Annotated in this window: 29 protein-coding genes (1 of these 29 running past the window's edge); 12 read left to right on the top strand and 17 right to left on the bottom strand. The window is 71.5% G+C overall.

Annotation, left to right across the window (positions count from 1 at the left end; genetic code table 11):
- The first annotated feature begins 152 nt into the window (after window positions 1–152).
- Window positions 153–1,256 (top strand): DUF4349 domain-containing protein, encoded by a 1,104-nt coding sequence (locus ABZ860_RS20915; RefSeq protein ID WP_357222462.1) that lies wholly within the window; start codon window positions 153–155, stop codon window positions 1,254–1,256.
- A 4-nt stretch (window positions 1,257–1,260) separates the two neighbouring features.
- Here ABZ860_RS20915 and hemE read toward each other — a convergent pair whose 3' ends face one another.
- A complete protein-coding gene (gene hemE / locus ABZ860_RS20910) occupies window positions 1,261–2,298 on the bottom strand; it encodes a uroporphyrinogen decarboxylase (RefSeq protein ID WP_357222460.1) in 1,038 nt (345 codons plus the stop codon).
- 567 nt (window positions 2,299–2,865) lie between these two features.
- Between hemE and ABZ860_RS20905 the strand changes: the two genes are divergently transcribed.
- The 3 genes from ABZ860_RS20905 to ABZ860_RS20895 are packed head-to-tail and all read left to right on the top strand — an operon-like array spanning window position 2,866 to window position 5,083.
- Entirely contained in the window at window positions 2,866–3,462 is a 597-nt protein-coding gene (locus ABZ860_RS20905; RefSeq protein ID WP_357222458.1) for a DUF3000 domain-containing protein, read from the top strand.
- Between the two features lie 3 nt (window positions 3,463–3,465).
- A complete protein-coding gene (locus ABZ860_RS20900; protein WP_357222456.1) occupies window positions 3,466–4,689 on the top strand; it encodes an HRDC domain-containing protein in 1,224 nt (407 codons plus the stop codon).
- Between the two features lies 1 nt (window position 4,690).
- Complete coding sequence (locus ABZ860_RS20895; RefSeq protein WP_357222454.1) at window positions 4,691–5,083, top strand: VOC family protein; 393 nt, start codon at window positions 4,691–4,693, stop codon at window positions 5,081–5,083.
- Between the two features lie 73 nt (window positions 5,084–5,156).
- Here ABZ860_RS20895 and ABZ860_RS20890 read toward each other — a convergent pair whose 3' ends face one another.
- On the bottom strand, window positions 5,157–7,592 hold the full coding sequence (locus tag ABZ860_RS20890; protein WP_357222452.1) for a hypothetical protein: 2,436 nt from the start codon (window positions 7,590–7,592) through the stop codon (window positions 5,157–5,159).
- Window positions 7,593–7,830: 238 nt separating this feature from the next.
- On the opposite strand from ABZ860_RS20890, the gene ABZ860_RS20885 reads away from it, so the two are divergent.
- Together ABZ860_RS20885 and ABZ860_RS20880 are read left to right on the top strand one after the other, a co-directional pair.
- The gene (locus ABZ860_RS20885; protein ID WP_357222449.1) at window positions 7,831–9,015 is read left to right on the top strand and encodes a thiolase family protein; all 1,185 of its coding nucleotides are present in this window, start codon (window positions 7,831–7,833) and stop codon (window positions 9,013–9,015) included.
- A complete protein-coding gene (locus ABZ860_RS20880) occupies window positions 9,012–11,117 on the top strand; it encodes a 3-hydroxyacyl-CoA dehydrogenase NAD-binding domain-containing protein (protein ID WP_357222447.1) in 2,106 nt (701 codons plus the stop codon). Before ABZ860_RS20885 ends, ABZ860_RS20880 begins: the two co-directional genes overlap by 4 nt.
- Before the next feature lie 222 nt (window positions 11,118–11,339).
- Here ABZ860_RS20880 and ABZ860_RS20875 read toward each other — a convergent pair whose 3' ends face one another.
- A complete protein-coding gene (locus ABZ860_RS20875; protein ID WP_357222445.1) occupies window positions 11,340–12,413 on the bottom strand; it encodes an alkene reductase in 1,074 nt (357 codons plus the stop codon).
- Window positions 12,414–12,538: 125 nt separating this feature from the next.
- On the opposite strand from ABZ860_RS20875, the gene ABZ860_RS20870 reads away from it, so the two are divergent.
- Window positions 12,539–12,907 carry a MerR family transcriptional regulator gene (locus ABZ860_RS20870; RefSeq protein WP_357222444.1) on the top strand — a complete coding sequence of 123 codons (369 nt, stop codon included), beginning with the start codon at window positions 12,539–12,541 and terminating at the stop codon, window positions 12,905–12,907.
- 136 nt (window positions 12,908–13,043) lie between these two features.
- On the opposite strand, the gene ABZ860_RS20865 is transcribed toward ABZ860_RS20870, so the two are convergent.
- The 7 genes from ABZ860_RS20865 to ABZ860_RS20835 form a co-directional block, all read right to left on the bottom strand.
- Window positions 13,044–15,224, bottom strand: a complete 2,181-nt coding sequence (locus tag ABZ860_RS20865; RefSeq protein ID WP_357222442.1) for an alpha/beta hydrolase-fold protein — start codon at window positions 15,222–15,224, stop codon at window positions 13,044–13,046.
- Between the two features lie 449 nt (window positions 15,225–15,673).
- Window positions 15,674–15,799 (bottom strand): hypothetical protein, encoded by a 126-nt coding sequence (locus ABZ860_RS20860; RefSeq protein WP_357222440.1) that lies wholly within the window; start codon window positions 15,797–15,799, stop codon window positions 15,674–15,676.
- A 141-nt stretch (window positions 15,800–15,940) separates the two neighbouring features.
- Window positions 15,941–18,802, bottom strand: a complete 2,862-nt coding sequence (locus ABZ860_RS20855) for a BTAD domain-containing putative transcriptional regulator (protein ID WP_357222438.1) — start codon at window positions 18,800–18,802, stop codon at window positions 15,941–15,943.
- A gap of 188 nt (window positions 18,803–18,990) precedes the next feature.
- On the bottom strand, window positions 18,991–19,500 hold the full coding sequence (locus tag ABZ860_RS20850; protein ID WP_357222436.1) for a hypothetical protein: 510 nt from the start codon (window positions 19,498–19,500) through the stop codon (window positions 18,991–18,993).
- 4 nt (window positions 19,501–19,504) lie between these two features.
- Window positions 19,505–26,509, bottom strand: coding sequence for a polymorphic toxin type 43 domain-containing protein (locus ABZ860_RS20845; RefSeq protein ID WP_357222434.1), 7,005 nt, complete (start codon window positions 26,507–26,509; stop codon window positions 19,505–19,507).
- A 47-nt stretch (window positions 26,510–26,556) separates the two neighbouring features.
- The gene (locus ABZ860_RS20840; RefSeq protein ID WP_357222432.1) at window positions 26,557–30,030 is read right to left on the bottom strand and encodes a LamG-like jellyroll fold domain-containing protein; all 3,474 of its coding nucleotides are present in this window, start codon (window positions 30,028–30,030) and stop codon (window positions 26,557–26,559) included.
- A 132-nt stretch (window positions 30,031–30,162) separates the two neighbouring features.
- A complete protein-coding gene (locus ABZ860_RS20835) occupies window positions 30,163–30,291 on the bottom strand; it encodes a hypothetical protein (protein ID WP_357222430.1) in 129 nt (42 codons plus the stop codon).
- Here ABZ860_RS20835 and ABZ860_RS20830 point away from each other — a divergent pair, their 5' ends adjacent.
- Entirely contained in the window at window positions 30,292–30,939 is a 648-nt protein-coding gene (locus ABZ860_RS20830) for a LysE family translocator (RefSeq protein WP_357222428.1), read from the top strand.
- On the opposite strand, the gene ABZ860_RS20825 is transcribed toward ABZ860_RS20830, so the two are convergent.
- From ABZ860_RS20825 to ABZ860_RS20815, 3 genes are all read right to left on the bottom strand, one after another.
- Window positions 30,905–32,386 carry an amino acid permease gene (locus ABZ860_RS20825; RefSeq protein ID WP_357222426.1) on the bottom strand — a complete coding sequence of 494 codons (1,482 nt, stop codon included), beginning with the start codon at window positions 32,384–32,386 and terminating at the stop codon, window positions 30,905–30,907. The two genes, ABZ860_RS20830 and ABZ860_RS20825, sit on opposite strands and share 35 nt — an antisense overlap.
- 66 nt (window positions 32,387–32,452) lie before the next feature.
- Window positions 32,453–34,366, bottom strand: coding sequence for a 1-deoxy-D-xylulose-5-phosphate synthase (dxs, locus tag ABZ860_RS20820; RefSeq protein ID WP_357222424.1), 1,914 nt, complete (start codon window positions 34,364–34,366; stop codon window positions 32,453–32,455).
- Window positions 34,367–34,403: 37 nt separating this feature from the next.
- Window positions 34,404–34,478, bottom strand: coding sequence for a hypothetical protein (locus tag ABZ860_RS20815; protein ID WP_193208412.1), 75 nt, complete (start codon window positions 34,476–34,478; stop codon window positions 34,404–34,406).
- A 128-nt stretch (window positions 34,479–34,606) separates the two neighbouring features.
- Here ABZ860_RS20815 and ABZ860_RS20810 point away from each other — a divergent pair, with 128 nt between their 5' ends.
- Window positions 34,607–35,398 carry a neutral zinc metallopeptidase gene (locus tag ABZ860_RS20810; protein ID WP_357222422.1) on the top strand — a complete coding sequence of 264 codons (792 nt, stop codon included), beginning with the start codon at window positions 34,607–34,609 and terminating at the stop codon, window positions 35,396–35,398.
- Window positions 35,399–35,403: 5 nt separating this feature from the next.
- Here the strand turns inward: ABZ860_RS20810 and ABZ860_RS20805 are convergent, their stop codons facing one another.
- The 4 genes from ABZ860_RS20805 to ABZ860_RS20790 all read right to left on the bottom strand — a co-directional run bounded on the left by ABZ860_RS20805 (window position 35,404) and on the right by ABZ860_RS20790 (window position 40,056).
- Entirely contained in the window at window positions 35,404–36,609 is a 1,206-nt protein-coding gene (locus ABZ860_RS20805; protein WP_357222420.1) for an ROK family transcriptional regulator, read from the bottom strand.
- 82 nt (window positions 36,610–36,691) lie between these two features.
- The gene (locus ABZ860_RS20800) at window positions 36,692–37,939 is read right to left on the bottom strand and encodes an ABC transporter permease (RefSeq protein ID WP_357222418.1); all 1,248 of its coding nucleotides are present in this window, start codon (window positions 37,937–37,939) and stop codon (window positions 36,692–36,694) included.
- Window positions 37,936–38,712, bottom strand: a complete 777-nt coding sequence (locus tag ABZ860_RS20795) for an ATP-binding cassette domain-containing protein (protein WP_357222416.1) — start codon at window positions 38,710–38,712, stop codon at window positions 37,936–37,938. The genes ABZ860_RS20800 and ABZ860_RS20795 overlap by 4 nt, the downstream gene beginning before the upstream one ends.
- 222 nt (window positions 38,713–38,934) lie before the next feature.
- Complete coding sequence (locus ABZ860_RS20790; RefSeq protein ID WP_357222414.1) at window positions 38,935–40,056, bottom strand: sugar ABC transporter substrate-binding protein; 1,122 nt, start codon at window positions 40,054–40,056, stop codon at window positions 38,935–38,937.
- A gap of 380 nt (window positions 40,057–40,436) precedes the next feature.
- Here ABZ860_RS20790 and ABZ860_RS20785 point away from each other — a divergent pair, with 380 nt between their 5' ends.
- The 3 genes in view from ABZ860_RS20785 to ABZ860_RS20775 are tightly spaced (each overlapping or abutting the next) and all read left to right on the top strand, a layout consistent with a single transcriptional unit that may run on beyond the window.
- The gene (locus ABZ860_RS20785; RefSeq protein WP_357222413.1) at window positions 40,437–41,072 is read left to right on the top strand and encodes an ATP-binding cassette domain-containing protein; all 636 of its coding nucleotides are present in this window, start codon (window positions 40,437–40,439) and stop codon (window positions 41,070–41,072) included.
- The gene (locus ABZ860_RS20780; RefSeq protein WP_357222411.1) at window positions 41,069–41,911 is read left to right on the top strand and encodes an ATP-binding cassette domain-containing protein; all 843 of its coding nucleotides are present in this window, start codon (window positions 41,069–41,071) and stop codon (window positions 41,909–41,911) included. Before ABZ860_RS20785 ends, ABZ860_RS20780 begins: the two co-directional genes overlap by 4 nt.
- Window positions 41,908–44,118, top strand: partial view of a hypothetical protein gene (locus ABZ860_RS20775; RefSeq protein ID WP_357222410.1) — the 5' portion only. It continues 795 nt past the right edge of the window; the window shows 2,211 of its 3,006 coding nt (coding positions 1–2,211); its start codon is at window positions 41,908–41,910; the stop codon falls past the right edge of the window. Before ABZ860_RS20780 ends, ABZ860_RS20775 begins: the two co-directional genes overlap by 4 nt.

Here is a 44,118-nt window from a genome sequence, read left to right as displayed (position 1 = left end):
GTCCGGCCGGGCCCGGCCGGACCCACGGGGCCCCACACCCCCCGAAACCCCTCACCCCCCGAAACAGAGGCGCCGGCGACCACGGCGGCATCGTGATGCCATCGTGATCGCCGGCGCCGAACTGTCCCCATCGGTGAACCGATGTAAAGGACATGAGGCGAATCCGGTACGGCGCGGCGGCCCTCACGGCCGTCGCCTTTCTGTTGACGGGGTGCGGCGGCTCGGGCGAATCCAGCAGCGACACGGCCGGCAGCGCCGCTGCTCCCATGGCGCCGACCGGCGAGGCCGCCACGGCCGGGGCCGGGGACCAGAGCGCGGAGCGGGCGCCCGCCACGGGCGGCGCCGGCGGCGGACAGGACAAGACCCGGCTCGATCCGGCCGACCGGGCGATCGTCTACCAGGCCGAGCTCACCGTCGAGGCCAAGGACGTCACGGCGGCGGCCGACCGCGCGAAGGCGATCGTGACGGGTGCGGGCGGGTACGTCGCCGAGGAGCGCAGCGAGTCCGTCTCCGGTGGCGACCAGTCGACGATCGCGTTCAAGGTGCCCCCGGCGCGCTACGCCGACGTGCTGGCCCAGCTCGGGCGCGACCTCGGGAAGCGCACGTCGGTGCGGCAGAACGCGCAGGACGTCACCGAGGAGGTCGCCGACGTCGCCAGCCGGGTGAAGTCGGCGGAGGCCGCGCTCGGACAGTTCCGCACGCTGCTGTCCAAGGCGAACAAGATCGGCGAGATCCTGGAGATCGAGCGGGAGATCTCCAGCCGCGAGGCCGATCTGGAGTCGCTGCAGGCCAGGCAGAAGGCCCTGGAGGCGCAGACCGGCATGGCCACCGTGACGCTCACCCTGGTGCTCCCGCCGACGCCCTGGGCCCGGCCCGAGAAGAAGGAGGACGAGACCGGCTTCCTCGCCGGGCTGCGCGCCGGCTGGAACACCCTGACCACGTCGACCGTCGTGGCGCTGACCGTGCTGGGCGCGCTGCTGCCCTGGATCGTCGTGGCCGGGGTGGTGTGGCTGGCCGTCCGGGCCGTCATGCGCCGGATGCGCCGCCGTGCCGCCCCTTCGGCCGGTCCTGTGCCCCCCGGCGCCGTACCTCCCGGTCCCGTTCCTCCCGCTTCTCCCGGGCACGGGCCCGGCTCCCCCGCGGGTCCCGCCCCGGGTCCCGCCGGGCCGCACCTCGGCTCACCGGAGCCGGGTCCCCGCGAGGACCGGGACGAACACCGGGATCAGGACCGGGAATCGGAGCGCACGCCGGGATAGGTCGTCAGCGTGCCGACGACTCGTGGACGAAGTCGGTGAGCCGGGCGAGCTGGTCGGGGTCGGTCGAGGGAAGCACGCCGTGGCCGAGGTTGAACACGTGCCCCTCGGCCACCCGGCCGCGCTCGAGCACGTCCCTGGCGCGCCTCTCGACGACCTCCCGGGGCGCGAGCAGGATCGCCGGGTCGAGGTTGCCCTGCAGGGCCTTGCCCGCGCCCACGCGCAGGGCGGCCTCGTCGAGCGGCACTCGCCAGTCGACGCCCACCACGTCGGCGCCGGCCTCGCCCATGAGGCCGAGCAGCTCGCCGGTGCCGACGCCGAAGTGGATGCGCGGCACGCCCAGGTCCGCCAGGCCCGCGAAGATCCTGCCGGTGTGCGGCAGTACGTAGGTGCGGTAGTCCTGCGGCGCGACCGCGCCCACCCACGAGTCGAAGAGCTGGACGGCCGAGGCCCCCGCCTCCACCTGCACGCGCAGGAAGGCGAGCGTGATCGCGCCGAGCCGTTCCATCAACTCGTGCCACAGCTCGGGCTCGCCGTACATCATGGCCTTGGTGCGGTCGTGGTTCTTCGAAGGGCCGCCCTCGATCAGGTACGACGCGAGCGTGAACGGCCCTCCGGCGAAGCCGATCAGCGGCGTGCCGCCCAGCTCCCCGGTGAGCGCGCCGACCGCCTCCGTCACGTAGGGGACGTCGTCCGGCTCCAGGGGCCGCAGGACCTCCATGCCCGCCTTGTCGCGGATGGGGGTCCCGACGACCGGGCCGACGCCGGGCTTGATGTCGAGGTCGACCCCGATGGCCTTGAGCGGGACCACGATGTCGCTGAAGAAGATCGCCGCGTCCGTGCCGTACCTGCGGACCGGCTGCATGGTGATCTCGACCACGAGGTCGGGCGTGGCGCAGGCGGTGAGCATCTCGACGCCCGCGCGCACCCTGCGGTACTCGGGCAGCGACCGCCCGGCCTGGCGCATGTACCAGACCGGCGTGTACGGAACGGGCTCGCGCCGGCACGCGCGAATGAAAACGGAATCGGCGAGCTGGGGTTTCACGGCACCAGCCTGCCATGCCCCGGTGCCGCCCCGCGCCGGGACCCAGGACCTGGGGCTCCAGAACGACGCGAGGATGGCCGTTGATCGCGTAAGGTGAACCCCATCCCCTCCTGTGAGTCATCTCACAGCTCGGCAATGTGTTCGCCAATCGGCCATCCGGCATCGATTCCAATACCACTTTCGAGACACGCCGAGTGCGATGCGGGGAAATGTCGCCGGGACGTGCCAACGTCGGATCAGTCCCGAGCGACCGCCACCACCGTGGATCCGACGAGAGGCCCCGGAGCGATGACTTCGATGTGGAGTTCCCCCGAACGCCGCACTGAGCGCTGTGCCGGCAGCGACGCCGCGCGCCCCGCCCGCCCCAGCGGCGCGCCGCGCGCGACGGGGCGGCGAGACCGCGCGGACGGCCGCGGCGACCGCCGGGACCGCACGCGCGGACGCGCCCCGGCGCGGCCGGCCGGCCGGGTGACGGCTCGACTGGCGGCGACGGTTTGACGACTTCCGATGCCCCCCACAGCCACCCCCCTGCTTCGTGCTCTCCCGAATCCGACCTACTCTTCCGTCATGACCCTCGGTGAACCGCCCTCGCCTCCCGCCGCCTTCCGGCGCGCGCTGGAGACGCTGCGCCCCGCCGAGGTGAGGCCGGAGATCGAGCTGGAGGACATCCCTGCGCCCCAGCGGCTCGCACCGTATTCCGGTGCCGTCGGGGCGTCGGTGTACCGTGACGACGACGAACTCGCCGTCGGCCGCCTGATCATGCTGTTCGACCCCGAGGGCCAGCGCGGCTGGGAGGGACCGTTCCGCCTCGTCGCCTACGTACGCGCCGACATGGAGCCGGAGATGACCACGGACCCGCTGCTGGGACCGGTGGCCTGGAGCTGGCTGACCGAGGCGCTCGACGCCCACGGCGCGCGGTACGCCGCGGTGGGCGGCACGGTCACCCGCGCCGTCTCGGAGGGGTTCGGCGGCAAGGCGGACGACCCCGTCACCACCGAGATCGAGCTGCGGGCCTCGTGGTCGCCGCTCGACGAGGACCTGTCGCCGCACGCGGCCGCCTGGTGCGACCTCATGTGCCTGGCCGCGGGCATCCCCCCGCTGCCGCCCGACGTCGCCACGCTGCATCCGCGCCCCGCCCGCCGAGATGATCCGAAAGTTCCTTAGCCCGTGACAGAACCCGTAATCCAGCCACTGTTGGAGCCGCGCGAGGGAATCCCGCCCGTCATCGAGGACTCCGCCGCGCTCGCGGCCGCCGTGGACGCCTTCGCCCGCGGGACGGGACCGGTGGCCGTCGACGCCGAGCGCGCCTCCGGATACCGCTACAGCGGCCGCGCCTACCTGGTGCAGCTGCGCCGGGCCGGCGCCGGCACCGCGCTGATCGACCCGGTCAAGTGTCCCGACCTGTCCGCGCTGGACGAGGTCGTGCGCGACGCCGAGATCGTCCTGCACGCCGCGAACCAGGACCTGCCGTGCCTGGCCGAGCTGGGCTTCCGGCCGCGGCGGCTGTTCGACACCGAGCTGGCCGGCCGGCTGCTCGGCTACGAGCGGGTGGGTCTGGGGACCATGGTCGAGCTCGTCCTCGGCCTGCGGCTGGAGAAGGGGCACTCCGCGGCCGACTGGTCGACCCGGCCGCTGCCGGAGGACTGGCTGCGCTACGCCGCGCTCGACGTGGAGGTGCTGGTCGAGCTGCGCGACGTCCTGCACGACGAGCTGACCGCCACCGGCAAGCTGGAGTGGGCGCTGGAGGAGTTCTCCTCGATCCTGGCCGCTCCCGCCCATCCCCCGCGTACCGACCCGTGGCGGCGCACCTCGGGCATCCACCGGGTGCGCACGCTGCGCGGGCTCGCCGTGGTGCGGGAGCTGTGGACGCTGCGCGACGAGATCGCGCGGGAGGCCGACCTCGCGCCGGGCCGCGTGCTGCCCGACTCGGCGATCGTGCAGGCCGCCCTCGACCAGCCGCGCACGACCAAGGCCCTCACCGAGATCACGCCGTTCGTCGGCCGCAGCGCCCGCCGCCACCTCAACGACTGGCTGGCGGCGGTGAACCGGGCCCGCACGATGCCGGAGACGGCGCTGCCGCAGCCCGTGGGGCCCGGGGACGGCCCTCCCCCGGCCAACCGGTGGGCCGATCGGGACCCGGCCGCCGCCAAGCGGCTCGCGGCGGCGCGGGCCGTCGTGGCCGCACTCGCCGACGAGCACCGCATGCCGACGGAGAACCTGCTCCAGCCCGACGCCGTACGCAGGCTGACCTGGGAGCCGCCCGCCCCGATCAGCGAGGAGACCGTGGCGGCGCGGCTGCGGGCGCTGGGCGCGCGGGAGTGGCAGATCGGCCTGGCCGTCCACCCGCTGGCCAAGGCGCTCGAACGGCTGGAGATCAAAGGAGAGGTGTGACATGCGGGGCCGCGACCCGGACGTGGAGTCCCCCTTCGGCTACCGCCTGCACCACGTCCAGCTCGCCGTTCCGCCCGGGTCGGAGGACGACTGCCGCGCCTTCTACGTGGGCGTGCTCGGGATGACCGAGATCGGCAAGCCCTCCGCGCTCGCCGCGCGCGGGGGCCTGTGGGTGCGGGCCGGCGCCCTGGAGATCCACCTCGGCGTGGAGGAGGACTTCCGTCCCGCCCGCAAGGCGCATCCGGGCATCCTGGTGACCGGCCTCGACGACCTCGCCGCGCGCCTGGCGGCCGCAGGCGTCAAGGTCGCCTGGGATCCGCACTTCCCCGGCCACCGCCGCTTCTACGCCCACGACAACGTCGGCAACCGCCTGGAGTTCCTCGAACCGCTGTGAGCACGCGAAGGCTCCCGGAGGCGCGCGGCCGTGGCCGTGTGCCGGCCACGGCGCCCCCCGGGAGCCTGTTCGCTCAGCTCGCGTCGTCGTCGTTCACGACGAGCCGGGCGAAGCCGCCGCCGATCGTCGCGTTCACCGGCACCGAGGCGACCACCTGGTAGGACTGCGGCGCGGACGCCACCGCGGTGTCGCCGACAACCGGCACCTGGAAGGACGCCTCCAGGGACCCGGCCGGGATGACGACCTCCCGCGCCGCCGAGGCGATCACCGGGGCGACTCCGGTCGCGATCGTCTGGATCTGGACCGTCACCGGCGTGGCGCTGTCCTCCGACAGCCTCGCCGTCATCGTGGCCGTGCCCGGGCCGTCGCCCTCGTCCACGGTGGCGCCCTCCACCGACACCTGCGGCAGCCTTTCCGTGCGGGCCTCACCCACGGCCACCGTGGTGAAGGCGAGATCCGCGAGGTAGACCCCACCCTTCTGGCTCGCACCCGAGATCCGGATCTCGCCGATCTGCTGCGGCTTGACGCCGGCGAGCGAGCTCAGCGGGACGCGTACCGTGCGCAGCCAGGTCTTGGGCAGCGGCGAGGCCGTGCCGGGGAACGCCGTGAGCGCGTCGCTCACCTCCGACACCCTGACCGTGTGCGACGCTCCGTGCTTGTCGACGATCTCGACCGCGAGGTCCACGTCGCCGGTCGCCGTCTCGTCCCTCGCGGCGCGGAAGGTGAGCGCGTCGTAGCGGGAGACGTTCCGGTCCTGCTCGCCGAGGGGCACCGTCACCGTGCCCGTGGGGTCGCTCCAGGAGAACCGCAGCACCGGGGTCGAGGCGACGTTGTTCGCGTACGTCGCGGGCGTCCAGGACGGCGCCTGCGAGGTGGTCAGCGTGGAGGCGCAGGACGGCAGGCCGCTCTGCGGCGAACGGCCGAGCATCCCGGCGCAGACGACCGCGGTGGCCGAGCCGGAGACCCGCGTGGACGGCGCGAGCGACGTGAAGGAGGCCACGTCGAGGCGCTTGCCCGCGGGCGCCTGGGCGACGGCGTGCACGACGGCCCGCCCGGCGGAGGCGGTGGTGCCGCCGCTGCCGTCGAACAGCGGCATCAGGCCCTGCTCACCGCCCTGGACCAGGCGGAAGAACCCCGCGATGTAGGCGGTGCCGGCGGCGTACTGCTCTGCGGCGGTCAGCCGCGACGGCGCGGCGCCGCCGCAGACCGGGTCGTTGCGGTTCGACCAGTCGTCGGACGCAGGCGCGTGCGCCACGCCCGGGGTCCACTCGGTGTTGAAGAAGTTGTGGTCGGCGCCCATGACCATCAGCGAGGAGCGGAAGGCCGGGTCGTCGTCCACGGCGTATCGGGAGTCGTCGTAGAAGTGCTGGCCCTGCTGGTTGGAGACGTCCCCGTCGCAGTAGGGCAGGATGACGGCCATCGGCGTGCCGGGCAGGGTCGCCCGCGCGAAGTCCGTCGGCGCGAGCGGCAGCACCGCCCTGATCCCGTACGGCCTGGCCCTGCCCGCGTTCATCAGCACGGCCTTGACGACGCCCTCGCCGCCGCGCGAGTGGCCCATCAGGCCGACGTCGGACATGTCGAGGCGGCCCTTGAACAGGCGCACCAGCCTCGCGTCGCCCACGCCCTCGCCGGCGTCGGCGAGCAGGTCGAGGTGACGCATCACGACCTCGCCCCGGGCCAGCGCGCCCCGGTCCTCACTGTAGGGGTTGTCGGCGGCGTTGACGCCGTTGGCGCTGACCGACACGACGACGTACCCGTGGCTCGCGAGCACGTCGGCGGGGCCGTCGTAGCCCTGGTAGCTGGCGATGGGCCGCTGCCCCGCGGGGCAGGGCCACTGGGTGTTGGACGTCGTCCAGGCCGCCGGGTCGTAGCAGGCCGAATGGCGGCCGTGCAGGAAGACGACCAGCGGGCGCCTGCCGCGGGCGCCTTCCGGCAGGTAGACCTTCGCCCGGATCTCGGCCTGGCGGCCGCCGAGCCCCTCCAGGGTGACGGCGGTGTCGCCGAGGTCGTACTCGTCGTGGGTCACGGAATACGGGCCGGGCGCGGCGGGGTCGACGGGCGCGGGATCCGGCGTGCCGTGCGGGTTGGCGGGCGACTTCGCGGACGGCTCGGCGGGCGTCGGCGCGGCCCTGCCGACGGCCGCCGCGGCGGCCCCGGGCACCTCGCCGTTCCAGGCCACGTCGACGGACGACGCCGCGGCGACGGCGGGGTCGGGGGTGACGACGGTCAGCGTCATGCCGTCGGGAGACTCCTCGGCCGGGCCGAGCGACCGGCCGTCCGCCGCGAGTTCGGGGACGGCGTCGCGGACCGGCAGCGGCGTGTTCAGGTGGAGGGTGACCCGGTGGCCGCCGCCGACGGGTTCGACGGTCCAGGTGCCGTCGTCGCCGCTCACGCGGGGCGAGCCGGGGGGCGCGGCGTACGCCGGTCCTGAGAGGAGGGGGGTGGACAGGGTCGCGGCCGTCATGGCCGCGGCGAGCGCCGTGGTCCAGGCGCGCACAGGAGAGCGCATTGGTTCCTTTTCGAGTGCAATGCCCCAAGAAATCCGACAGCGAGAGCTAGAGGAGTGATTCTTGAGGTTTGAGGGGTTGCATCCCGAATGAGATCGTCACCGGCGACATGTGCTGATTCCTGCCGATTTCCGACCAGTTAACGATCACTCACAGGCGCGGCGGACCCGCCGATCCCGGGACCGGTTACTGACCAGTAGCATAGGGAGCCGGAAGCTACCGACAAGTAGGAGCGAACCCGTGCCTGCGTCCCGTGAAGTCGTCTTCGTCGACGGCGTTCGGACGCCTTTCGGCAAGTCGGGCCCGAAGGGCCTGTACGCCGAGACGCGTGCCGACGACCTGGTAGTCCGCGTCATCCGCGAGCTGATGCGGCGCAATCCCGGCCTCCCCCCGGAGCGGGTGGACGAGGTGGCCATCGCGGCCACCACCCAGATCGGCGACCAGGGCCTGACCATCGGCAGGTCCGCGGCGGTGCTCGCCGGCCTGCCGAAGTCGGTCCCCGGTTACGCCGTCGACCGCATGTGCGCCGGCGCGATGACCGCCGTCACCACGGTGGCGGGCGGCATCTCCTTCGGCGCGTACGACGTGGCCATCGCCGGCGGCGTCGAGCACATGGGCCGCCACCCCATGGGCGAGGGAGTGGACCCCAACCCCCGGTTCCTGTCCGAGCAGCTCGTGGACGGCTCGGCGCTGGTCATGGGCATGACCGCGGAGAACCTGCACGACCGCTACCCGTCCATCACCAAGGAGCGCGCCGACGCCTTCGCCGTCGCCTCCCAGGAGAAGGTCGCCAAGGCGTACGCCGACGGCAAGATCCAGCGCGACCTGGTGCCGGTGGCGGCTCGCAAGGCCGCCGAGGGCTGGGGCCTGGCCACCGTGGACGAGGCGCCGCGCCCCGGCACGACGCTGGAGGGCCTGCGCACGCTCAAGACGCCGTTCCGCGCGCACGGACGGGTGACGGCGGGCAACGCCTCCGGCATCAACGACGGCGCGACCGGCTGCATCGTGGCCGCCGAGGACGTGGCCGCGGAGCTGGGCCTGACCCCGCGCATGCGGCTCGTGTCCTACGCCTTCGCCGGCGTGGACCCCGAGGTGATGGGCATCGGCCCGATCCCCTCCACCGAGCGCGCGCTGCGCCTGGCCGGGCTGTCCATCGACGACATCGGCCTGTTCGAGATCAACGAGGCGTTCGCCGTACAGGTGCTGGCCTTCCTGGAGCACTTCGGCATCGCCGACGACGACCCGCGCGTCAACCCGTACGGCGGCGCGATCGCGTTCGGCCACCCGCTCGCGTCGTCGGGCGTGCGGCTGATGATCCAGCTCTCACGCGCGTTCGCCGAGCGGCCCGACGTCCGCTACGGGATCACCACGATGTGCGTCGGCATGGGCATGGGCGGGACGGTCATCTGGGAGAACCTGGCATGAGCACGATCGAGACCTGGAAGGCCCTCCTGGAGGGCAGGAACGCCGACGAGGTGGTCACCAAGGCGCTCGTGCGCGACGTCGAACTTCCGTACGGCGCGGGCACGATGGCCCTGATCACGCTCGACAACGGCCACGACCACACCAAGCCGAACACCTTCGGCCCGCACGGCCTGCTCGCGCTGAACGACGCGCTCGACGCGATCGCCGCGCGCTCCGACCTCGCGGCCGTCGGCGTCGTCGGCAAGCCGTTCATCTTCGCCGTCGGGGCCGACCTCAAGGGCGCGGCGGCGGTGTCCTCCCGCGAGGAGGCGCTGGCCATCGGGCAGCTCGGGCACCACGTGTTCCGCCGCCTCGGCGAGCTGGACGTGCCGTCGTTCGCTTTCGTCAACGGCGCGGCGATGGGCGGCGGGCTTGAGATCGCGCTGCACTGCGCTTATCGCACCGTGTCGTCGGGCGTCCCGGCGATCGCGCTGCCGGAGTGCTTCCTCGGCCTGGTGCCCGGATGGGGCGGCACCCAGCTGCTCCCCCGCCTGATCGGCCCGGAGAAGGCGCTCAAGCTCGTCATCGAGAACCCGCTGTCGCAGAACCGCATGATCAAGGGTCGTGACGCGTACGAGCTCGGCATCGCCGACGCGATGTTCGAGCCCGCCGACTTCGTCGAGGAGTCGCTGCGGTGGGCCGCCCAGGTGCTGCGCGGCGAGGTGACGGTCGAGCGCGCCGACCACACGGCGGAGGACTGGGCGCCGGTGATCGACCAGGCCAGGATCCTCGTCGACCTCAAGCTGCGGGGGGCCTCCCCCGCGCCCTATCGGGCGCTCGACCTCGTGGCCCTGGCTCGTACGGCGTCCCGCGACGAGGGCTTCGCCGCCGAGGACGAGGCGCTGGCCGACCTGCTCATGAGCGACGAGCTGCGGGCCGGGCTGTACGCCTTCGACCTGGTGCAGCGCCGGGCCAAGCGGCCGGCCGGCGCGCCGGACAGGTCGCTCGCCCGCCCGGTCACCAAGGTCGGCGTCGTGGGCGCCGGGCTGATGGCCTCGCAGCTCGCGCTGCTGTTCGCCCGCCGCCTGGAGGTCCCGGTCGTGCTGACCGACCTCGACCAGGCCCGGCTCGACAAGGGCGTCGGCTACGTGCACGCCGAGGTCGACAAGCTGCTGGGCAAGGGCCGGATCTCCGCCGACCAGGCCAACCGGCTGAAGGGCCTGGTGACGGGGTCGCTGACCAAGGACGCCTTCGCCGACGCCGACTTCGTGATCGAGGCGGTGTTCGAGGACCTCGGTGTGAAGCAGAAGGTCTTCGCCGAGGTGGAGGAGGTCGTCTCCGAGACCTGCGTGCTCGCCACCAACACCTCCTCGCTGTCGGTCACCGACATGGCCTCCGGCCTGCGGCATCCGGAGCGGGTCGTGGGCTTCCACTTCTTCAACCCGGTCGCGGTGCTGCCGCTGCTGGAGATCGTCCGCGGCTCCGCCACCGACGACGCGACGCTGGCCACGGCCTTCGCCGTCGGCAAGACGCTGAAGAAGTCGTGCGTGCTGGTCAAGGACGCGCCCGCGTTCGTCGTCAACCGGCTGCTGACACGGTTCATGGGCGAGGTCACGGCGGCGGCCGACGAGGGCACCCCGCTGGAGGTCGCCGACCACGCGCTCGACTCGCTCGGCCTGCCGATGACGCCGTTCGCGCTGCTCCAGCTCGTCGGCCCGGCCGTCGCGCTGCACGTCGCCGAGACCATGCACGCGGCGTTCCCGGACCGGTTCGGCGTCTCGGAGAACCTCGCCAAGCTGGTGGCCGCGGGCAAGCCGGGCCTCTATGGCCCGGACTTCCAGATCGACCCTGAGGTGCGGGCGCTGTTCGAGGGCGGCTCGTCCCCCTCGACCGCGGACGACGTGCGGCTGCGCGCGCTGCGGGCCCTCGCCCAGGAGATCAGGCTCATGCTCGACGAGGGCGTGGTCGCGGCGCCGCAGGACATCGACCTGTGCATGATCCTCGGCGCGGGCTGGCCCTTCCACACCGGGGGCATCACGCCCTACCTCGACCGGACGGGCATCTCCGAGGAGGTCACCGGCTCCCGCTTCCTCGAGCCCGGCGTCGCCTCCGTACCGGCCTGAGTTCTCCTGCCGCCAGCCGCCCGGCCCGGCCTGCCGCTGACAGGCCCGCGCCGGGCGGTCCGGCTGCGACTTCCTCGACGGACCCGCGAACCACGAGACCGCGGACCCACAAGGCTCTTCATCACAGGGCCGCGCGGAACCCAGGGGGCCCGCACCACAGGGCCCCGAGGCTGAGCCGCCGCGCCGCATCGGCGCGGCGGCTCGCCGTGCTTCCCCACGTGGTCAGGCCGCGTGGCGGTAGGCGGGATAGGTGATGTAGCCGGCGTCGCCGCCCTGATACCAGGTGGACTGGTCGTGCGGCGCGATGGGAAGCCCCTGGCGCAGCCGCTCCACGAGGTCGGGATTGGCGATGAAGGCGCGGCCGAAGCTGATCAGGTCGGCGCCGAGCCCCAGCCAGTGATCGGCTGCGGCCTTGTCCGTCTGGCGGGGGCCCAGTGGGAAGACCGGGTTGACGACGAGCGTGCCGGGCCAGGCCTTGCGCAGCTCGACGAGCACGTCCTCGTCGGTGGTGGCCTCGAGGTGGACGTACGCCAGGCCAAGGGGGGCCAGCTCGGCGAGCAGCGCGCCGTACAGCTCGGGGACGTCGGTCTCCTCCGCGCCCCAGATGCCCGCACCCGGCGAGAGCCGGATCCCCGTCCGGTCGCCTCCCACCGCCTCGACGGTCGCCGACACCGCCTCCACGGCGAAGCGGATCCGGTTGGCGATCGATCCGCCGTAGGCGTCGGTGCGGAGGTTGGCGCTGCTGGACAGGAACTGCGCGATGAGGTAGCCGTTCGCGCCGTGCAGTTCCACGCCGTCGAAACCGGCGTCGACGGCCCGGAGCGCGGCTCGCGCGTAGGACAGGGCGTGCTCGGGCACCTCGGCGGTCTCCAGCGCCCTCGGCACCGGTGCGGGCTTGGGCCCTGCGGGGGTGAACACCTCCCCCAGGGCGGCGACGGCCGAGGGGCCCACCGGACGCATCCCCGTGGTGTCGGGATGGGAGACGCGGCCCCCGTGCATGATCTGGGCGAAGATGCGGCCGCCGTTGGTGTGGACCGCGTCGGTGACCGGCCGCCACGACGCGACCTGCTCGTCGGTGTACAGCCCCGGTGTGCCCGGGTTGGACTGCCCGACGAGGCTCGGCTGCACCCCCTCGGTCACGATGAGCCCGGCGGTGGCCCTCTGGGCGTAGTAGGTCGCCATCGACGGTGTCGCCAGGCCGCCCACGGCCGCGCGGACCCGGGTCATCGGGGCCATCACCACACGGTTGGGCAGGGTCAGCGCGCCGAGCTGGTAGCGGTCGAAAAGAGTCGTCATTCCTGAGCGCCTTTCAGGGGTTCCTGCGGAAGGACGCGTCCGCCGGCTGGACACGCGACTACGCTAAGACCTGACACTGACGTCAGAGGCAAGCGTTTCAATCCGAAATTTCCTCAGGAGGCGCGATGCGTATCGGAGAGCTGGCGTCGCAGGCCGGGGTGAGCGTCCGTTCGCTGCGCTACTACGAGGAGCAGGGCCTGCTCACCAGCACGCGCAGCCCCAGCGGCCAGCGCCACTACACCGACGACGAGGTCGAGCGCGTACGGCTCATCCAGTGCCTGTACGCCGCCGGGCTCTCCAGCCGGACGATCGTGGAAGTGCTCCCGTGTGTCGACTCGCCGAGCGAGCGGAACTCCGACGAGGCGTTCGAGCGGCTGGTCCAGGAGCGGGATCGCATCAGCCGGCACATCGACGAGCTCCTGCGGGCCCGCGACGCCCTCGACCTGCTCATCGACGTCAACCGTGCCCACCGCGCCCAGCTGACGCCTCGCTGACCGATCCGACGGGCCGCCGGGGCGCGACGGCGCGGCGCAGCCGCCCGTGGCGTCGGGCGACTGCGCCGCGCAAACCCCAAGGTCAGCGCTTGGCCACAGCTCAGCGGATGAACACGGCTCAGCGCTTGGACACGGTTCAGCGCTTGAACAGGCGCGGAGCCAGGTCGATGAGGTTCTTCTGCCACACGTCCCAGCCGTGCGGCCCGGGGGTGACCCCGTCGAACTCGTAGCGGATACCGAGATCCTTCATCGTGGTCAGGGACGACATGAAGAACGGCTGCACGAAGTCGGTCTGGTCGCCGACGTACAGGCGCAGCATCTTGGTGCCGTTGTTGATCGCCGCCACGTCGACGCCGGCGCCGTCCCCGAACCAGGACGAGAACGCCCCGATGTAGGCGAACTTCCCCGGGTACGCCTTCAGCACCCCGAGCGTCTGCACCCCGCCCATCGAGAGGCCGGCGAGGGCCTGCTGCGACGGGTCGCTGGAGACGTTGTAGCGGGCGCGGGCCGCCGGAACGATGTTGTCCAGCAGTTCCTTGGTGAAGTCGGACACGTTGCCGTTGCCCATCACGACCACCATCGGCACCAGCTTCCCGTCCAGGAACTCGTGGTCGAGGATCTGTTTGGCGCGTCCCATCTCGGCCCAGTCCGTGTAGCTCTGACCGCTGCCGTGCTGGAGGTAGAGAACGGGGTACGGCTGCGCGCGGCCGGCGTCGTACCCGGGCGGGGTCCACACCAACGCGGTCCGGTCCTGGTTCGCCACGGTGCTCCGGTACGTCAGGCTCTCGACCTTTCCGCCCTGACCGGCGGGAACATCGGAGAGCAGGCGTGACCTCTCGCCCGGGATGAAGAAGGTGCTCCAGGTCGGCTCGGAGGTCACCTTCGTCGGGTTCGACGCGTCCTTGACCGAGACCCGATCCACGATCCACTGGTAGTAGTAGAACCACGGGTCGAGCGGACCCACGGTCGCCCGCCACCGGTCGCCCTCACGGGACATCGGGATGCGCAGCCAGCTCCCTCCGGGAGCGTCGTTCGCCCACACCGTGACGTGCTTGGCGTCGGTGAAGTCCGTCGTGGTCTCGAAGGTGACGAAGCCGCCCTCGGACACGAACGGCGTCGGCGTCGTGCCGGGCGCCGGCGGTTTGAACTCGCCCTTCAGCCGCCCGTGACCGGCGCTCGGACCGTGATCCCGCACCGTGCGGAACAGCCGCGGCACGAAATCGATCAGGTTCTCCTGCCAGGCGTTCCAGTTCCCCCCGGCATCGGGGTTGACCCCGTCGAACTCGTACCTGACACCGGCGCGCTCCAGCGCTTTCGTGAGACGAACGGTCGCGTTGTAGGCCGGATCGGTCACGTTCCCGGTGTACAGACGCAGCTGCTGGAGGGAGCGGTTGACGGCTTTGGCGTGCGCCCGGTCCACACCGTCCGCCAGAAGACCCGAGAACGAGCCGACATAGGCGAACTGACCCGGGCCGGTCAGGGCGGCACGCAACGCCTGCGACCCGCCCTCGGAGACACCGGCGATCGCCTGGTGCTCCCGGTCGCGATGGACACGGTAGGCGCCCGCGACCGCCTTGCGGAGGTCCTTGAGGTCCTTGTCGTCGTCCGGTCCGCGACCGTCGGTGATCACGACGACCATCGGCTCCATGGCACCCTGAGCCGCCAGGTTGTCGAGGATCTGCTTGGCGCGACCGAGGTCGAGCCAGTCGGTGGCGCTCCTGTCCGGGCCGGACTGCAGGTACAGCACCGGATATGGCTTGCCGCCCTTGGCCCGATAGCCCGGCGGCGTCCACACCAGCGCCGACCGCTCCTGCGTCTTGACCTGGTAGGTGAGGGTCTCGACCTTGCCGCCCTGTCCCTGGGGAGCATCCGCCAGCAGGCGCGCCGAGTCGCCCGGAACGAGGAAGGTGCTCCACAGAGGCTTGGACGCCACGGTGGCGCTGTTCGTCGGGTCCTTGAGACCCTTGGTGGTGTCACCCGTGACCTGGTAGGAGTACAGCCCCGGCTTGAGCGGGCCGAGGGCCCCCCACCAGATGTCGCCCCGGCGGGTCAGACCGTACTCCGCCCAGGCGGAGGAGGGGCCGAAGTTCCCCTCGACCATCACCTCCGACACCTGGCCCACGCTGGCCTCGATGGAGGCCGCCGGGATGCTGATCGACACGTAGCCGTCGCCCGAGACACTCAGCCACGGCGTGTCCGCCACCGCTGGTCGCGGCGCGACCAGAACTGCCGCGATCGCCATGGCCCCGGCGGCGATCACCGCCGAGAGCCTGCGCACGCCCGTTGGGCGCACGCTGCCGTGATGAAATAACGCCATACCGAAACTCCCTTGATGGCCGGTGACGGCCGGTCCGGCACACCGGCCTTGCTCGCCGGTAGAACGTGCCGCGGATTCCGCTCCTGGACCTCCGCGGTCACGGGTATATTCGCCCCCTTTTAGCCTTAAGCGTTATCCGTCGCGATTTCACCGAATCAAGGTAATTGACACGCTTTGGAAGCACAAGCCCGTTCCGGCCTCTCACCATGCCGACGTCATGGGCGCGATAGTTGGGGTCGTGTACGACCAGCCGGCCGGCGGGGCGTCGCCCTGAGAGGGGCCCGGTCCGATATCCATGACGCCCCCAGACGCTGCCGCCTGTCCCCTAGCGCCGAAATATCCGGAAGCGATGCGGTGCGTCAGGTGGAATTCCCGCGCCGGCACGTAGCGCCGAGCCGCCGCGCCCGATCGGCGCGGCGGCTCGGCGTACAGCGTGTCACTCGCGACGGTCAGCAGCAGCCGAGGCGCGGATCGCGGCTCGCAACGATCACCTCGACGTGGCGGTCCGGAACGACGATGCCGGCCCCCGCGACCAGTCCCCCGCCGATCAACGCGGTGATCAGGAGGCGCTTCATGTGCTTTCTCATCTCTCTCCCCGTTTCGAACGACCTTCGGGGATATCGACGCCAGGGCGGACGAGGAAGTTCGGACTCATAGAAAGTTTGATGGAAACGCCGACGACGAGTTGGGGCTGCTCGCAGGCGGATCCGGAACGGTCAGCCCTGGTCGTGGATCTCGGCCTGCACGCGGAGGGCACGTCGTTCGTCGTGCCGGTCGCCGCTCTCCCTGGCGATCCGCAGCGCCTCCGCGACGTGCCTCGACGCCTCGTCGAGGTCGCCGAGCATCCGGGACGACCGGGCCAGCGCGACCAGGGCCTCCGAGCGCTCCTGCGGCCCCTGAGCGCAGGCGTCGAATCTCGCCAGCGAGTCCCGCAGATACGTCCGAGCGGTGGCGGCGTCCCCGGCCGCGAGGTGCGCCTCGCCGAGACGCCGCAGCGTCATCCCCTCGTGCATCGCGTCGTCCGCCTCCTGGGCGCGCCGCAGAGCCTGCCGCAGCGTCGCGACGGCCTTGTCAGTGGAGCCGAGCTGCAGATGCGCGTCGCCCGCCATCATCAGCGCGTACCGCTCGCCCACGGGGGATGCGACCTGGCGGCTGATCACGAGCTGTCGCTCGGCGTATCGCAGCGCCTCGGCCGGACGCTCCAGGAGAAGGCAGGCGCTGGCGAGGTTGCCGAGCGCGCGCAGTTCTCCCAAGGCGTCGCCGAGCTCCCGGCACAGGTCCAGCAGCTCATGGAGGCACGTGAGTTCCTCCTCGTCGTGGTTGAGCAGGTGGTGCGCCATCGCCACCATGGCCAGCGCCTGCGCCTCGCCCTCACGGTCCGAGAGCCGGCGCGCGGTCTCCAGCGACCTCGTGCCGAGCCAGAGCATCTCGTGACGGTACCCCTGCACAGCCAGATGCCACTGCAGGTTGAGAGCGAGGGCGATCGCAAGGTGAGCGGTCGCCGTGTCGCCGTCCCATGCCTGGCCGACGACCGCCAGCAGGTTGGGCCGTTCCCGTTCCAACCAGCGGGTCGCCGCTTCCCGGTCAGGCAGCGCCTTGGGCGTCTGCGGAACCTCCGGCACGGCGGCGTGCAGGCGGTGTGGATCGATCATCCGCACGGCCGCGCCCGTGGTGGCGAGGAAGAAGCCGAGGACGCGGCGGAGCGCGGCCTCCCGCCGCTCCGGCGGTTCGGTGTCCAGCCCGCGCTCCTGCGCGTACAGCCTGATCAGGTCGTGCAAGGTGTAGCGGCCGGGAGTGGGGCTTTCAACCAGCCGCGCGTCGAAGAGCCTCTCGACGATTCGCTCGGCCGTCCGCGGCGGCACGTCGAGCAGCGCGGCCACCGCCTCCAGGCTCAGGTCCGGTACGCGCAGCAGGCCGATCAGGCGGAACGCCTGCGCGGCCTCGCGGTCGAGGGCCTGCCCGCTGCCGGCCAGGGCCGTGTAGCTGACCGCGATGCTGCTGCGCACGCCGACGTCCCCGGTGCGCAACTCGTCAAGACGGCCGCTCTCGTCCTCCAGGCGTTCGATGAGCATGTCGGCCGACCAGCCGGAGCGGCTCGCGAGCCGGGCGCCTGCGACGTGCAGAGCCAGGGGGAACCCGTCACACAGGTCGGCGAGCCGTTCGGCGGCCTTCTCGGAGAAGCCGACGCCGCCGGACCGGAACCGGCGCACCAGCATGGCGACCGCGTCGTCCCGCGGCATGGGGCCGAGATCGACGTGCGAGGCGGGAGCGGCCGGCGCCAGGTTCTCGCGGGACGTCAGCAGGACGGTCGAGCCAGAGGTCATCGGGAGAAGGGGGCCGACCTGCGCGATCGAAGCGGCGTCGTCGAGGAGGAGCAGCACCCGCCTGCCGTGGAGGACCGTACGCAGGGCCGAGGCGGCCTCGTCCACGTCGGGCGGAATCTCCGACCCCGGCGTGCCGAACGTCCGCAGTAGCCGCCCGACCAGCTCACCCGTGTCCAGTCGTCGTACGCCGGGCATCGCGCCGCGCAGGTTGACGTACACCTGGCCGTCGGGGAAACGGGCCGCGGCCCGGTGCGCCGCGTGGAGGGCCAGGGCGGACTTGCCCGCGCCCGGTGGGCCGCAGATCGCCACCACCGGCGTCGGCGGCGACCCGTCCGAGGGGTTCAGCCAGGTCTCCAGGCGGCTCAGCTCCCGCTCCCTGCCGACGAAATGCGGCGCGTCGGAGGGAAGCTGCCTCGGCACCGCCGAGGGCGCTGCCGCGGGTGCCACCGGTTCCTCGCCGTCGTGGGTACCGCGCGAGGCCGCCTGGGCAGTGTCGAGGAAGAGGTCGGCGTCCCCGGCGAGGATCCGCCGGTGGAGCCGCTGAACGGGTTCCCCCGGCTCCACGCCCAGCTCATCGACCAGGCGGGTTCTCAGCTCGTGGAAGGCCGCGAGCGCGTCCGCCCGCCGGCCGTCACGCGCCAGGGCCAGCATCAGCTGGCCCCACGGGCGCTCACGCAAGGGGTGGTCGCGTACGCACTGCCGGAGCGGGCCGATCGCCTCCGCGTGCAGGCCGAGATCGAGCCGCGCGTCGGCCCAGTCTTCGAAGACCCCCAGCCGCTCCTCCCCCAGCCCCGCCGCGATCTGCTCCAGCAGGTGGGTGAGCGGTAGACCTTGCAGGGGGTCGTCCCGCCACAGCAGGAGGGCCCGCCGCAGGGTGGCCTCCCCCTGCCGCGTGTCACCCGCCTTCAGCATGCCGCGGCCCTGTCTTACGAGGTCCCTGAACGTGAGGAGGTCGAGTTCCCCGGGTCGTACGGCGAGACGGTAGCCGTCTCCCACCGTCTCGATCGGCGCGGCCGCCGGGTCCTCCGGCGACAGCAGCCGGCGCAGCGCCGAGATGTAGGTCTTGAGGTTGCCCCGGGCAGAGCGGGGCGCCGTGCCGTCCCAGAGGTGCTCCACGAGGTGATCGGCCGGGACGACCCTGCCCGCGCTCACGAGCAGGGCGACGAGGACCTGCCGGTGCTTCGCGCGGACGAGGGGGACCTCCCGGCCGTCCGCGTCACGGACGCGGACCGAACCGAGGAGCCGGTATTCCACGCCGCCTCCACCCTGAGTCGCAGGTGCCTAGATCCTAGGCACCCGCCTGACTCAGGGCAAGATCGGCGAGATTCCCGTGCGGCCACCGCATGAACGCGGGCATGAAATCACCTCGTTACCTGCGCTTGCCGCTTGCGGGTGCATCGACGGGCTCTATATGCCGCAGAGGCTCCTGCCGCAAGTCGGGTTCACTGAGAATTCGGCATTTCGCCCAGCCGACGAATGATCTTCTCTGCCTTATGACGATTTGCCTGCCCAATCCGGTGCGACCGAGAGACCTCCTTCAGTAGGTTTGTCGTCTCCACGGACGCTGGATAGCGATCCAACCACGCAAGCGCTCGATCCACCCAGTGCCGGCGTCGGGTTGCTAGCGCGAGTTGGAGGATTTCAGGTATTGGCAGTGCCGGGAGAGGGGTCGGCAGCTCATATCTCAGGACAGCATCTCGCAGCTTACTGTCGAGAACATCGACTTCCAGCTCGAGAATGGTTACCCATACCTGGCTAAGAACATCGGAAGCTGCGGTGGCGACTGCACCGTTAATTCTCCCGATAACCCAGACCCCCGAAATATCGAGACCCAGCCACAGACCGGTTGTGGTGACCTGGAACAGAGGAATCCATCGAATCGGCAGTGGCTCCTCCGCATATCTCCAGAGATCGGGATTCAGCCGCGAGAGTGCTTCCTGCAGCGCGTCCATCGAATTAGTGGAACCTTCCCCAGCCAGCCATATGATCGAGCGAGAAACCATACCCTTCCATGAATTCCTGAAACTGCTGTCGGACTTCATTGGTCCACTGATGGCCATAGTGCCCTGAACGCTCATCTGTCAGGAATACGCCATCCTCGCGCCTCATTATTTCGCCGCCGACCGCCTCGGCGTCATTGGCGCCGATGCTTCCAGCCAAGCCGGGATGCCCCATCCCGAAGCGCTTACCTGCTACGACCAGCATCCTCTTGGATGGATCGAATAAGAAGTCGTGCGAGCTACTCGTGCTGATGTGATTGAAGGCGCCCGTCGACTGCACCCGATCGCTAACCTCGATGACCCCGGGTGTTGGACCACTCCCGGCAAGATCACCGCAGTTGTGGACGAGGACGGGGGCGGTGCCTGCCTGGACGTAGAAGGTGTGGGTGTCGGCGACGGTGAGGTCGTAGACGGCGGGGTGGGCTGGGACGGTGGTGGTGCCGACGACCTGGACCGTGGCGCCGGACGGAGTGCGGAGACGGTCGGCCGGGGTCAGGTGGTCGGCGCGGACCCACGCCTTGTCCTGGCTGTCCCAGAACAGGTGGTGTTCCGTGGCGAGGATGTCCCCGGTGTCGTGGCCCTTCTCGCCGTCGGTGTCGACGGTGATCTGGACGAGGCCGACGTAGCCGACGCCCGAGAAGGCGGCGACCACGAGCTTCGGGGCCGTCTCACCGGTCGACGGGTCGGTGGCGAGGACCTTGTCGCCGGGCTTGATCTTCTCGATCGCCTTGGTGGTGCCGTCGGCGAGCTTGACCAGGGTGCCGGCGACGAAGCTGTCGCAGGTCCCGCGAGATCCGGACGAGGCGTGCGCCCTCTCGCGTGCGGCGCCCCTTCCTGCCGATCGTGCGGCCGCGCCTTCGCCCGCTTCGGCCGCGTCCTCGGCGGCGGCGCCCGCCTTGCCCAGAGCGGATCTCGCCTTGCTCGCGGCCTTGCCGACGGCCCCGGCGACGGCCTTGCCCGCCGCTGTGGTGGCCACCTTGCCGAGCACGGCCGAAGCGGCCTTGCCGAGCGCTCCTCCGGCCGCTCCGGTCACGGCTCCCACCGCCGCCGCGTGGAACGCGCCCCCGAGGCTCCACTGGTCACGCGGGGTGGAGACCAGGTAGCCGGCGAGGTTGCCCGCGGCTCCGCCGACCGCGGCGCAGCCGATGCTGCCGGCGCCGCCCGTGGCCACCTCGCAGCCGATGGTCACGGTCACCGAGACGGCGACGTTGACGATGGTTGCCTTGTGCTGGTTCCAGAAGTTCTTGGCCTTGCAGCCGAAGTCCCAGCGCCCGCAGTGCGGTGGGCTGCTCGGCGGGGGCGGTGGGTTGTACGAGGGGTGGCCACCGCCACCGCCGCCGTTGTCCTTGGAGCCGCTGCCCCCGCCGCACTTGCCGGCGTAGTAGCAGTTGGTGTCCCCCGTCAGCGGGCCGTCGAGGCCCGAGGGGTCGCTGACCGTGACCGGGTTGTTTCCGGCGTAGGCGTAGCCGTTCCAGCTCTGCGGCTCGGCGGCGTCGAAGACGGGGTCGACGGAGATGAAGCGGCCGGTCTCGGCGTCGTACTCGCGGGCGCCGAGGTGGGTGAGCGCCGTGGCGTCGTCGATGACGCCGCCCACGAAGCCTCTCTGCCCTGGCCAGAGTGACGGCGGCGTGCCGCGCTGCTGCCCGAACGGGGTGAAGCGGCGGCGGGTGGGCGTCTGAGCCGCGTCGTCGGTGACCGATATGTCGGTCGTGCCGTGGTTGTCGGCGCCCAGCCAGGTGAGGCCCTTGTTGGTCCGGGCCGCGACGACCTGGCCGCCGTGTGTGTAGTAGCGGGTCGCGCTCTTGGCGCCGGTGGCCTTGTCGACCCGGATCTCCATCCCGGCGACGTACAGGGTGGTGGAGGTGGGATCGCGGCGGATCAGGCGCTCACCGTCGGCGTCGTAGACGAAGGTGCTGACGCCGGAGGGGTCGGTGGACTTGGCGAGGTGTCCCTCGACGTCCCATTCCAGCGCCCGGCCCGAGCCCCGCTCGGTGGTGTTGCCGGCGGCGTCGTAGGTGTAGCTGTCGATCTGCCCGTCGCGGTCGCCGCCCTTGTACTCGACCGAGGTCAGCGTGTGCGGCTGCGGTTTGCCGGCCCCCGCGTACGTGAAGGTCTTGGTGACGTCGCCGCTCGCCTGGTGGTCGACCTCCTTGGTGCGGTTGCCGACCTTGTCATAGGTGAAGGACTGCCAGTAGGGCGCCGGCCCGCCGACGACGGCCTGCGAGGGGTCGGCCGCGCAGTCGTCGGTGGCCGTCCATGCCTCGGTCAGGCGCCGTAGGTAGTCCTGCCGGAAGCACTGCACGTCGGGCGTCTGGCCCGAAGGCCTGTCCGCGATCTCGGTGATGTTGCCCGACGGGTCGTACGTGTAGTTGGTGTCCGCGACGGAGATCGGCGCCGTCTCGCGCTCGTACAGAGAGCGGGTGAGCCGGTTGGTGCCCTCCTCGTAGAAGTTGGTCTCCTTCACCCGCTTCAGGCCGGTGCTCATCGTCATGTCGAGCACCTGGCCGAGCTTGGAGTACGTGGTGGAGGTGACGTAGTCGGTCAGGCCGCGCGTGGTGGTGGGATCGCCGAGCTCGTCGTAGCCGTAGAGCATCGTCTCGCCGAGCAGCCCGCCGGCCGCGGGCAGCACCGTACGGCGGACGGTGCCGTCGGGGTTGTAGTCGGTGCCGGTCTTGTAGGTGCCGGCCAGCGCGCCCTCGGAGGCCGGGATGACGGTCTCGGTGCCGAGAGTGCGGTAGGCGTCGTCGAACCCGGTGACGGCCGTCGTGTACGCGTCCACGGCGCCAGTCGTGGCGTTCTTGACGTATCGGGTCGAGGCGGTCGGCTGGCCCTTGACGACGGTGCCGTCGGGCAGGACGTCGTACTTCCACTCGGCGAGCTTGGTGCCGCTCGCCGAGGTGCCCTCGTACTCGGCGGTCTTGCGGCCGAGGGCGTCGTAGGTGAAGAAGACGCTCTTGCCGCGGGCGTCGGTGGTGGTGAGCAGGCGGTCGGTCTTGTCGTCGTACGTCAGCTTCGCGGTGCCCTTGTCGGGGTCGTCGAGCTGGACGACCCGGCCGCGCAGGTCGTAGTGGTAGGTCCACGCGTTGCCGTCGGCGTCCTTGACGGTCGCCGGCTGCCCGGTCGGCGTGTAGGAGTAGGTGGTGGCGTCGTAGTCGCCGCTGGGGCCGTCGCCCTTGTACTCCCGGAACTCGACGATCTCACCGCGGGCGTCGGTGATCCTCGTGGTCGGCGTCGAGCCCTCAGGAGGATCGACGCTGACACGGTCGCCGCCGTACGTCACGGTGGTGCGCCACTGCTCGCTGCCGCGCTTGCGGAAGATCTGCGCGGTGGCCCACTCCATGCCGTTGTAGACCGTGACGTTCTGGCCGGGGACGTCGTCGTCGCTCGCCGGGGTCCACAGCGTGGCGCCGGGCGCCCCCTCGACGTAGTAGTCGTCGTTGGTCTTGTAGACCAGGCCACGGCTGTCGTACAGCGTGTCGTTCACGACGCGGCCGCCGCCGGGGGCGGGCTGCTGGGTCTGGCGGGCGCGTAGCAGGCCGTCGTACAGGGCGTACCCGGTGGTGTAGTTCACCCCGTCGTTGCGGAGCGTCGAGGTGGTCACCGTGGTCGGCCCGTCGGCGCGGACCTGGTAGCCGAACTTCATGTTCGGTGCTGAGGCGTACGACGCCTTGGCGTGCCCCGGCAGCCATACGCCGGTCAGCCTGCCCAGCGGATCGTAGGTCAGATCGGTGCGCTTGCCGTTGACGTCGATCGTGGCGGTGGGGAGCCCCCAGGCCGGCTCGACCTCGGTCTTGCTCGCGTGCCCGAGCGCGTTCGTCACCGTGGTGCCGGTCACCAGGCCGGTCACCGGGGTGTAGGCCGTCGTCGTCTTCCCGCCGGAGGCGTCGGTGACGACCAGCGGCCTGCCGTACACGTCGAAGGTGGTGGTGCCGACCGTGACGTACTGCGGGCCGCCGTTCCAGGAGCCGAGCTTCTCGGTCCTGGTGACGTCTCCCTTGTCCGGCGCGGCGCCGAACGCCTTGCCGTCGTAGTACTTGCGCACGTCGGAGGCCACGTCGTCCGGGCGGTCCGGGGTGACGTCGCACGCCTTGGTGACGGTCTCGACGCGCGAGACGTAGGAGACCATCCAGCGAGAGGCGTCACGGGCGTACTCCGTGCGGATGCACTGGTCGTCGTTCGCGGTCGACTCGTCGCCGAGGTCGTTCACCTGGGTGGGCAGGCCGTCGGTGTTGTAGTCGGTGCCGGTCTTCGTGTATCGCCAGCCGCCGGACGCCAGCGCGGTCCTGGTGCGCTCGGTGTCCTCGCGCACCATGGTCGCCTTGGTCGTGCCCCAGGAGCGCACTCGCTTGGCGGTCTGCTTCACCCAGTAGGAGGTGACGGTGCCGCTCATGGCGGGACCGCCGGGACCGTCGTAGTGGATCTCCTCGCGGACCCTTCCCTGCAGGGCGTCGGCGTCGTCCACGGCCGTGCCCGCGGAGTCGGCGACCTTCACGTTCCGCGTGCCCCCGCCGGGCAGCTCGTCGCCGTCCATGCCGCGGAAGTAGAGGTACTCCGACTGGGAGCGCTGCTCGGGCGCCTCGCCGTGCGTGACCCGCACCCTGCCGTAGCCGCGCCACTGCGACCAGGTCTTGTACTTCTCCTTGGTCAGCCCGTCGTCGTCATCGTGGTGCCAGGCGCCGCCGCCGAGGTACTCGTAGCTCGTCACCTCGTCGGGCGCGCCGCCCGTGCGGTCGATCTCCCGCACCTGGGTGACGACGTACTTGTGGAACCAGTCGAGCTTGGGCGAGGTCGCGCCCTCGGGCGACCAGTACTGCGGGTAGCAGCGCCGGGTGTTGGTCCCGATGTCCGGCTTGTCGCCGGACGTGCAGTCCTCGTCGGAGTAGGCGACGGACAGGGAGCCGCCGGTCTCGTTGTCGATGGCCGAGATCCGCCACTTGGTCAGCGGCGGCCGCCCTTCGAGGGCGTCGACGCGGTTGGGCCTCTGGACGCCCGCGAACCGCACCGACGGCAGCGACGCCGTGCCGCCGACCTTCCCGGTGTGGGTGATCCCCGCCAGCCACAGGGTGGCGGCCGTGCCGTCGCCGGGAGCGCGCATCTCCTGGTCCAGCGTCCAGGTGTCGACGTCCTTGTAGGCGCTGCCCGACAGCACCTGGGTGGTGACGGCGGCCAGCCGCTTGCGCGTCCAGAACGTCGGGGAGTACTTGTCGATGCACTTCTCGCCGGAGTCGCAGTTCTGGTCGTACGGCACGTCGGGCCAGTATTTGGCGTTGTCCTTGGTGAACTTGCTCTCGGCGCAGTCGAAGCTCGACGTCGGGATACACCGCTCCTTGACGTCGAAGGAGACCCGCGCCGGCGCCGACGAGGTGAAGATCGCGTCCGAGCGCTGGCCGTAGTCGATGCGCTTGAGATAGCCGCCCCGGTCGTACGCCGTCGGGGTGCCGTTGGGCACGCCGTCGGTCAGCGTGGTGACGTCGCGGCGGTAGTAGTTGGTCTCCTTGCCGTACCAGAACGTGCTGACCGTGCCGTGCGGGTCCACGACGTAGTCGAGGTTCCACCGCCAGGCCTGCCGGCACCACGAGTCGGAGAAGGCGCTCTTGTGGCACGGCTCACCGTCGTCGTCGCCGAAGACCGGTACGGTCCAGGTGGAGTTCGTCTCCGCCTTGCCGTCCGCCCAGCCGGGCAGGTGGTTGCGGCCGAAGTAGTACTGGGTGCCGTCCGGGGTGGTGACGCGCCAGTATTCGCCGTCGTCGTCGCCGTTGTCGGCGCCGGACAGCTTCTCGACCTTGGAGCCGTCGTCGTCCTTCGGCTGCCAGGTGCCGGTCGCGTCGTCCAGCACCAGTTCGGTGGCCTGCCCGTTCAGCGACAGCGTCGCGTTCGCGTTGCCCCAGCACTGGTCGTTGCGCTTGGGCGTGACGCCGTCGTCGGCGCACGCCTTGTACCTGCGCTCGATGAACCCTGGCCAGTAGTCGAAGCCCTCGCCGATCCAGGATGCCTGGTTGTTGGTGGCGACCGTGCGGCCGTCGACGCTGCCGGAGGAGTAGGCGAACCCGACGTTGGGCGTCGGGCCTCCCGGGACCGGCGGCAGGCGCAGCGGATAGGACCAGGAGAACGCCCCGCTCTGGTTGCTCACGCTCCAGGTGGCCGACGGCGACAGCGAGGTGGCCTCGTAGGTGCCCGCCGATCCCGACGGAGCCGCCTCGGCCGCCAGCGTGGTCGCGCCGGCGGCGGCGAGGTCGACGTCGGCGGTCAACCTGCCGGTTCCGACGTCGTTGCGCGTGGGCAGCGGTGTGCGAGTCTGGCACTGCGGCAGGTCGGGCGTGCTGGCGGCGCACCCGGGCAGCCGGACGAGACGCAGCCGCGACGCCCAGTCGCCGCCGTAGGCGTACCGGAAGCCCGAATAGTCGACCTGGACGGCCACCCGGCGTGCCGCACCCCCGGCCTGCGGGGTCAACTGGAGGCCCAGGCCGGTGACGCGCGACCGCTCGGCCGTGGGGGTGTCGAGCACCCGCACCTGCACATCCGCCGCCGGGGCCCCGGACGACGGCGTCGCGGTTGCGCTTGTCGCCCCGGCGGGAGTATCGGAGGACGACCCGGCCGCGCCGGGTCTCGCCGCGCCCGCCGGGCCGATCCACACCGGCAACCCGCCGGCCCGCGCCATGCCCGCCCCCGCGCCTTTCTCCGGGGACGACTTCGCGGCCGGGGAACCGAGGGCGACCATCGCGGCGCCGGGCTGCGGCCAGGTCACCGCGGGGGCGCCCTTGAGGTCGAACCGCGCCCCCGGGTCCTGCGCGGCGGCCCGTGCCCGGCTCTCGTGGCCGGGCACGGGGTGCTGATCCTGTGCCTTGTGCCAGGCCGGGTCGTCCGCGGCCTGCGCCCCCGGCACCGGTACGGCCAGGGTGGCCGGCACCACGACCGCCAGCATGCCGGCGACCCCGGCCCAGCCCCGCCATGAAGCGAGCACGACTACCTCCGGTTGAACGACGTGGATGTGGGGGGACGAGGCGGCGGTCAGCCGTCCAAGGGGAGCCTCATGGCGAGGTTCAGGACCTGACGGTCGGTGAGGGCCCCGGCGTAGGTGCGGACGTCGTCCACGTCACCGGCGAAGTAGTCCACGATCGCGCCCTTGTACTTGGCCCGGCCGATCTCGAGGGGCCCGCTCGCGTGCCAGGCGGTCGCGAAGGGCCGCTCGTCGGTGAGCTGGCCGTTGACGTACAGCCGCAGCTCCTTGGCGACCTCGTCGTACACGCCCGCCAGGTGGGTCCAGGTGTTCAGCGACATGCAGCCGACCACGTCGACCGACTTGGTCTGCGTCATCACCTCGGAGTCGGTGTCGTCGCTCGTCGTGGCGAACGACCAGTGGTCGACCTTGACCCCGTTCTCGGTGAACCACCGGTAGCCCAGGTAGAAGCCGCTGTTCCTGCTCCCGTCCTGGCTGACGACGGTCATGTTCTGGCTCGGCACGGCGCAGGTGTCGTCGCCCGTCAGACGCACCCAGGCGGCGACGGTGAAGCTGTGGTCGGTGCGGATCGGCGCCGAGGCGGTGGACGCGTAGGCCGTGGTGCCGTCGAGACCGAGCACGCCGGCGCCGTCGACGCCGTCGTCCGACCAGCCGGCGCTCCCCTTGAGGGTCGCCGTCCTGCCATAGCCGGAGGAGTCGGCCGCGGCGGTGCCCGTTCCCTCGTCGAACGCCCATCGGCCGAACAGGGCCGGGGGCTGCTTGGCCATGGCGGCGATCTCGTTGCCGAGCGCCGGGTCGTTCACCGTGCGGGGGTCGTCGGACAGGATGCGGTCCCAGACCCGGACCTCGTCGATGTCACCGGCGAAGTTCTCCTGGAAGGTCCCGTTGTACTTCACCCGCCCGAGCTGCAGCGGCCCGGCGGCGTCCCAGGGCGTGTAGGTGTAGGTGGTGGGGGCGGACTGCCGTATGCCGTTCACGTACAGGCGGAGCTGCCTGGCCGGTGCGTCGTAGACGCCCACGAGGTGGGTCCAGACGCCGGCCTGCGGCGCGGCGTCGCTCACGGCCCGGACGATCACGGGATCGTCCTTGTCGGCGTCGTACTTGTTGAAGATCCAGCGCTTGTACCCCGAGGAGTAGTAGAGCTGGAAACCGACGCCCCTGTTGCCGGCTTGGCTCACGACCGTGGAGTTCCTGCTGGTGTCGGTCAGGCGCACCCAGGCCGACACCGACATCCCCCTGTCGGTGTGCACCACGGGCCCGGCGGTGGTGCCGTAGGCGGTGGAGCCGTCGAGATGCAGCGCGCCGTTCACGCGGCCGCCGGCCCAGCCGGTGGTCCCGGACAGCGTCAGCGGGTGCGGATCCGCGGCCGAGTCGGCGGCACTGTTCCCGGACGTCTCGTCCAGATGCCACTGGCCGGCCGAGTCGGCGCCGGCCTTCACATAGAAGCTGTACGCGGTGGGCGTCCTGCCCACGTTGCCCGCCTTGTCCACCGGGAACACGTACAGCGTGTTCAGCCAGTCGTGCCGCGGCGCGACCCTCACGGTCACCGACGTCTGCCCGGTGGGCACGGTGACCTGGGTCGCGGCGGTGGCGAGATTCGGATCGTCCAGGGCGTACCGGAAGCTCGTCACGTCGCTCTCGCCGTCTCCCGGGCCGAGGGTGAACGCCCCCTCCGAGCCGACCCCGCCCCTCCAGTCGTCGGGGGTGTCCGCGGGGTAGTCCCCCGAGGTCACCTTCGGCAGCGACGCCGGGTCGACCGTGTCGACGGTGAACTCGCACCAGGCGCTCCACGCGCTGGCGTCGGTGCCGTCGTAGGCCCGCACTTTGTAGGCGTACGACTCACCGGTGACCAGACCGGACAGCGTGATCGAGTGGTCGGTCGCCGTGGTGGTGTACTTGTACGCCGTCTTGCCGCCGCCGGGCAGCGAGGAGGTCACATCGTCCCAGGTCGCTGTGGCCGTGTTGTAGTGGTGCATGACGAACTCCGCGCGCACGCCGTCGTTCGCCTTGTCCGGGTCGTAGACCTTGGCCTTGAGCCTGATCGGGTTCGCGGCGTCGCCCGCGTTGATCCACGGGCGGTTCGCCCCCGTCACGCACGGCGTGCCGGGGTAGGTGCCCACCCCCGACGGCGTGGCGGGCGGGGTGTTGTAGTCGATCACAAGCTTGGGCGAGCTGCTGAAGCCCTTCCAGCCCCACACGCTGCCCGCGCCGTCGTCGTAGTCCTTCAGCCCGAACGTCGTGTTCGACCAGCCGTTCTTGGCGGCCTTGACGATCGCGCCGGTGACGTCGAACTCGAGGCCCTTGTCCGGGCAGGAGGAGCTGTATCCCGCGTCGGAGGCGACGCTGTCGAGATGGTCGGCCCAGGACGGCTGGTGGCTCCAGGTGGTGGACGTGGAGATGCCCCCGGTCAGCCAGAGCTGGGCGACCTGCGGATCCGACCTGCATCCCCACGACTTGGTCTGGGTGATCCGGAACGTCGCCTTGAGGATGTGCTTGCCGTTGACGTTGTCGGAGTCCATCCGGAAGAACGACCGCTTGACCCCGCTGCCGTAGTAACCGATCTCGGGTGTGTGCGTGGAGTCCCAGTACGACTCGGAGGGATAGGCCTTGTCCACGTAGGTCCAGTGCAGCTTCGACCCCGACCACTGAGGGTCGATGTAGACCGGGTAGACCGTGTCCGCGCCGGTCAGCACCGAACTGTCGGGTTTGAGGGCCACCCGGTCCCCGGCGACGTCGACGCCCAAGAGCGCCTGCTTGGCCTGCTGACGCGGCCCGGCGACCGCCGGTCCGAGGTCTTTGCCGGAGGAGTCCCACATGCGGGGCTGCGGCGCGTGGAAGACCTCCGTCCCCGTGTCGGTCACGGCGCTCAGGGCGCCGGCGGGCGTCTTGCGCACGGTCAGCCCGTTCGCCCGCATGCCGAAGGCGAGCCCGGCCAGCGCCGGGTTGTCCGCGGCCTCCCGGGACTTCACCACCAGGACCTCGGAGTATCCGAGCACCGAGGCGGTCACCTTCAGGTCGACCCCGGGCAGCACGGACTCGTACGTCGCGGTGTCGCCGTCGAGGACGGGCTTCGGCAGCGTCCCGGGCCAGGTCATCGCGACCGAGCGCCCGCCGTCGCCGATGGTCGCCAGCGGCGCCGTCCCGCCCCCGGAGAAGGACAGGTCAAGCGGCGCCGCGACCGGCCGCACCGTGCCGTCGGCGGCGAAGCGCAGGGTGGTGTCGACGTCGGCCCAGCCCGCGCCGCGCCGCACCCGCTCGGGCAGCGCCGACGTCTCGGAGGTGAGGCTGCCGTCGGCGTTGGCGAACACCTGCCGCGTCTCGGTGCGCAGCGGCAGCACCTCCACCCGCTGCCGCGACGTCCGCGCGAGCTCCGTCGCCTCCCTCTCGGTCGAGGCGACGGCCGGTGCCGGCGCGGGTGAGGGGGTGGTCTCGGCCGCCGCCGGCAGGGCGGGGCCGGCGTGTACGGCGCCGGCCGTCAACAGAGCGCAGGCGGCCAGGGCGATGCCGCGCGGGCGTAGGCGCATCGGGTCTCCATCAGGCAGGGGGTACGCGCAGAACCGGCAACGGTTCTCCCTCAGCAGATCAGGACCCGGTCCACGGCCGGTTCACCCGGAATGAACCGGGTCGAACCTGGTTGATCCGGCGTCTCGGATGCCCTACGGGCAGACGTTCCGGTAGGAGACGCCGGGAAGGCACCTCTGCCAGTCCCGCTCCGGCAGGGTGTGCCCCATCGCGGGCGCGCACCCGGCCGCGTACTCGCGCTGCTCCACCGGCGATAGCCTCACGTGCGGACGAAACGGGAGGTCGCCGGCGTGACGGAACTGCTGATGGGGCTCAGTCTCGGCCTGGGCGCGGGTGTCACGCCCGGTGCGCTGCTGACGCTCGTCATCACGGCCAGCCTGCGCGGCGGGTTCCGCTCGGGGGTGCGCCTGGCCTGCGTGCCGCTGCTGTCCGACCTGCCCGTGGTGCTGCTCGCCGTGACCGCCGTCGGGGCGCTGCCGCAGGTGCTCCTGCGCGTGCTGTCGGTCGGAGGCGGGCTCTACGTCGTGTATCTGGGCGTGGAGACGCTACGCGAGGCTCGTGCGGCGCTGCCGCCCCGTCCCGGCGAGGACGCGCCCTCCTCCGCGAGGGAGGTCCTGCGCGGTGTGGTGGTGAACCTGCTCAACCCCCACCCCTGGCTGTTCTGGATCGCGGTGGGCTCCCCGATCTTCGTCTCGGCGTGGGACCGGGCCCCGGCGTACGCGCTGGCCTTCGTGGGCGGGTTCTACCTGGTCCTGGTGGGTTCCAAGGTGGCGCTGGCGGGGGCCGTGGGGGCCGGCCGGCACCGGCTGACCCCCCGCGGCTACCGCCTGCTGCTGGGCGCGAGCGGCGTGCTGCTGGCCGTCGTCGGCGCCGTGCTCACCGTTCGAGGACTGCTTCCCCGGGGGTTGTAGCCGCCACCCTGCTGCGCCGGCGGCCGTACAGGAAGTAGACGGCGGTGCCCACGACCATCCAGACGAAGAACCGGATCCAGGTCTCCACGGGCAGGTTGAGCATCAGGTAGGCCGAGGCCAGCACCGACAGGATCGGCACCACCGGCACGAACGGCGTGCGGAAGGAACGGGGCAGGTCGGGGCGGGTCCTGCGCAGGACCATCACCGCCACCGCGACGATCACGAACGCGAACAGCGTGCCGATGTTCACCAGTTCCGCGATGGCGCTCAGCGGGATCAGCGCCGCGAGCAGCGCGGTGACCGCGCCGATGACGATCGTGATCCGGTACGGCGTGCGGAACGTCGGGTGGACCTTGGCGAGGGACCGGGGCAGGAGGCTGTCGCGGCACATCGCGAACAGCACCCGGCTCTGGCCCAGCATGAGGATCATCACGACCGTGGTGAGCCCGGCGATGGCTCCGATGCTGATCAGCGTCGCCATCCAGGGCTGGCCCACCGACCGGAACGCGTCGGCGAGCGGGGCCGACGCGCTGAGCTCCGAATAGTGCTGCATGCCGACGACCACGAGTGAGACCGCCACGTAGAGGATCGTGCAGACGACCAGCGAGGCGATGATCCCGATCGGCAGGTCGCGCTGCGGGCGGCGGGTCTCCTCCGCCGCGGTCGCCACGACGTCGAAGCCGATGTAGGCGAAGAACACCAGGGCGGCGGCGGTGAAGACGCCGAAGACGCCGTACGCGACGGGCTGCACGCCGAACAGCACCTGGATGAGCGGGGCCTTCATGCCCTCCCCCGCGGCCATCTGATGCGACGGCGGGATGAACGGCTGGTAGTTGGCCCCCTTGATGAAGAACAGCCCGGCGATGATCACGAGCAGCACGACGGCCAGCTTGACCGCCACCATGGCGCCGTTGAACCGGGCCGACATCTTGATCCCGGCCACCAGCACCCCGGTCAGCAGGATCACGATCACCGCCGCCGGGATGTTGAAGACGGCCTCGTCGCCTGCGATGGAGGACGGCAGGTAGATCCCGAAGTTCTTCAGCAGCGAGGCGAAGTAGCCCGACCAGCCCGAGGCGACCACCGCCGCGCCCAGTGCCAGCTCCAGCATCAGGTCCCAGCCGATGATCCAGGCCGGGAACTCGCCGATGGTCGCGTACGCGTAGGTGTAGGCCGAGCCGGCGACCGGAACCGTGGCGGCGAACTCGGCGTAGCACAGGGCCGCGAGCGCGCACACGATCCCGGCGACCACGAAGGAGATCGCGACGGCCGGGCCGGCCGTGTTGCGTGCCGCCACGCCGGTCAGCACGAAGATGCCGGTGCCCACGATGACGCCGATGCCGAAGACGGTGAGATCGAGAGCGCTCAGGCTGCGCCTGAGCCGATGCTCGCCGCCTTCGGCATCCTCAATCGACTGTTCTACCGGCTTCGTCCGGAAAAGGCTCATCCGCAGGCTCCTCATCACGTCGATGACCTGCAGACTTCCCGGTCACACCGGTATTACTCCTGGTTGTCAATCGGTGGGCTGCACGAGCCGCGCCGGGTGGCTCTCCATCACCTGCGACCGGCGCGCCACGGCCTCGGTGATCTGGCGGGCGAGGTCCTGCCCGGTCAGGCCGATCCCGGAGAGGATCTTGGCCCGCTTGGCGTGGTCGAGGAAGCGCTGGGGTATCCCATAGGTCCGCACCGGCACGTCCACGTCGGCGTCGCGCAGCAGGCGCGCCACGGCGTCGCCCACGCCGCCGACCCGGCCGTTGTCCTCCACCACGACGACCAGCTTGTGCGCGGCGGCGGCCAGCACCAGGGCCGGGTCCAGCGGCTTCACCCAGCGGGGGTCCACCACGGTGGCCGAGATGCCCTGCGCGTCGAGGAGGGTCGCGGCCTCCATGCAGATCTCGGCCATCGGGCCGACCGCGACCAGCAGCACGTCGGCGTCGCCGGCGCGGAGCACGTCCATCTCGCCGAGCTTGCCGACGGCCTCCACGTCCTTGGGCAGGGCGCCCTTCGGATAGCGGACCACCGACGGGCCGTCGCCGATGCCGACCGCCTCGGCCAGCAGCTCGCGCAGCCGCGCGCCGTCGCGCGGGACGGCGATCGACAGCCCGGGGATCACCTGCAGGATCGACAGGTCCCACATGCCGTTGTGACTGGGGCCGTCGTCCCCCGTCACGCCCGAGCGGTCGAGCACGACGGTGACCGGCAGGCGGTGCAGCGCCACGTCCATCAGGAGCTGGTCGAAGGCCCGGTTGAGGAACGTCGCGTAGAGGGCCACGACCGGGTGGAGGCCGCCGATGGCGAGCCCGGCGGCGCTGGTCAGGGCGTGCTGCTCGGCGATGCCCACGTCGTAGGTCCGGTCCGGGTACGCCTCGGCGAACGCCGCCAGGCCGACCGGGTGGAGCATCGCCGCGGTGATCGCGACGACGTCGTCCCGCTCGCCGCCGATCTTCACGATCTCCTCGCTGAACACGTTGGTCCAGCTGTGCGGCTTGGGCCGCTCCTCGCCCGTCAGCGGGTCGAACGGGCCGGGACCGTGGAAGCAGTCCTCGTCGTGGTTCTCCGCGTGCGTGTAGCCGTTGCCCTTGCGGGTGAGCACGTGGACGATGACGGGCCCGCGGAAGTCCCTGGCGCGGCGCAGGGCCGCCTCCACGGCGCCCTCGTCGTGACCGTCGATCGGGCCGACGTACTTCAGGCCGAGGTCCTCGAACATGACCTGCGGGGTCAGGATGTCCTTCAGGCCCTTCTTGATGCCGTGCAGCGTGTCGTAGAGCGGCGCGCCGACCACGGGCACCCGGCCGAGGTTGTTCTTCACCAGTTCGAGCACGTGCTCATAGCCCTGGGTCATCCGCAGGGACGACAGGTGGGAGGCGAGACCGCCGATCGTCGGCGAGTAGGAGCGGCCGTTGTCGTTGACCACGATGATCAGCGGCAGGTCCTTGCGCCCGGCGATGTTGTTCAGCGCCTCCCAGGCCATGCCGCCGGTCAGCGCGCCGTCGCCGATCACCGCCACCACCGTGCGGCCGGTCTCCCCGCGCAGCGTGATCGCCTTGGCCAGCCCGTCGGCGTACGACAGGGCGGTGGAGGCGTGCGAGTTCTCGATGACGTCGTGCTCGGACTCGGTCTGGCTGGGATACCCCGACAGGCCGCCCTCCTGCCGCAGCGTGCCGAACTGCCCGGCCCGCCCGGTCAGCATCTTGTGCACGTACGCCTGGTGGCCGGTGTCGAACAGGATCGGGTCGCGCGGCGAGTCGAAGACCCTGTGGAGGGCGATGGTCAGCTCGACGACGCCGAGGTTGGGCCCGAGGTGGCCGCCGGTCTTCGCGACGGAGGAGACCAGCAGGTCGCGGATCTCCGCCGCCAGCACGGTCAGCTCCCCGGCCTCCAGGCGCTTCACGTCGAGCGGGTCCTTGATCGTCTCCAGAATCCCCACCGCTCATCCTTCCCGCTCGCCATCGAACGGATCGAGTCTAGTTCGAGGAAGGTGCGGGGGTATCAGGGGTTGCACCGAACCTCCACAAGACCTTCCCGGTGCCGACGTCGATCCCGCTTTACCCGTCGCCGCCTCCTGCCCTACCCTCATGATCCATCGAAAGGAAAGTCCGCATTACCGGATATTCGGGCGATTCGCCACATTCCTGACTATCTCTCTGTCCGCTTGGGATGCCCACTGATGATTCGCATAAGCCTCCGCGCGGCCGCCGTCGCGGTCACGGCGGTGGCGGGAGCCCTGTCCCTCACCGGCGCGGCGGTCGCCTCCGGCGCCTCGGCGCGGCCCGTGCCCACCGGCCCGGAGGCGCTGACGAGGAACCCGCTCTACACCACGGGCCGGTTCGAATCCTCCGAGTGCGCCGAGCCGGGCCGACGGGCCGACGACCTCGCCTCCTACCGGGCCTACCTGGACGACCTGTTCGGCTGCCTCAACCGGACCTGGAGCGAGGTGTTCCGGCGGGCCGGACTGCGGTTCTCCCCGCCCAGGGTGCGATACATCACAAAGAGCGTGAACACGGGCTGCGGGCAATACGTCGCGAGCTACGCGGCGGGCCTGTACTGCCCCAGGAACACGACGATGTGGATCATGCTGTCCAAGGAGGAGCTGTCGGACCCCATGGGGTTCGAGCTCTTCACGGTCGTCACCCACGAGTACGGCCACTACGCCCAGGACCGCGCCGGCATCCTGGCCGAGTTCGAGCGGCAGTCCCGCACGCTGAGCGGGAAGCGGGCCGACGACCTCAACCGCCGCGTCGAGCTGCAGGCCGAGTGCTTCTCCGGCGCCTTCGTCGCCAGCGTCTGGCCCTCGCTCGGCCGCGACCGGCACGACTGGGACGAGCAGCTCAGGTGGGCCGTCGGCGACAGGTGGCACGGCAAGACGCGCAACATCCGCTACTGGCTCACGCGCGGCTGGTCGGGTCGCGGCCCGAAGGTGTGCGACACCTTCTCCGCCCCCGCCTCCAGGGTCGCCTAGCCGCCTCAGGGGGCTACTCGGGACAGCGCTTCGAGGGGGTCGGCGAGCACCTGGGCGAAGGCCAGCTCGGCCGCCCCCATCAGCGTCGCGTCGTCGCCCAGGGCCGAGGTGCGCAGCCGCACCTGCTCCCGCGTCGCGCGCAGGGTGCCGGTGGCGATCCGGCTGCGCACCTGGGCGGCCGAGCCCAGGTAGATCTCCCGCAGGATGCCGCCGAAGACGACCATCTCGGGGTTGAAGACGTTCACCAGGCTGGCCACGCCGAGCCCGAGCCAGTTGCCCACGTGGGCGAGGGCCTCCTGGGCCATCACGTCGCCCCGGTCGGCGGCGTCGACGACGGCGCGGACCGCGTCCCTGCCGATCATCTCGCCGTACCGGCCGGCGTGCTCCATCAGGGCCGGCTCCCCCACTTCGGCCTCAAGGCACCCGCGCGAGCCGCAGGCGCACGGGCGGCCGTCGGGGTTGACCACCATGTGGCCCACCTCGCCGCCGTACCCGCCGTACCCCCCGAGGAGCTGGCCGTTCACGATGATGCCGCCGCCGATGCCCACGTCGCCGTGCAGGTAGATCAGGTCGCGGCAGCCGGCGCCGATTCCCCGGGTGTGCTCGGCGAGCGCGCCGAGGTTGGCCTCGTTGCCCATCGCCACGGGCAGCCCGAGCGCGAGCCGCTTCGTCAGCTCCTCCCCCAGCGGCACCTCGAACGCGCCGATGTTCGGCCCGATCCTGACCACGCCGTCGGAGGCGCGGACCACTCCGGAGACCGCCGCCGCCGCGCCGACGCAGATCGTGTCCTCGCGCGTCCTGCGCCGCATCTGCCGGGCGAAGCCCGCCAGCGTCCCCACGACCTGCGCCATGTCGAACGGCCCGCGCGCCCGTACGGCCTCGCGGCGGTCGAGGATCACGCCCCCGAGGCCGATGCGCGCGGCGGCCAGCCGGTCGACCCCGACCTCGAAGGCGAGCACGTAGACGCGGGCCGTCTCCGGGCGGACGACCAGCGACGGCCGTCCCGCCCGGCCGGTGTCCTTGGGCAGCTCCTCCCTGACGAGGCCGGCCGCCGTCAGGTCCGCCGTGAGCGCCATGATGGTGCTCCGGTTCAGCCCCATCAGCGAGGTCAGCTCGGCCCGCGAGGTCGGCCCTCCGAGATGGACGTGCCGCAGCAGCGTCCCGAGGTTGTGCTTGCGGATCTCCTCCTGTGAGGGACCGGCGCGCATCATCGGGGAGCCTCGGATTCCGTGGGGTCGGGGGGAACCTGAGCAGGTCAGGGGTCGGAGATCACCTTATCGAGTCCCGATCACGTCATCTTCTGCCGGTCGCCGCCGCGCGCTTCCTCGACAGCGCGTCCACGCCCGCGGCGAGCAGGAGCACCGAGCCGGTCACGACGAACTTGACGCCGGCGCTGTAGCCCATGAGGCCCATGCCGTTCTCGATGACCGCGACCACCGCGCCGCCGAGCAGCGCGTCGAGTGCCCGGCCCTTGCCGCCGAAGAGGCTGGTGCCGCCGATGACGGCCGCGCCCACCGCGAACAGCAGCACGTTGCTGCCGCCGGTGTTGGGGTCGACGGAGTTGGCCCGCGACGCCGCGATGATGCCGCCGATGGAGGCCATGAAGGAGCAGATGACGAAGGCGGAGATGCGGATGCGGTCCACGTTGATGCCGGCCCGGCGGGCGGCCTCGGCGTTGCCGCCGACCGCGTAGATGTGCCGGCCGTACGCCGTGCGCCGCAGCACGAAGGTCCAGACGATCAGCAGGATCACGATCAGCGGGACGACGATCGGCACGCCCTTGAGCGACACGAGCGCCGCGTTGCGGCTGCGCTCCAGGTTGAGCACGTACACCGCGAGTCCGGCGACCACGGCGAGCGTCACGACCCGGGCGGCGATGACCGCGATGGGGGTGGCGACCAGGCCGCGGCCCGCGCGGCGGCGCGCCTGCACGAACTGGATGGCGGCGTACGCGGCGACGCCCACGATCAGCGCGACCCAGCCGGCGACCGGCGGGACGTTCTTGTTCGCGATCGCGAGGATCGTCTCGTCGCGGATCGAGATGTTGGTGCCGTCCTTCACCAGCAGCAGCACGACGCCCTGGAAGGCCAGGAACGCCGCCAGCGTGACCACGAAGGACGGGATGCCGAGCTTGGCCACCAGCGACCCGAGCACCAGGCCGATGACCGCGCCGGTGACCATCGCGGCCAGGACCGCGAGATACCAGGGCCAGCCCTGCAGGGTCAGCAGCACGGCGAGCACCGCCGCGCAGACGCCGCTCGCGAAACCGGCGGACAGGTCGATCTCGCCGAGGAGGAGCACGAAGATCAGGCCCATGGCGATGACGGCGACCGCCGCGCCCTGGGTGAACAGGTTGGCGAAGTTGACCGCCGACAGGAAGGCCGGGCGCAGGACCGAGAAGACGACGCAGAGGATGACGAGGCCGAAGACCGCGGGCAGCGCCCCCAGCTCACCACCCTTGACCCGCTCGAGGTAGCCCTTGACGTGCACGCCGATCGCGGAATCGGCGTTCTCCTGCTTGGGGAGCGTTTCGGTTGTCATGATGCCGCTCCGTTGCCGTTCTTGAGCCCGAGCTCCCCGCTGCGCCCGGAGGTGATCAGTTCCACGATCTGCGCGTGAGTCACTTCGGATGCCTTGACCTGGGCCGCCATCCGTCCCAGGTAAAGCGCCGCGATCCGGTCGGACACGGCGAAGACGTCGTTCATGTTGTGGGAGATGAGCACCACCGCGAGACCCTTGTCGGCCAGGCGGCGGACCAGCTCGAGCACCTGGGCGGTCTGCGCGACGCCGAGGGCGGCGGTCGGCTCGTCGAGGATGACGACCTTGCTGTTCCACAGCACGGCCTTGGCGATCGCCACGGTCTGCCGCTGACCGCCGGACAGGCTGGAGACGTGCTGGCGCAGCGACTTGACGGTGCGGACCGACAGGCCGGCCAGGGTCTTGGCCGCCATCTCCTCCATCGTGTCCTCGTCCAGGACCAGGCCGCTGCGACGCTCGCGGCCGAGGAACATGTTCTGCACGATGTCGAGGTTGTCGCAGAGGGCGAGGTCCTGGTAGACGATCTCGACGCCCAGCGCCGCCGCGTCCCTGGGCCCGCTCACGTGGACCCGCTCGCCCTGGAAGAAGTACTCGCCCGAGTCGATCGGGTGGATGCCGCCGATGCACTTGACCAGCGTCGACTTGCCGGCGCCGTTGTCGCCGACGAGTGCTGTCACCTCACCCGGGTAGGCCGAGAAGGCGACGTCGTGAAGGACCTGCACGGGGCCGAAGCTCTTGTTGATGCCGCGCAGTTCCAGGATCGGTCCCTGGGACACGATGGGCTACTCCGTAGATCGATGGGGCCGGTACGGCGCCGTTCTCCGGGCCGCCTCTCGTCGCTCCGGGCGGTGCGGGGCGCCCTGTGTCCCTCCGGACGGACAGGTCGTCTCAGGACTGCGCCTTTGAGACGGCGCGCCCCGCACGGTGCTCGTCGCGGCTCAGCACGTCACCCGCTCAGGGGGTCCGCGTCGCCGTACGCACCCGGTGGATGGATGTGCTTAGCTGATGCCGGCCTCGGTGCACTTGTCGGCGAACTCGCCGGTGCACAGCTCGTCCTTGGTCACGAAGCCGTCGGCCACGACGTCCTTGACGTTGTCGAAGTAGATGGCCTGGGGCTCCAGCAGCACGGAGGGAACGTCACGGTTGCCCTCGGTGTCCTTGACCGTGCCGCTCGCCTGCGGCTGCTCGCCCTTGGCCAGCGAGACGGCGAGCTGCGCGGCGGCGTCGGCCTCCTTCTTGATGGCCTTGTAGACCGTCATGCACTGGTCGCCGGCGAGGATGTTCTGCAGGCCCTGCACGGTGGCGTCCTGGCCGGTGACCGGGACCTTGCCGTTCAGCTTCTGCTTCTTCAGCACCGAGATCGCGGCGTTGCCGAGGCCGTCGTTGGCGGCGAGGACACCGGCGATCTTCGGCTCCTGGGTCAGCATCTGCTCGAAGATCGTGCCGGCCTGGGTGTTGTCCCAGTCCGGAACCGACTGGTCCGGGCCCTTCTTGTAGTCGCCGGAGTCGTACTTCGGCTGCAGCACGCTGTCGTAGCCCTGCTTGAACAGCGTGGCGTTGTTGTCGGTCGGCGAACCGTTCAGCTCGGCGACGATCGGCTTGTCGGCCTTCTTGTCGGTCAGGCACTTGACCAGGCCCTCGCCCTGCAGCTTGCCGACCGCCGTGTTGTCGAACGACACGTAGTAGGAGGCGCTGCCGCCGAGCGTGAGGCGGTCGTAGTCGATCGTCGCGACGCCCTGCGACTTGGCCTTGTCCAGCACGGCCTTGCCGGTGCCGCTGTCGAGGTTGACGATCATCAGGACGGTCGCGCCGTTGGTGATCATCTGGTCCGCGATCGTCTGGAACGCGGTCTTGTCGCCCTGGGCGTTCTGGATGTCGTACTGGACGCCCGCCGTCTTGAACGCCTCCTCCAGGTACTTGCGGTCGGCGGTCTCCCACCGGGCGGAGGACTTGCTGTCCGGCAGGATGACGCCGATCTTGCCGGGCTTGGCGTCACCGGCGGCGGCCGAGGGGGCGCCGCTGGTCTGCGCGGAGGTGTCACCGCTCTCGCCCCCGCAGGCGGTGAGACCGAGGGTGAGCGCCGCGGCGGCGGCGCCGATGCTGAGGATCCCCTTGCGCATGATGCGTGGGTCCTTTCTTTGACTGGGGGTCTATGAGGGGGTGCGGCCGAGCCGGTGCCCCTTCCCGCCGTCTGGGCAGATCTGGTGGGCTGTAGGCACCTTGGCCACCCGGTACGGCAGGGGCCGGGTCACGGCGTTCACCGCTCCAGGGAATGTTGTTTGAGACAACGTAAGCCCAAAGCCCAGGTGGTGAAAGACACAGGACGGTAACGTTTGTTGTCTGCGGTAACAATGAAGAAACGTACGATCGACATCGGACGGCGTTACGTCCCGCCCGGCTCGATCGATTGATCGTGACACGTTCGTGATCCCGGGACTCCTACTGTCGGCAGGGACGCCCCGCGCGTACGGCGGCGGGGCCGGCGATGCGGAGGCCGGTGATGCCCCAGCCCGTCCTGTCCTGCCAGTCGCTGAGCTGCCGCGCCGGCGGCCGCGAGGTCGTGCGCGACCTGTCGCTGGACATCGCGCCGGGCGAGCGCGTCGCCCTCGTCGGCCCGTCGGGCTCGGGGAAGACCACCCTGCTGACCACGCTCGGCGGCCTGCTGAAGCCCGCCGCCGGCCGCGTGCTGGCCGGCGGCGTGCCGCTCGGCGAGCACCCCGGCCTGCGCCGGGAGACCGCGCTGGTCTTCCAGTCCTACGGCCTGCTGTCGCTGCTGACCGCCGCGGAGAACGTGGAGGTCGCCCTGCGCGCCGCCGGCCGCACGGCCCGGGAGGCCGGGGCCGAGGCGGCCGAGGCGCTGGCGCGCATGCGGCTCACGGCCTACGCCGAGCACCTCGTCGAGGAGCTGTCCGGCGGCCAGCAGCAGCGGGTGGCGGTCGCCCGGGCCCTCGCGCTCCGCCCGCGGGTGCTACTGGCCGACGAACCGACGGCCGAGCAGGACAAGGTCAACCGGGCGCTGGTACTGGAGGCCCTGCTCGCGTCGCCCGCCGCCCTGGTCGTGGCCACCCACGATCCGGAGGTGGCCGGCCGGTGCGACCGCGTGGTCGAACTGCGGGCGGCGGTGAGCCGGCGGTGACCGCTCCGGTGACCGCGCCCGCGCATGTCGCCGCGAACGTCGCCGTGCGCTGCGACGGTGTCGTGCAGATCTACAAGACCAGGGAGATCGAGGTCGTCGCGCTGCGCGACATCGATCTGGTCGTGGAGGACGGCGAGAGCGTGGCGCTGCTCGGGCCTTCGGGTGCGGGCAAGTCCACCCTGTTGTGGCTGCTCGCGGGGCTGCTGCGGCCGAGCGCGGGACGGCTGTGGCTGGGCGGCGCCGAGGTCGGCAAACTCGGCCCGCGCGCGCTCGATCGGCTGCGTGCCGCCCACATCGGCGTCGTCCTGCAGAATCCGGCCCGCAACCTCATCCCGTACGCCTCCGCGGCGCAGAACGTCGCCTTCGCCCAGCGGGCCGTACGGCGGCGGGCCCGGCGGCCGGCGGGCGAGCTGCTGGAGCGGGTCGGCCTCGCCTCCGTGCGGGACCGCCCGGCCGGGCTGCTGTCGGGCGGCGAGCAGCAGCGCCTCGCCGTCGCGATCGCGCTGGCGAACCGGCCCCGCCTGCTGCTCGCCGACGAGCCCACCAGTCAGCTCGACGCCGAGTCGGGCCGTGCCGTGGTCGAGCTGATCAAGGAGATGGGCCCCACGTCCGTGGTGGTCACCCACGATCCCCGGGTCGGCGAGGCGATGAGCCGTACGGTCACCATCAGGGACGGGCGGATCGGGGCCGAGGGCAGGGACGGCGAGGACTTCGTGGTGATCGGGCGCGAGGGCGCGGTCCAGCTTCCGCCCGAATATCACGAACTGCTGCCACCGGGATCGATGGCCCGGGTCGAGCCGCTGCGCGACGGCGTGATCCTGCGAAGGGCCGGCGAATGATCCTCCGCGGCCTGTGGCAGCGCCGGTGGCTGTCGCTCGCGCTTCTCGTCGTGGCCGCCGTCACGGTGGCCGCCGCGTCCCTCGGCCCTCTCTACGCCCAGGCGGCGCGCACCGCCGTGCTCCGCGAGGCCCTGGACGCCGCCCCTCCCGACCACCGGGGCTGGCGCGTCACGTCGGTGCGCGGCGACGCCGGCGATCTCGCCCGCCGGGTGTCCGCGCCGTACCTGCGGCCGGCCGTCCCCGGCGCCGAACTGCTCAGCCCCGAGCCGCGGGGCAAGAAGACCTACCCGCTGATGTGGCAGGAGGGTCAGTGCGGCCACGTGACGCTGCTCGCGGGCCGCTGCCCGCGCGCGGCCATGGAGATCATGGTGACCCGCGCGTCCGGGTTCCGGGTCGGCGCGGGCGTGAAACTGACCTCGATCACGACGCGGGAGAACGGCGAGGAACGCCTCGTGCCGCTGCGCGTGGTGGGGATCTACCGGCCCGACCCCGGCGACCCGTTCTGGTTCGGCCGCAACCTGTTCCCCCAGACGGCCGGGGTGCGCGAAGGGAACGGCGACCCGCTCCTCACGGTTCCGCGGACGCAGGCGCTGTCGGGCCTGCCGACGGGCGCGAGCGCCGCCGACGCCGCCGCGGGGAACGCCTGGACCGGGTACGCGATCGTCTACACCGACCCGCGGTTGATCACCGGCGGTGATCTGGCCGGGCTGGAGTCGGCGCACGCCCGGCTGGCGGGCATGGGGCGCAGCGGGGACGCCGTCACGGTCTTCACCCACATGGAGGACACGCTCGCGCGGATCCGCGGCCAGATCGACTCGCTGTCGGTGCCGGTGACCCTCGTGACCCTGCAACTCGCGGCGCTGGGCTGGCTGCTGCTGTTCCTCACCGTGCGCGACCTCGTCACCGCCCGCGCCCCGGAGACCGCCCTGGCCCGGCTGCGCGGCCTGAGCACCGCGCGGATGTGGGCGTTCGGCCTGTCGGAACCCGTGGTGCTGCTGCTGGCCGCCCTGCCGCTCGGCCTGGCCGCCGCGTGGGCGGTGGCCGCGCGGCTGGCCGGCGAGTTCCTGCGCGCGGACGTGCCCGTCACGCTGGACGGGCCGACCGCGCTCTACGGCCCGGCCGCCGTCGCGGGCGGGCTCCTTGCCGCCGCCGCGGCGGCGTGGAGCGCCGTCACACGGCCCGTGGTCGAGCAGTGGCGGCGCACCCCGCGCGCCCGGCGCCGCACCTGGATCCCCGAGGCCGTGGTGCTCGCCCTCGCCGGCGTCGGGCTCGTCGAACTGCTCGCCGGCGGCCCCCTCGGCGGCGCCGCCGCCCAGAACACGGGAGCCCTGCTCGCGCCCGGCCTGCTCGCGGTGGCGTTCGCGCTGCTCGCGCGGCGCCTGCTGCCGCTCGCGTGCGCCGCGCTGTTCCGGCTCACCCGCTCGCGGGGCGGAATCGCGCCCTTCCTCGCCGTACGCCAGATCGCCCGTGGGAGCGCCACCGGCAGCACGGTGATCGTACTCGGCGCGGGGCTGGGCCTGGCGGTCTTCGCCGTCGCCGCGTGGTCGGTGACCTCGCGCAACTTCGCCGAGGTGGCCCGCGTCCACAACGGCGCGGAGACCGTGTTCGTGGTGCGGGCCGGGGACGCCGCGACGCTGCGGCGGGTGTCGGCCGGCATCCCCGGCAGCGCGCCGGTCATCCGCCTGCCCGGGCCGCCCGTCATGCTGGCGACCGACCGCGCGAGGTTCGCCGCCGTCGCGCTGTGGCGTCCGTCGTACGCGGGAGGCTACGCGCTGGAGGATCTGATGCCGCGGCTGACGGCCCCCGTGGCTCCCCGCGTGCCGCTCACCGGCGACCGCATCCGGGCCCGCCTCGCCGTGGGCGACATCCCTCCCGGCTGGACGGTCGTCCTGTTCGCGAACGTGCGGGTGCCGGGGCAGGACCAGCCCGCGGTGCTCCCCCTCGCCCGGCCCGAGCACGGGCGGACGGTCTACGAGTGGGGGTTGCCCGCGGCGTGCCGTACGGCGACCTGCGAGCTGCGCGGGCTGCGCGTCGAGTCGACGCCCACCGGCACCGCCGACTTCGAGCACCCGCCGGGCGACCTGGGCGTCATTCGGCTGGACGTGCGGCGGGACGGCCACTGGACCGCCGTCGACGCGGGCCTCACCGACAGGGCGAGGTGGCGGCCCGCCGCTGCCGGGCAGGCCGGGCTCGTCCTGTCGATGTCC

It is taken from the genome of Microbispora sp. NPDC046973 (genome assembly GCF_040644495.1).
Lineage (GTDB): Bacteria > Actinomycetota > Actinomycetes > Streptosporangiales > Streptosporangiaceae > Microbispora.
This window is presented reverse-complemented; position numbering and strand designations above follow the sequence as displayed.

Coding starts and splice junctions, on each gene's coding strand:
- ABZ860_RS20895 (WP_357222454.1), top strand. CDS start 4,691: ATGCGGGGCCGCGACCCGGACGTGGAGTCCCCCTTCGGCTACCGCCTG.
- ABZ860_RS20800 (WP_357222418.1), bottom strand. CDS start 37,939: ATGACAACCGAAACGCTCCCCAAGCAGGAGAACGCCGATTCCGCGATC.
- ABZ860_RS20785 (WP_357222413.1), top strand. CDS start 40,437: ATGCCCCAGCCCGTCCTGTCCTGCCAGTCGCTGAGCTGCCGCGCCGGC.
- ABZ860_RS20860 (WP_357222440.1), bottom strand. CDS start 15,799: ATGAAGCGCCTCCTGATCACCGCGTTGATCGGCGGGGGACTGGTCGCG.
- ABZ860_RS20870 (WP_357222444.1), top strand. CDS start 12,539: ATGCGTATCGGAGAGCTGGCGTCGCAGGCCGGGGTGAGCGTCCGTTCG.
- ABZ860_RS20905 (WP_357222458.1), top strand. CDS start 2,866: ATGACCCTCGGTGAACCGCCCTCGCCTCCCGCCGCCTTCCGGCGCGCG.
- ABZ860_RS20915 (WP_357222462.1), top strand. CDS start 153: ATGAGGCGAATCCGGTACGGCGCGGCGGCCCTCACGGCCGTCGCCTTT.
- ABZ860_RS20890 (WP_357222452.1), bottom strand. CDS start 7,592: ATGCGCTCTCCTGTGCGCGCCTGGACCACGGCGCTCGCCGCGGCCATG.
- ABZ860_RS20880 (WP_357222447.1), top strand. CDS start 9,012: ATGAGCACGATCGAGACCTGGAAGGCCCTCCTGGAGGGCAGGAACGCC.
- ABZ860_RS20790 (WP_357222414.1), bottom strand. CDS start 40,056: ATGCGCAAGGGGATCCTCAGCATCGGCGCCGCCGCCGCGGCGCTCACC.
- ABZ860_RS20825 (WP_357222426.1), bottom strand. CDS start 32,386: ATGAGCCTTTTCCGGACGAAGCCGGTAGAACAGTCGATTGAGGATGCC.
- ABZ860_RS20840 (WP_357222432.1), bottom strand. CDS start 30,030: ATGCGCCTACGCCCGCGCGGCATCGCCCTGGCCGCCTGCGCTCTGTTG.
- ABZ860_RS20865 (WP_357222442.1), bottom strand. CDS start 15,224: ATGGCGTTATTTCATCACGGCAGCGTGCGCCCAACGGGCGTGCGCAGG.
- ABZ860_RS20810 (WP_357222422.1), top strand. CDS start 34,607: ATGATTCGCATAAGCCTCCGCGCGGCCGCCGTCGCGGTCACGGCGGTG.
- ABZ860_RS20850 (WP_357222436.1), bottom strand. CDS start 19,500: ATGGACGCGCTGCAGGAAGCACTCTCGCGGCTGAATCCCGATCTCTGG.
- ABZ860_RS20805 (WP_357222420.1), bottom strand. CDS start 36,609: ATGATGCGCGCCGGTCCCTCACAGGAGGAGATCCGCAAGCACAACCTC.
- ABZ860_RS20875 (WP_357222445.1), bottom strand. CDS start 12,413: ATGACGACTCTTTTCGACCGCTACCAGCTCGGCGCGCTGACCCTGCCC.